Below are 57,671 nucleotides of genomic sequence, written 5' to 3' on the forward strand. Positions count from 1 at the left end.
CCAGATGCTTACCGGATAAATATATATACATTCCATGCTTTTTGTAATGAGATTATCCAGGAGAACCTTGAGTATTTCGGCAAGCTGAATTTGGAGTCGCTTTCCGACCTGGAATCGGCTATGCTATTCCGGGAACTGGTTGATGAGTTCCCGAACGATCACCTGCTGAAGCGTTTTACGGGCGATATTTATTACGATGTTCCCCGGCTTAAAAGCCTGTTCAGCACTATGAAGCGGGAAAACTGGAACGCCGAAATGATCGAACAGGCGGTAAATGACTATCTTGAAGATTTGCCTAACCGCGAGGAGTTTATTTATAAACGGGCTAATGCCAAAGCGGGCATCAAGATTGGTGATCCGAAACAAAAAGATATCGACGCCGCGCACGACGTGATGAAAAAACTGTTGGCTGCTGTTGGAGAGTATCAAAACTATACAGAAAAAATGAAAACGCGCGGCCGCTATGATTATGACGATATGATCATTTGGGTGCTGCGCGCTTTCCGCGATAATGAGGAAATCCTGCGCCGTTACCAGGAGCGTTACCAGTATATTCTGGTTGATGAGTTCCAGGATACCAGCGGATCGCAAAACGAATTGCTGCGCTTTTTGCTTAATTATTGGGATACCCCGAATGTTTTTGTGGTAGGCGATGATGATCAGTCGATCTTTAAATTTCAGGGAGCTAACATGAAAAACATCCTTGATTTTGCCAATGACTATGTAGACACGCTATACACCGTAGTGCTAAAACATAACTATCGCTCCAGTCAGCAGATCCTCGATATTTCAAAAGCGCTTATCGATAATAATTTTGAGCGGTTAACCAGTCAGCTTAATTTAGATAAAGCGTTAAAATCGTCGCATCCGCGTTTTAATAACCTGTTGGTCGAGCCGGTGATCCGGGAGTACGAGAACCCTGATAAAGAACTGGTTGATGTATCGCTACAGATAAAACAACTGGTTACTGACGGTGTACCTCCCGGCGAGATAGCGGTAATTTACCGCAACCACAACCAGGTTGAGGAGATGATCAAATTTCTGGATGTGCAAAAGATCCAGGTAAACACCAAACGCAAGATAGACGTGCTTACCCAACCCTTTGGCGAAAAGATCATTAATATCTTACGTTACCTTGCCATGGAGCTCGATTCGCCATACAGCGGAGATGAATTGTTGTTTGAGATCATGCATTATGATTTCTTTAACATCCCTCCTATTGAAATTGCCAAGGCAAGCGTTGCCGTGTTTAAAGAAAACTTTGGTACCCTGGCTTATAATCAGCCTAAAACTTCTATCCGCCGTTACGTAAGCGAGATGAGGCCACCCAAGCAGGCAGACCTTTTTCACCCCGATCAACAACAGGAGATGCGGTACCTCGTAAGCAATATCGATTACCTGCTCAAAGAGTCGGTTAGCGTTACGCTGCAGCAGCTTTTCCAAAGTGTGATAGCCAAAATGGGCATCCTGAAATACATAATGCAGCAGCAGGATAAGGGCAGTTACATGCAGATGCTTACCAGTTTTTTCGATTTCCTGAAAGATGAAAGCCGCAAAAGGCCCGACATCAGCCTGCCTGATTTGATCTCGACCATCGAAATGATGAAGAAACATCAGATCCGCCTGGAGCTTAACCAAAGCATCTTTTCGGAGAATGGTGTCAACTTCCTCACCGCACACGGCTCAAAAGGGCTTGAGTTTGAATATGTGTTTTTTATTGGCTGCGACAAACGTACCTGGGACAGCAAAGGCCGTAACAGCGGTTTCAGCTATCCCGATACACTCACCCGTTCCGCCGCTGATGAAATTGCACAGAAAGAGGAAGCGCGCCGCCTGTTTTATGTGGCGGTAACGCGTGCCAAGCAGCACCTTATGATCTCATACGCGGCTAAGGACAGGAAGGACAAAGACCAGGAGGCAAGCCAGTTTATAGGCGAGATATTAGCCAGCACCAATATGCAGGTACAATACCCTAAAGTGGATGCCATGGATATGATCCAGTTTCAGGCAACCCAATTCAGCGAAGCCGAAAAACCAAAGGTTGAATTACTGGATAAAAACTACATCAACCAGCTGCTGCAGAATTACACCCTATCAGTAACCCACCTGAGCAGTTACCTGGATTGCCCGCTGCGGTTTTATTTTCAATGTTTGATCAGGGTGCCATCGGGTAAAAGTCCGGCGGCTACTTTTGGGCAGGCGGTACACTGGGCACTCAACAAAACATACAGGCAGTTGAAGGATAATGACAACGAGTTTTTAAGTACGGAAAATTTCATGCGCGAGTTCAGATGGTATATGGCCCGCAATCGCGATTCATTTACTAAAGATGAATTTAAACTGCGCTCGGCGTATGGCGAAAAGATCCTGCCGCCATACTACGAGCAAAATGTACCTCACTGGAACAAAATAGCGGTAACCGAGCGCCCTATCAAAAATATTGAAGTACACGGCGTACCTATTAAAGGTAACCTGGATAAAATTGAATTTGAGGGCAAGCAGGCTACTGTTGTTGATTATAAAACGGGTAAAGTAAAAAATGCCAAAGAAAAACTGATGCGCCCAACCAATGATCTGCCCAACGGAGGAGATTACTGGCGCCAGGCAGTTTTTTACAAGATCCTTGTTGATCATGACCGCAGCAACGACTGGGAAGTTGTAAGCACTGTATTTGATTTTGTTGAACCCGTAGCCGACAACGAATATTACCGCGAAAAATTTGTGATAACACCCGATGACATGGAAACCGTAACCGGCCAGATCACCGAAACTTACGCCAGAATCATGGCGCACGATTTCAGCACAGGCTGCGGCAAAAAAGAATGCGATTGGTGTCATTTTGTAAAAAGCAATTTTAAACAGGCCGATGAGATTTTGGGGATTCTTGCGGAGGAGGAAGGAGAATAGTTTCAACGTAGAGACTTATCACATGTGTCTCCCGCCAAGCGCACCGGTATTGGTAAAGGATTAAAGAACAGCATCAAAAAAATAACGGTTCTTGGCAACGATTCACCGCTAACCTATAAAATTGTCGGCAAAATTTCATGGAGCGCGGTACCGGGCTTATTGTACATCCCAATTCCTGAACGCCAGCAGGATGAGTATATGTCGGTAATAAAAATTGAACTGAACGGCAAGCTTTACCTTTATCATGGTAAAGGGAGGTTCTTAATCAATGAGTAGCATAGTAAACGTGTATATATCAAAATACTGATAGCAAAGGATAAAACAAAAGCCTGTAATAAACCAATTACAGACTTTTGTTTTTATATTAATCAACAAAACTATTTCCTGAACAAGCTCCAATTCTTCTCTTGTTATGCGGATAAACCGTATCAGGCAAAAAAATTTTAATTTTTTTTTCCATTAAAACAGCGTCCCCAACCGCGAAGTGCCGTTGTGGACAAAGCGTATCGACACCATTGCATCTTGCTTTTAATCAATACTTTACAATAATTTTGTTTCATCAAACCAATTATCCGGCATCTTCTTAAAACAACGGTAAAACCTAATGCAGGGCAATAGCGTGCCCTGGTAGCCTTAAGCTGTTTGTTTTACAAGCTATGCCGGTGAACCCAATTGTAAACTAAAAACCAATTTATGAACAGCAAACCAAAAACCACCTTTGCAACCCTATTGGGCCTGGCCCTTTTTGTAGCGTTATTTTTTACTTATTGCACAAAAAAACAAGTCGCACCGGCGACGGCAAGCAATGATGCTACCTCACCGGCATTAAAAACCCAGGCTACCGGCTTTATCCATCCCGGCATCCTCAACACGCAGCAAACGCTTGATTATGTGAGCCAGCAAGCAAACTCAAATGATGCCAACCGGCTTGCGGCTTACCAGTTTGTACTCAACTATTGCAACAACCATAGCCCCAGCGGTGCTTATAAAGCCACAGTACAGGTTGCCGGCGGCGTTACCACACCCGATGAAATTGCTTTTAAAGGCGACGCCTTGTTAAGCTATGCCCTGGCACTGCGCTGGGCTAAAACTGGTAACGCGTCGTATGCAACTACTGTAAAACAAATACTTGATGGCTGGGCCAATAGCTTTCAAAACTTCAGTGTAACCGGCTCACAGCCTAACCAGGCTTCGCTTGAGGCTTCGTGGGCTGCGCCTACCTTCGCCGCGGCTGCCGAAATCATCAAATACTACATCCCGGCCAGCGGCGTTGGCGGCGGCTGGACTACAGCCGAAAATACCCAGTTTGTAAACTTTCTGAACAACATGAAAGATAATTACATCAATAACGTGCCCAACTTTAACAACAACTGGAACGTATCTGCCGGATATGCAAAAATGGCTATCGGTGTGTTTGAAGATAGCCAAACTGTATACCAAAACGGCATTACTGCTGTAAAAACTGTATTGCCCAATGTAATTGCATCAGACGGTTCGATGAACGGCGAGATCTGTGGATCGCACAATGATTATGTGCATTACCAGTACTCTCTTACCGGATTGAGCTATGCCGCAAACATCGCAGGCATCCAAGGGGATTTGTCTATTTACTCGGCCAGCAGCAGTCGCCTGTTAACCGGGTTTAATTACCAATACAAGCTGATGCACGGCACAGTGTCGCCGCCATGCTCACCTAACGGAAATGTAAACAACCCCATCTGGCCGGGCATTGAGGTGGCTAATCGTCATTACGGCACTACCGAAACCAGTTACATCGCCAGCAATTATGTATGCGACGGTAACGGCCTGCCTAATGGAGATATCGGTTTCCTATGCTGGACAAACTACACCCATAACAATGTGCCAACCACATTTTAATAAAGCATTCGCTTAATAAAAATTTTATCCCGGCTGCTCCGTTTATGACTGACCTCATTTAACGGAGCGGCTTTTTTTGCTTCATACAGATTGACTTCTGCATTAACGGTGAGCAGCATCCGCAAAATATATAACTGAAATTATTCCCAACATGCCGAAATTAACCCGGTCTGTTTTTGTATGGATCACTTATAATTATAAAGCTTAATCCGCTGGATCCCATATTCGCCCAACGGGATCCTTAAGTGCCTTCCCTGGTGATCTTCATCGCCATTTAAACGGCGCCCCGGCTGCCACTTTCCGTTAACAAATATGCCTTCGTCTACCTGTAAAATACCTGCACGTAATCCATCTTTTACCGGCTTAAAACTGATGACCAAACCTGTGCCGGCTACATAAAACTCATCATTAGCCAAAGCCGTTATAATACCTCCGGTTAACGGCCAGTTTGCATCCTTTGCTTTGGGCGACCAGCCCAGGGTTAAATCATGCGAAACCATGAGCATGTAATCGCCCATTTGCAGTCGTACGGTGTCCGCATCCTTACTTAACAATACACCTTCCATAGTTCCCTTGCGTTTGGCCTTGCTGATCTCGCCTGATAACTGATGAATGATATTGTACGATTGGGAAAGTGGCGCTCCTGCCGTTTTGTTATCAGTTTCGATAGAAAAAGGAGAAAAGCCCAGCGCTTTGTAATGGCCAATGGCATAAAAAGCTTTGGCATCCACTCCATCCTCAAAACGATGCTCGGGAATAAACAATGCATTATCCGGCCGGGTATAGCGATCATTCCAATATTTGAAGTTAGGATTATAGAAATCGGGCGACAGCAAGTCAATATCTGGCGCTGCTGCTTTCCATACATCAATCAAATGCGGCAAGGGGCCCGCAGACGGGTATTGTCCCGGCTTTTTACCGGGAGCGTTAAGAGCCGCGTTCACATACATCGGCAGCGGGTAAACCGCTTTGCCTGCTTTAGCTACAGCGTTGGCATATTCAGCAAAGTGCCAGGCCATAAACAGCTCGTCGGTAGCCGGGTTTTTGCCAAAAACCGATTCCCAGTTACCTGAAGTTTTACTTCTTCCGTCCTGCCATATTTTTTGCATTTCGGGTACAAGCTTGTCTTTGTGCGAATTTAACCAGGAGATTAGCTTTGTCGGGACCGGCCGATTAAAAGCTTCATCGGCCAACTTCGAATGATCGCGGGCATCGGGCAGCATGCCTATTTCGTTTTCAACCTGTACCATCAGCACTGTGTGTAACTTACTATCAGTTTCTTTAATATGCCGCATTAACACGCTAAAAGCTTTAGTATCTGCCTGCAACGCATCTTTGGAGAACGGCGTAATGATCTCTTCAGGACCTGCCATGCTGTTTGCCACACGCGGAAAACGCTTCTGATTGGTTTTAACCCAACCTGGCGCATAACAGCTCATGCTATTTTTCCAGGTACCAAACCAAAGCAGCACCAGTTTCATGTGATATTGCCGGGCGCTTTTGATCAAATCATCAACCAGTGTAAAATTAAACTTGCCCTCTTGTGGCTCCAATAGTTCCCAGTAAACCGGCGCTATCACTGTATTAAGGTGCATTTTTTGCAGTTTGGGCCAAATCGGGTCCATATAGGCCGTGCTTGAGGCGCTCGAGTTTCCAAGTTCGCCGCCTGTCATTAAGTACGGCGCCCCGTCTACCAATAGTTCGGCATTACCGCCGTAATATTGTATATGTGGTATCGCTTTTACGGTATTTTGTGCCTTAGGTTTAAAGGCTACCAAACAGCACAAAACAAATATCAATATGCGAGCCTTCATAACTCTTTTTGAATACGCGGATATAAAAAAACAATCTTATCTGTTACTTACGTGCATACGCCCATGCCAAAGCCTTGAGCATGGTAACAGGTTTACCCGATAAATGAGTAACATCATCAATAATAATATGCTTAAAAACAAGATTTTCATAATGACGGCTTTCCAATAACGTCACCAATTGTTTGTTAGGCACAACCTGTCCCGGAGTTTCCAACCCGCCCACTTCCATAAATACACTTACGGGCAAGCTTTTATGTTTGGCTGCATATTGCTTTTCAGTTTCAAATACAGCTCCGTTACCATAACCCAATGCAGGGCTGCCTATCAGGATATTTTTAAACAGCGTTGGTTTTTCAAACAAGGTGTAAGTGGCAAATAAGCCACCCATTGAATATCCGTACAGCGTACGGTTTGCAGGATCGGCCTTTAAACCGGCATCTACCGATGGGATCAATTCTTTTTCAATAAAAGCAAGGAATACCGGTGCCCCACCGCTTTCGGCCACATTGGGAAATGCAACCGGCGTGAAATCCCGGTTGCGCTTATTACCGGCAGTACCAATCAGGCCACCGTCGCCAATAGCTACCAATATGGGCTCGGGGATATGATATTCGGCCATCAATAATCCTAAATACTCCAGCGATGGTGAAAAATCGTTATCACCGTCAACCACGTACAATACCGGAAATTTCTGTTTAGCGGTATCATAGCCTGCCGGGTAATGAATATAAATATCATAATCATTACCCGCGAGTTTAGAGTGCATTTGCCGGTGTTCGGAGTTGGGGATAGTAACCGGCTTAACCTGCTGCGCAAAACCATGCGTCCCCAACAAATCAAGCAGTAGCAGTAACAGGGTTAAAGCTTTAAGGATTTTCATATCGATGAGGTTACAAAAACGGATCGATCAGCTTGATAGAACCATCGGCATTATGCTGCAGTTCGGTTACCTTCACGTTGCGCAGGTGTGTTTTGCCCGATAGTTGGGTATCGTGGTAAAATATATACCATTTGCCTTTTATTTCGATGATGGAATGGTGGGTTGTCCAGCCCTCTACCGGTTTCATAAATACGCCCTTATAAGTAAATGGCGCAAGCGGACTATCACCTATTGCATAGCAAAGCAAATGTGTATCGCCGGTTGAATAAGTGAAGTAATATTTACCATTGTATTTATGCATCCACGAACCTTCAAAAAAGCGGCGGTCATGATCTTTGGTCAATAACGGTTTACCCAGGCTATCTAAAATAACAGCATCTTTTACAGCACCGTCAAAAGTTTTCATATCTGGTTTAAGCAAAGCTACTTTACAGCTTATGGCTGGGGCATCTTCCTGTTTCGAATCTGTTTTCGATCCATCTGCCTCGTATTTACCGGAGATCCAGCGCTGAAGCTGCCCTCCCCAAATGCCGCCGAAATACATGTAGGTTTTACCATCGGTATCCGTAAACACGGCAGGGTCAATACTGTAACTTCCGGCTATTGGTTCAGGCTCGGCCCTAAACGGACCAACCGGGCTTGCAGAAGTCGCCACACCAATATGGAATACATCTTTTTTATCCTTTACCGGAAAATACAGGTAATAGGTGCCGTTTTTATAAGCAGCATCAGGCGCCCAAAGCTGCCTTCCTGCCCATGGGATATCTTTAATATCAAGTGCCACACCATTATCTGTAACCTTGCCGCCAATGCTATCCATCGACAGGATGTGATAATCCTTCATGGCAAAATGGTCGCCGTTATCATTTTCGGGAATACCCGCATCGATATCATGCGATGGATAGATATAAATTTTGCCGTTAAATACATGGGCCGATGGATCGGCTGTGTAAATGGAACTGATGAGCGGCTCGGAAAGATATTTTACTTTTTTGCCTGTATCTGTTTTTGTACTATCGCCTGCATTAGCTGTTTTTTTTGTTGATGAATCACATGCACTCAAAATGCATAAGGATGCAAAAAGTGCGGGGACTAATTTTGCTGTGGTAAATTGCTTGCTCATTGACGTTTGGTTTATGATAGTGATTAATTGGTCATGTAATTATTGCCCCCTATGCCCGGCACATAATAAAACTTCATTTTTTTATAATAATCCAGCGGGTGCTCCGGCTTGGGGTAGTTAGCCGGGACAGGCATTTTTGAAAATGTTTGGAAATATAAAACACAGGCATCGCGCCAGGTTGTAGCCTCATTTAACTGAACCTGCATCAGTTGTTTTACTTCCGTAAAACGTTCGGCATCTATCCTGCCCTGCATTTTGTCCCAGGTAAGGCCCATTTGTTTAACAGAATCGGCTCCTATATAGTAATGATGAACCAGCTCATTCCACAATGACCTGCCCGAGCGCATTTTATAGGTCCAGCTTAAATGGTGAAACCACAGCAGGTATTCATCAGGGCAGGTTTGCAGGTTTTCCCAGTGTGCCTTAACTTCAGGTGCATATTGCGAGAGTGCATCGCTACCCGTGCCTGTACGGTCAAAGCCTATCCCTGCTGAATCGGCTTTATGGTAATAAGTGGCATTCCAATCAGGACGACCGGCATTATCAACCCAGGGACCAGGGCCATAGTGCGTTGACACCCCCATAATATGGTGCAGCCCGAGCGGGGTCATATAATTAACTGTGTTTTCCCTCGATTGCAGCATGAAGTTTTTTACCTGCGATACAAAGCTTTCGTCATTAGTAAAAGTCATCTTGAGCCAGTCGCCTGCAATTAGCGCCGGGGATTGATCGGGGTTCCAGGCCATACGGCCGAAGGCATACCAGTTAGCCTGAGCAAAGGGATGACCGCACCAGTTTAAATCAGTGCCAATATTAGCCACGCCCGCCATGCCGGTTATCAGTTTTTTGTTAAAATCACCCTTGATCACCCGCGCAACGGTTGTACCTTTTCCATGCGTATATGTATCCGATTGCAGGCATTCGGCAAATAATGGAGCTTCATAAACCAGGTGCGTTGAAAAACCGAGATATTCCTGTGTTAACTGGAACTCCATCATCAGCGGGGTATTGGGCATAGCCCCAAACAGCGGGTGAAATGGCTCTCTTGGCTGAAAATCTATCGGACCATTCTTTACCTGGATGATCACATTATCCCTAAACTTTCTATCAAAAGGCTTAAACTCGTTATAGGCTTGCTTAAAACGGTCATCTGGCACTTTATTATCATAAACAAAAGCACGCCACATCACTATGCCATGATGAGGAGCTAAAGCATCGGCGAGCATATTTGCTCCATCGGCATGGGTACGGCCATAGCTTTGCGGACCGGGTTGTCCCTCCGAATTAGCCTTCACCAAAAACCCGCCGAAATCAGGAATGTAGCGATAAATTTCATCAGCCTTATCAGCCCACCATCTTTTTACTGCGGGATCAAACGGATCGGCAGTTTTTAGGCCACCCAGCTCAACCGGGCTGCTGAATTTTACAGACAGGTAGATCCTGATACCATATGTTCTGAATACATTGGCCAAAGCCTGCACTTTTAACAAATATTGGGGCGAAAGAATCAGGGCATCTGCATTTACATTGTTTACAACTGAGCCATTGATCCCTACCGAAGCATTGGCCCGCGCATAATCAATATAACGCTGATCAACCACACCTGGCAGCTTGTGCCAGTTCCAGATGGATGAGCCCGCATAGCCCCGCTCCACGGTACGGTTCAGGTTATCCCAATGATCAAGTACCCGGTACATCATCCTTGGGTGATCTGAAAGATCAAGTTTATTAATAGATTGATGGGTTTGGATTAGCTTTAAAAAATTAAAAACACCGTACATAACCCCTGCGTCGGTGTTAGCCGTTATGATGATACATTTCTTTTGATTGACAAGGGCAGTTTTGATAAGATACCCTTCGCTGCCGATGCTATCGGGGGCAGTTATCGAAAAAGCCTTTAATGATCGCGGCGTTCCAATTATGATAGTTTGCCCATTGGTTATGTTTTTAACATCTCTTGGCTTTAGGGCCAGCGTTCCCCCCAGGCCCGTCAAGAGCTCGGTCCTTGCAGCTTTAAGCTGGTCAGACTGTGGCGGAAAAATCATGTATTGCAACTGTTGCCTGTAAGTAACTGCCAGTTGCTTATTGCTCACCTTATTATATTCAAGCCATAATTTATAGCCATCGTTTGCATAAACTTTATTTATCGCCGCCATGAAAAGCAGCACCAGTAAACACATGTTCGTTAATGAATATTTGGCCATGGCATTATTAATTCCAGCTTTATAAACCTTAAGCTGATTTATAAAAAACACAATTGATCTGTTGAAAAACTCATGAATGAAATGGGTTAAGCTCCCGCCTCATTTTAGTATGGTTTATAAAGTTTTAGCTTTATGCAATCGATTGCAAGATAAAAACTTTTATGACTTTTAGCAATAGGAATTTAATTATTGATTCCTTATTTAAGCTACCTTATTTATTGCAGCTATTGCTCGTCGTACAGTATGCGTTTAATCCCCATCTCCAATCCGCGTAACTCGGCCAGGCCCTTTAACCTGCCAATTACTGAATAGCCGGGATAGGTTTCATAATTAAAGTCATCAAGTAGTTTATGCCCGTGATCAGGCCGCATGGGGATAGCCATATCACTCCGGCCTGCATTTTTACGGGCCATCTGTTCATTGATAATTGCTTTCACCACGGCATACATATCAACACTGCCTGTTAAATGATCGGCCTCATAAAAGCTGCCATCCGGCTGCCGGGCCACGTTGCGCAGGTGTAAAAAGTGGATCTTATCACCCAGGCGGCTTATAATTTCAGGAAGATCATTTTTGCCCGATGCACCTAACGAGCCGGTACAAAGCGTGATACCATTGGCAACTGAAAGATAACTATTTACAATATCAGTAAGATCATTTAAGGACGATGCTACACGGGGCAGCCCCAGGATAGGAAACGGGGGATCATCAGGATGGATACACATTTTAATGCCCAGTTTTTCGGCATATGGAATTATCGCCCGTAAAAAATAAAACAGGTTTTCCTTTAATGCTTGCGCGTCTACCTCACTGTATTTGTTAAGGTGTTCTTTAAATTCCGCAATGGTAAAAACCTCATCTGTACCGGGCAGGCCGGCCAATATTGTATTGGTTAATAGCGTTTTGTCTTCGTCATTCAGCCCATCAAGGTAATGCTTTGCAGCCGCCTGTTGATCGGTGGTAAATTCGTTAAAGGCATCCTCGCGCTTTAAAATATACAAGTCAAAAGCTGCTAAAGCCGGAGCGTTGTAAAGCAATGCTGAAGCACCGTTTGCTAATCGATAATCAAGATGCGTACGGGTCCAATCTAATACCGACATAAAATTATAACATACGGTACCGACTCCTTCTTGCGCTAAATTTCTCAGCGTTTGGATATAGTTTTCGATGTATTTGTCGCGTTCCGCACTACCAATTTTGATACTTTCATGAATATTCACACTCTCCACAACCGCCCAGTTAAAGCCCTCACTTTCAATTACCGCTTTCCGCTGCCTGATTTCTTCATGGCTCCAAATATCCCCGCAAGGTATATGATGAAGCGCGGTCACTATACCGCTTGCTCCCGTTTGTTTTATTGCACTTAAAGTTACCGGGTCGCCGGGGCCAAACCACCGGAAAGTTTGTTTTAAATCTGGTACCATATTATTTAAAATCAATTGCTATCAACGCGATAAATTTATGCAACCGATTGCATAAATTTTAAATAATCTGTAATAATTTTATACTTTTATCCCTGAACAGCTTGGCAGCGGTTATTATCGAACCGCAACATCGTTTATGTATTTTAGATTAACTATATGTCGGACAGCGAAAAAGAGATAACCATATATGACATTGCCGAAAAATTAAAGGTTTCGGCAGCTACGGTTAGCCGTGCGCTCAAAGATCACCCGCGGGTTAATAAAAATACCAAAAAGAAGATTATTAAGGCAGCCGAAGAAATGGGTTACCGCTCCAATTCGTTCGCCAGTAATTTACGCCGTAAAAACAGCAACATCATCGGCGTTATTGTGCCGCGGCTCAACAGCAGTTTCATGTCGGACGTTATTGCAGGCATCGAAAAAGTGGTGAACGACAATAACTACAATCTCATCATCAGTCAGTCGTTAGAGACGATGAAGAAAGAGATCAGTAACGCCAGGGCCATGCTGAATAACCGGGTCGACGGCCTGTTGGTTTCCTTAGCTTATGATACCACCGGCATTGGGCATTTTGAACCTTTTATCAAACGTAATATCCCGGTGCTTTTCTTTGACAGGATAGTTGAGCATGAGCAATATCCGCAAATCTATATCGATAACTTCAAAGCGGCCTACGAGGTAACTGATCACCTGCTTCAGCAAGGCTGCAAACGGATAGTACATATTACAGGCAACCAATTGCGCAATGTTTACACCGAACGCCTGCGCGGGTATAAAAAAGCACTTGAAGCACACCAAATTGCTTTTGATGAGCAATTGGTGATCATCAACGACCTGAGCGCTAAAGAAGCCGCTGCTGCTACCGAAGCGATTTTACAAATGGATCCACTCCCCGATGGCATATTTACAGTTAACGATGTAAGTGCCGTAAGCTGCATACAAGTGCTGAAAAAGGCAGGCATCAAAATCCCCGAACAAATAGCCGTGGCGGGTTTTAATAATGATCCGGCAGCCTGTGTGATTGAGCCCAATCTCACTACCGTAAATTACAAAGGATATGAAATGGGCGAGGTTGCCGCCAACATGCTTATCAATCATTTGGCAAACAGGCAGGATCTGCAACAAACGCATAGCCTCATCTTAAGATCGGAATTGATAGTACGTGAATCCTCCAGAAGAAAATAATTAAAAAAATCCATGAACTCAAAGACCAAACTTGCTATCGTAACCGGCGGTGCCTCGGGCCTTGGCCTTGCTACCACCAAAAAATTCACTGAGCAAGGCATCAAAACTATCATCATAGGTCGTGACGAGGCAAAACTTATTGCGGCAGCAACACAGCTTGGCGATCTTTGCAGTTACAGGCAATATGATCTGAGTGATACCACCGGTATACCGCAACTGATAGCAGAAATTGAAGCTGAATTTGGCGCACCTGATATTTTAGTTAATAATGCAGGCATCAACCATAAAAAAGCCTTCGCCGAAGTAACCGATGAAGAGTTCACCAGAGTGATCCAAACCAATCTTACTTCGGTATTTGCGATAAGCCGCGAGGTAGTAAAAATCATGTTGAAAGCTGGCAGTGGGAGCATAATTAACATCAGTTCGATGGCTGCACAATATGGTATTCCCTATGTTATTGCTTACTCTGCGTCTAAAACCGCCATCGAGGGCATGACAAGGGCCATGGCTACCGAACTTTCGCCACAGGGCATCAGGGTTAATTGTGTTGCACCTGGTTTTATAGCTACAGACATGTCGGCGAAGGCGCTGGATAATGATCCGGCCCGCAAGCAAAAAGTGATGGGCCGTACCCCAATGGGCAAATTAGGTGAACCTGCCGATGTAGCCGAAGCCGTTTATTATTTAGCGACAGATGCCGCCAAATACGTAACCGGGGTTGTTTTACAGGTTGATGGAGGTAATTCGATAGGGTTTTAATAGCAATAACATTCCATCAGGGACCTCTACGAGTTTAAGTTTACCCACAAAATTGCTTGTCATTTAAACAGTAAGGCGTCGTGCTTTGCCCCTCTGGGGCAAAAGATATTCTATAACTTTACGAGCTACAAACCTTTTGCACCAGAGGTGCAAAAGGTCCTTGGGCAATTAATGCATGTTTATTAAATTATAAAAATCCCCCCGGAGGGGGGAAAGGTTTGTAGGAATAACGTCACACCCCTTACCCGAACCCCGGAGGGGTTCAACTTATGCAGATTACTCAATTTGACTATTGATTTTGTGGGTAAACTTTAATCTGCGAGACACCTTGATGAGACGGAAAAAAATGACGTCAATCAAAGAGGGCCGGTCACCCTGAGCCTGTCGAAGGGTCGCGCGCAGAGGCCCTACTCACCATGCTTCGACTGGCTCAACATGACACCCATTTTAAACATGTCATGAGCAGGAACGAAGCATGGTTGACAGGCTTGATAAATCACTTCCCGCTCCCTTCATTCCCATAATGCATCAATCTATTGGCCCATGCGATAAAGTATTTTACGTTTGGAGCATCGGTATGCCCACCATCATGCTGACGCCAGGCGAGCTCGCCGTTAAGCAAACCTGTATTAACCGGCGGCATTTTTTCAGTTTTGTAATCGTTTGAAACGCCTATATCTTTTGCGCCGAGCAATTTAAATACAGAACCCGCAGCTACCGTTGCCATATAGCTTCCCTGCTGATCAAGCCATTTGGCATCGCCCTGCTCGGGGATACCATAACTTATAAACGTAAACCTTGGAGCACATAATGCAATCAGTTCATGCGCGTCTACCGGTAGGTCTTTCGCTGTTTTAGGGCCAAACGAGGCATCTGATGCGCCATATTTCATAAAGTTACCTGCCATCCAGTAATATCCTCCTCCGGTAAGGCTTTCAACCGCTTCTCCAAAGTTCCGGCGATGCAGCTTGGCCCCACCCTCACCCGACGAACCGATTAGCCCCATGGCAAACCGTTGCTCAAAGGCCAGTGTTACCAAGGCTGCTTTTCCGTACCGGGATACACCTTCAATCCCTACATGTTTGGCATCAACAGCCGGTTCTGTTTCCAGGTAATCCAATGCACACGCCGCTCCCCAGGACCAGGCCCGTAAAGCTCCCCAATCCTCCGGCTTACGTGGCTGGCCTTTGTTCACCAAACCGATGATCCCTTTGGTTAAGCCTTCGCCATTATCGGCCTGAATAGACGACGGATCTATAAGTACATACCCCCATCCATTGGCAATCAATTGCGTGGCGGTCGGCGGGTCACCTTTCATCACCGGGAAACCGCCTGGGCCAAAGGGAGATTGTTCGGCAATAGGTTTATAAGCGGGATATTGCTCAAAAATAGTTTTAAACTCGGGATGTTCTTTTACAAGCAGTTCTTTCAATGCGGCGTTGATCTTTTCTACATCAGCAGCAGGAGGCTGAGCCGGCGCCGGTAACGAGCTCCGACCAAACATCATCAATACCGGTACCGGTCCTTTGGCATTTGCAGGAATTACCAAAGTCATTTCGATATTGACGTTGATAAGTGGATAAGCCGTATTATCAACATGGCCTATAAGCTGTTTGGCAATCACCGGGTAAAAGCCAACCCGCTCTTTATCGGTTACTTTAACCGTCCAGGTTACCTTGGGTACATTAGCAGGGATGCGGCCATAAACCTCACGCTCCATATCCTCCACAATTTGGGGGCGGCGCTGTTTCCACCACATTTCGGCTGTAGTTACTTTTTTACCGTTCTTTAGCGTAAGGGCATCAGGTAAATCCGGGTAGGGGTTAGCCAGCGCCTCATCATAATTAGCATGATTAGGGGCCGATTCATCGCCGCTCGGCCCGTTACGCAAGGTTTTAATTCCTAACTGCTTCATCATATGCTGATGGTCCTGGTCAGCAGTGAAATTTACCGGGGCCGGGGTTTGCGCTTTCGCAGCAATGGCCCATGTGAGTAAGAAAAAGAAGGCAGTACTTTTCATCGTCCCTGGTTTTAAGATGATTTATGGTTATTGCACTTTCCCGGTTTGAAACGGTGATGCCGGCAAGCCTTCTTTATTATACAGATTCGCGCCATCCGGGTTATCGGCCCAGGCATACCTCACATAAAGCGGTGCAGGGATTTTATCATTCCAAACCAGCACCTTATCTCCGTTAATAACGGCTTTTGCCCAAACAAACTTTTTATCAGCCCCGGCTATTGCAAATTGTGACAACTCTTCACCATCTTCAGCAACAAGTCCGGCACCGGTGTTTTTAAAAGTGAGCTCAATTTTATTTCCCTCAATTTTAGCCGATTGATAGATCGGGCCGGATGGTACTACATCCTCATCACCATAAGCAACATACTCGGCAGCCCGTGCAAGTCGCTCTCCCACGGTTTTTTTATTGAGGGGATGGATATCGTTCCATTCACCTGCCCCGAGAGTAACCGCCATACCTGTCTTGGCGACTTCAAGGGCACTAAGCTGCCCATCTCGCAATTGGGCCCAGCTACTTTCGGCCGGCAAATATTGTACCTCGTTAAAGTTAGGAAGCTGTGCATATATAAAGGGAAGATTACCTTGTTGCCACCTGTTGCGCCAGTCGGCAATTAGAGCTTTCAGTAGCTTACCATATTCGGATGCGCGGCTGGAATTACTTTCGCCCTGGTACCAAACCATACCTTTAATAGTATAATTAATAACAGGCGCTACCATGGTATTATAAAGCCCGGTAGGTTCATTCTGGGCCGAAAATTCCGGTTTCATCTTAACCGGTTCAAACACCTGCCCTACCTTGTATTGCCAGTCGCCGCGAAGATCGATAGTATCACCGGCTATCGCCAGATAGTAACGTTTATCGGGCACAAAACCACCTTTGCCCGATGTATTGGTGATGCGTACCACAACAGTATTTTTACCCGGCTTTAATAATCCGACAGGCAATGTATAGCGTCTTGGAGGGTATTGATATGTAACGTTTCCTACCAACTTGCCATTGAAATAGGTTTGATCGGCATCCACTATCCTGCCTAAATACAACTTAGCAGTCTTGCCCTGTACCGATGCGGGCAAGTTTATTTCTTTCCTGAACCACACAACCCCATTCAGGCCTTTTACGCCCTGATCGGCCCAATAACCCGGCAGCCAGAAATGATGCCAGTTATGCGGCTGATAAGTGGTATCATACCATGGTTTTATTTCATTTAAGCCTTTATCTGTATCAAGCGGTTCCACAGGTTCCGGGTGCTTTTTCAACACGCTATCCATAAATGCCGTATTGCTGAACTCGGCAATTCTGTTATGATATGATTGAATGTTTTTTAAACCCTCGCTGCTAATCCAGGCCTCGATAGGCGTACCGCCCACACTTGAGTTGATGATACCGATGGGCACATGATATTTTTGGTATAGCTGTTTAGCGAAAAACCATGATGCGGCACCAAAACCTAAAACGGTTATAGAATCGGCCTTAACCCATTTACCAGGTAACAGATCCGAATGTTGCCTGGTTACGTCAGATTCCGTTTTAACAAAAAAATTCCTGATCTGCGGATAATTGGCTTTTGCTATTTCATCAGGATATTTTTCCTTAACCCGCTCCATAGGCAAAACCATATTCGATTGCCCCGAACAAAACCATACATCGCCAATTAAAATGTCCCGGATAGTAATACGATTATTACCGGTGATTTCCATAGTATATGGTCCCCCTGCTTTCATTGGCTGAAAGGCAATTTTCCAGGAACCGCTTTCGTCAGTAACGGTACGGTATGTTCTATGCTGAAAATTAACGGTGATTTTTTCGCCTGCATCGGCCCATCCCCAGATCTTTACTTTGGCATCGCGCTGTAATACCATGCCATCGGCAACCAGTTGCGGCAGGCGCACTATTCCATAGCACGGTAATATTAAACAAGCGAACAGCGCGACAAGTAATAGCTTCACCGACTTCATAATTCCGAAATATTATTGATGGTTTATTTGACTAAGTAACAAATAAAAAAAGATTTGTGCAATCGATTGCACAAATCTTTTTCATTTTAATTTCTGATTAGTCAGTAAACGATCATAAATGTGTTCATAGTCCTGCAACGCAGTAGCAATGAACATTTTTTTGTTTAAAATCGCATTTATCAAAACCGGCAGATGGCTAAAACAAGAAATATCAAACCAGAGCAAAAGATTTCGTTCAGAGAGCGCTTGTCGGCATTAAGCAATCTCCCGGATTTTTTCAGGCTGGTATGGCAAAGCAGTCCGGGTAAAACAACAGCAAGCTTTTTGTTACGTATTATACGTTCGGCCATGCCGGTTGCCTTGTTGTATGTAGGCAAACAGATCATCGACCAGGTGGTATTGCTCAACCGCCACGGCGGAAGCCAGCATGAATTATGGAAACTGGTTGTTATCGAGTTTTTGCTGGCTGTGGCAACCGACGGCTTAAACCGGATGATCAGCCTGATGGACAACTTGCTGGGCGACCTCTTTGCCAACTATACCTCCATGCACATCATGCGCCATGCAGCCACCCTCGACCTGGAACAGTTTGAAGATTCTGTATTTTATGATAAACTGGAGCGTGCCCGGCAGCAAACCGTTGGGCGTACCATACTTTTATCACAGGTAATGAGCCAGATCCAGGATTTTATCTCCATAGCCTTCCTGCTTACCGGCTTGTTAACTTTAAACCCCTGGCTCATTCTGCTGCTGCTCATATCAATCATCCCGTCATTTATGGGCGAAAGCTATTTTAACAGTCAGAATTACGCGCTCACCAGGAGCCAGACACCCGAACGAAGAGAGCTGGATTATGTACGCTACCTGGGCGCCAGTGATGAAACGGCTAAAGAGGTAAAGATCTTTGGTTTAGCTGACTTTATTATTAACCGCTTTAAAACATTATCAGATAAATTTTATGCCGATAACAGCAAACTGGCTGTACGGCGTTCGGCCTGGGGCACCTTCTTTTCTGTTTTAGGGAGTGTTGGCTACTATACCGCGTATGGTTTTATTATTTATCAAACTGTTACGGGTAAGTCTTCGGTAGGTACACTTACCTTCCTGGCAGGTTCATTCAGGCAGCTGAGCAGCCTGATGGAAAATTCGTTGAACCGCTTTACATCGGTTTCACAGGGCGCTATCTATCTAAATGATTTTCATGACTTTTTTGAGATCAAACCCAATATCAAAGTTGCCGCGTCTCCGTTGCCATTTCCGAACCCAATAAAACAGGGCTTTACATTTGAGGATGTTGGCTTTAAGTACAACAACACCGAATCATGGGCCAACAGGCACCTGAGTTTTACCCTGCACCCCGGCGAAAAGATTGCATTGGTAGGCGAAAACGGTGCCGGCAAAACTACGCTTGTTAAGCTACTTGCCCGTCTATATGATCCTACAGAAGGGCGCATCCTGCTGGATGGTGCAGATTTGAGAGATTATGACCTTACCGATCTCCGCTTAAACCTGGGCATTATTTTCCAGGATTATATCCGTTACCAGATGAGCTTTTCTCAGAATATTGCGGTAGGAAACATTGATGAGCAGGACAATACCGAACTGATCCGTAAAGCTGCCCGGGAAAGCCTTGCAGACGCGCTTGCGGCCAAACTTCCTCTTGGGTATGAGCAGTGGCTGGGCAGGCGGTTTAATGAGGGGGTTGAATTATCAGGCGGTGAATGGCAGAAAGTTGCATTGGCAAGGGCCTATATGAAAGATGCACAGGTGCTCATACTTGACGAACCTACTGCAGCGCTTGACGCCCGTGCTGAATACGAGGTATTTCAGCGCTTTTCATCATTAACACAGGGCAAATCGGCCGTACTCATTTCACACCGGTTTTCAACGGCGCGACTGGCTGACCGGATCATCGTATTAGAAAAAGGCAAGATCCTTGAAGCAGGCACACATCAGGAACTCATGGCCAACAATGGCCGTTACGCCGAGTTATTTAGTTTGCAGGCTGCGGGGTATCAATAAAAAGGGAGCAAATGATCATCTGCTCCCCCAATCTAAATTATTTTAATCAGTAACTATTTTTTACCGAATAGCTGGATCTGGTAGCTAAAACTTGCATCTTTTGCATAAACCCTGTACTGTTCCAGTGGTTTAGGGCCGCATCCATATGAGCCAACGCCTAAAGTTTTATGGCTGATGCATAATACAGTGCCTTTGCTTTTCGGCAAATCTATCTTGTATTCCACATCGGTCATTTCCTCATCGCTATATGGCAGCGCAGTTACCTGGAACAGCTCACCTGCTTGTTTAACAGCAATACCAGAGCCTTTAACAGTACTTACCTTAGCCCATCTTACATCCTCATGATTACCGCAATCCATCGGCTTTTCGTATGGGGTTTGCTGTTGCGCTATGCTGCTTGAGTAACGGCCAACATCAAAGCCGCTTTTTCTGTCGGCATAGTTTTCCATCGGCCCGCGGCCAAAATATTCAAATTGGTTTAAGTCCTTTTTCAGGAACAAACGAACCCCTAACCTGCCCAGCACCAGTTTCGGATCGGCATTAAAGCTTACATTATTGTCTGCTTTAATAATGCCGTTGCTGTTTATGGTATAAGTTACCTGGTGATGAACAACAAAATCGTGCTTACCGGTCCCGGTGAGGTTTACTTTGATTTCTACCTGCCCTGCGGATAGTTGGGTGCTTTTTACCGCATCTGTTTTCCAGCTGATCTCTTTAAGACCATATTTAACCCAATCGTCATAAGCCCACATATCATCCTTGCGGTGTGGTGCGCGCCATAGGTGCAACATAGGGCCGCCGTTATTTTGCAAAACGTTTTCCCCGCCTTTCTCCATTTTTGAGAAAGTTCCTTTTTCTTTATCAAACTCCAGGCTAAAACCATCGCCTTTTACTTTGATCTCATTACCGGCATCAGATAAAGATAGTTTACCTGCCGTAGGTTGTTCTTTAGCCGCCGGTACAGCAATAGGCAGTTCCAGTTGCTGAGCGGCTACTTCAAATCCTTTTTTGGCCCACATTTTATCGGCAGCGAGGTCAAATGAGATCCTCAGGAAATACTCTGCACCGGATTTAGGGGTAACCTGGTACGGAACTTTTACATCAAGCTCTTCGCCCGGTTTAATTTCCTTAAGCGGTAAATCGCCTGAAGATACGGTTGTACCATCCTCCGTCACTACCCATTTGGCAGTTAAACCGTTTAGGTTAATAAACTGGTAACGGTTTTTGATTGTCACCAGGCCATTTTTCAGATCTTTGGGATGAACGCTGATCCATTGGTAGGCATGTTTTAACTCGGGATAGTGCGGTTTCAACGAACGGTCGGAAAATACAACGCCTTTGTGAATGAAGTACTGATCGTTCGGATACTCGCCAAAACCACCGCCAAAAGCAGTGATAGGATGCTTAGGGTCACGGTTATTATAGATGCCCTGATCCTGCCATTCCCAGATAGCGCCGCCTAATAATTGCGGATATTTATCAAACAAGTCGTTATAAATATCAACAGAACCCATAGAGTTGAACATAGCGTGTGCATACTCGCACAGGTAAAATGGTTTGGTAAGGCTTTGATCGTTGGCATGTTTTTCCAGGTTCTCTACATCAGTATACATTTCGCTGTCCATATCGGCAGGATTGTTTTTGCCTATGCCAAAGCCCTGGTAATGTGTTGGACGTGTATCATCAATACCTTTTATTACTTTCAGGATAGCCCTGAAGTTTGAACCGCCGCTGCCGCATTCGTTACCTAAACTCCAGATGATAACTGAAGGGTGATTTTTAAAGTTCTCTACGTTGGCCACGTTCCTGTCAATCAACGCGGCTTTAATCCTGGGTTCTTCATTAAATTCATCCCACGCACCGTGGCTTTCCAAATTAGCTTCAGCAACAAGGTAAATTCCATACTGGTCGCACAGTTCATACCATCTCGGATCGTCAGAATAATGGCAGGTACGCACATGGTTGCAATTAGCCTGCTTAATGAGCACAATATCCCTGATCATTTGCTCTTCAGTAACGGCATGCCCATCATTCGGCCAGTTTTCATGGCGGTTTACACCTTTCAGTTTAATAGGCACGCCATTAACCAAAAATAATCGGCCTTTAATTTCTATATTTCTGAAACCGGTTCGCGATGACAGCGTTTCAACGGCATTTGCGCCATCATCAATTTTTACAACTGTGGTATAAAGCTTTGGCGTTTCGGCTGTCCATTTCTGCGGATTGTTTACATGGAAACTCGCCTCAACTGTTACCTCTTCGCCTGGTTTTAGGGCAGGAATAGCTTTTTTCACGGTAGCACCCGAAACAGGCACCGAACCATTATATAAAGCCACATCCAGCAAACGGGCCTTAACAGCTACTGTACCATAGTTTTTTATTTTGGCCGATACCAGCACATCGGCATTTTTGTATTGCTTATCAAGATTTGTTTTCACAAAATAGTCCCTGATATGCTCCTGCGGACTGCTCCAAAGGGTTACATTCCTGAATATCCCGCTTAAGCGCCACATGTCCTGATCTTCAAGGTAACTACCGGTGGTAAAGCGGTACACCTCGACAGCTAAAGTATTTTTGCCCGGTTTAACGTATTTGGTAAGGTCAAACTCGGCAGCATTACGGCTATTTACACTGTAACCAACTTTTTTACCATTTACCCAGATAAAAAAACCAGCATCAACCCCATCAAAGGTGATAAAAATGCGGCGGCTGTTCCATTCAGTAGGTATAGTAAAATCGCGGCGATAGCTGCCTACCGGGTTTCTTTCCTTATAGGCTGTATATTTCACCGGCGGGGTGCTCATCACCCTCGGAAAATCTTTCTGAAAAATATAAGTAAAGTTACTGTAATACGGGGTGCCGTAACCTTCAACCTGCCAGTTGGATGGCACTTTGATATTCTTCCAACCGGATACATCATAGCCGGGTTTATAAAAATTAACAGGACGTTTCTGCGGCCAGTCCACCCAGTTAAATTTCCAAAGTCCGTTTAGGCTGCGGCTAAAAGTTGAAGCCCGCCTGTTGCCGGCCAAAGCCTCTTTTAAAGACGCATAAGGCATCAGCGTGGCATGGCTTGCCTCCTTATTAATGCCAATGTTTTCAGGATCTTCGATCTCTTTCGGAACAGAAGCTGTATCCGACTTCGATAGCCCGTTGTCAGCCTGCTGAAAGCTAAAGCCTGTTTTATGGCTCAACACGAAAATGAAAAGCAACAAAACCCGAAAGAATTGTTTGTTAAAATGAGATTGGCGCATAGGTATATATTTGGTTGAAATGATTTGATTTTTATATCGCAGATCCGAAACAAAGAATTATAAAACTCAAATATAACAACTGTCACATATACATATGTACAAAAATGCTAAAACCTTTTATCTATTTGTATCGTATTATTTTATGACTTCTTTTGCCCGCTCAATTTAGTCACGACCAGGTTGCCAACCTTGTTCCCCTGAACGATACCGTTATCAATAGCATCCATAAAATGAATGCCTCCCCAAAATCTTGAAATAGCAGCTTCTTTGGCGGCCTGTATAAACGAGTTGAAATGCCTTGGCGGGATACCATAACTTACTTCTACATCATCGGTATATTTAAAATTATCGCCCAGGTAATGCGTGAGGATAACCGCAGCCGTTGTTGAAACCACCGAATGGCCACTGATGTACTCAGGGAATGGCGGGGTTTGCAGCAGGGGTTTCCAATGCGGATCTATATACCTACGGATGGCAGTTTCGGGCCTGATGCGATTAGTGCGATATTTATCTTCCCAGCAGCAAATAAAACCATCCAGCAGGCCTATGGCTACAGCGGTATTGATCTGCACAGTTTTGGAGAAACCGGTTTTGGCCTGCTTACAGGCAATAGCCGTTATCCCCATCCAATGTGCCCCCGGCGAGATTTTTTTAAGGCCGATGAGCATGTGACCGTCATTTTGAACGGCAAAGGGATTACAATCCCAAAAATTGGCAATATCTTTTTCTTCCTGCTTTAAAGCATTGCCACTTTTGGCGTAGCTCATCTGCAAAAACTTATAAAAAAGCGAATTCTTATCGGTTGAAAAAGGAATAGGCGCATCAGGCACAAATTGTGCGGCCGAATCAAGCGTCATGGGCCTTATCGTGTTAAAATACGGCTCAACAGGTAGCATATAAGCAGGCGGGGTAAGGTCCCAGCTGCCTGGTGTTTGCTTAAGCTTATAACGCGGATAGTTGTTTATTTTCCGGTAACCATCAGCCTTGGCATAAGCCAGGATTTGTTTACTGATTGTTTTGGCATAGCTTTTTGAACTGTCGATAACTTCGCTGCTGAAGCCGATGTTTTTGCACGAATCAATAAAGGAAGACTCGTAGCCCAGCATTAAGGTACCCGATGGCAACAGCTTGGCAGATGTTTCAAACATGGCCAGTACTGCGCTTAGCTGATAATTATAACCGGTATTTTGTTTGGGGTGTTTGATATCCGGATATTGATTCAATACACCGCGCATACTGTTGATCTGTTTGTCGTTTTCGGCAACTACCTCGTACCCTGCAAGGCAGGTATAAGCAAAAAAACGGGCTGCCAACGGTGGGTTGGTAACATCATGAATCATTACGCTGGTCATATGGCCAACAACTTTGCTCACATCCTGGTTGGTTAATTCGGGTTGCTTTTTCGGGCTGCAGCTTATCATCACAAATAAGCCACAGGCCGGTATTAGCATTAACAGTTTTTTCATTGCCTTTTTATTATTGCTTATATGCCTTTAGTTTGCCTTTATCGAGGGCAAATAGTAAAACGTTATTTAATTGAAGTACACTCCTAACATCTCCCCTGATGTTAAAGCCCGATTGCTGCTGGTTTATGTATTGGTAATTACCCTTGCCATCGCCCTTAAGCAGTACACCGTAATTAGCATCATATTTACCAAAACGGATTCGGGCCTTGTTGATGTTGCCGCAAAGCAAAAGATCATCTTTGCCATCGCGATCATAATCAAATGAAGTAATGGTAAAAACCGGCGAATACTGGGCCTGTAAGGGTAATGCCGCCAGCTTTAATTTCCCTTGTGCATTACTGATAAAGCATGCTGTAGCCAGTTCATTAGCTGTCAGTTTTTTTACATCTTTTATTTCTTCGGCAGTAAAAATCTTGTCCATTGTAGCATCGGCATAGCTTTTATAATCGGGAAACCGGCCACGCATAACACTCATTTGGTCAAGCAATTCATCACGGCTTACAAAAGGGTAACTTTTATGCTGAATGTAAAAACAAAGCATCGGGTCAACGGAGCCGTTATCATCAAAATCTTTATAAAACATTTCCGCAGGCTCGACATCGCTTGCTTTACATTGCGTATTTAAACCAACGTTTCCGGCTATAATATCAGGATGGCCGTCATGGTTGATATCGCTTACCTGTAAACAGTTCCACCAGCCGGCATATTTTTTATCAAAGTATTTTGTTGTAGCATCGGTTAGTTTGGCGCCGCTATTTTCAAAAACAGTGATCGGCATCCATTCGCCGGCCAGCACAAGGTCGGGCTTTTTATCACCGTTCATATCAACCCAGGCAGCATCGGTCACCATGCCTATATTTTTCAATGCCGGGTTATATTTTGCAGTTTCATCAGTAAAATGTCCCTTGCCATCATTGATCAAAATATAGCTTTCGGGCGCTTCGGGATACTGCCCGGGTATTACCCTGCCGCCGACAAACAAATCAGGTGAACCATCGCCGTTGATATCGGCCGCTTTTACACAGCTTTTACTGCTGATCATTTGGGGCAAAGCGTTGTTTGTCTTGTTAAAATTTCCTTTGCCATCATTGAGATAAAGCCTGTCCTGCAATAAGACATCATCCGGTTTATAATCGGCATAGCCGCCGGAGCAAACATACAGGTCGGGCTTACCATCGCCATTGGCATCAAAAAACAATGCAGCCGCATCGGTGCTATTCTTATCGGCGTCGAAGGCGGGAACAGCTTTACTTATAAATTTCCCATCTTTTTGCTGCAGGTATAAAACACCGGCCTTGCCATCATGCGCGCCGGCATAAATATCCTCGAGCCCATCGCCATTTGCATCACCTTTAGTAAGGATGGAACCCGAAAAAGATATGGAGTTAACCATTAACGGCTGCCGTTTAAAATCATTGATGGTATTATCGCTTTCCTGGGAGGCTATAGGAGCAGGTACCTCTTTAAATATCGGATTGATTTGCTTTTGCACCGGATTGGTACCCAATGCGTCCTTTTCATTTAAAACAAGCTGCTTATCGGCTTTTACTTTTTGAAGCACTTGCGACTTGCCGCTTTGCCAGATGACCCTTAATGAATCTACCTGTTTATCTTTTCCCAATCCAAAATGAAGTACTGTTGACACGGTTGACTGGTAACCACGGTTTGGCATTTGCTCCAGGTATTGCGTTTTATTGCCCGAATAGATGCTCACCTTAGCCCCAATACCCTGGGTATTGGCCCCATTGCCATTTAATTTTATCGATAAATAATGGTTGTCATTTTGTTTAGCTGCCTGGTTTTCATAAACAAAAGCAGGCTGATTGATATTGTTTACCACCAGGTCAAGGTCACCGTCATTATCCAGATCGGCATAAGCGGCGCCGTTGCTGTTTGATGGCAGCGTTATGCCCCACTGCTCGCTTGTGTTGGTGAACGTAGTATTGCCGTTATTTTTAAACAGGTAACTTTTCATTTGCGATGAGGGCATCTGGTTTACGATATCCAGGAGGTCCTGCCGCATTACGCGCCTGTCTTTAAGGTTATCACCCATAAATTTCAGGAAATCCATATTGGTGTAATCGCGGGTATATCCATTGCTTACAAACAGATCCTTCCAGCCATCATTGTCATAATCGGCAAAAAGGGGCGACCAGCTCCAGTCGGTATTGGAAACTCCGGCCAACTGCCCTATCTCGCTAAACGAGTTATTGCCGTTGTTGATCTGCAACATGTTACGCATATATTGGTAATAAAAGCCAACCCGCAGGTTCAGGTCGAAGGCTTCATAATTATCAACGCCGAATAATAGCTTCTGCCGTTTGTTATCTTCAGGAAGCATATCCAGGGTGTAGATATCGGGTTTGCCATCATTGTTAATATCGGCTACATCATTTCCCATGGAGTAGAAGGAACTATGACCAATCTGTTTTTGGAGCTCATCGGTAAAACTTCCCTTCCCGTTATTAATATATAACCTGTCGGGAATACTGTAATCATTGGATACATAAATATCCGGCCAGCCATCGCCATTAATATCGGCAATACCGGCTGCAAGGCCGTATGACAACGAGGTGTTGATAATGCCTGCGGAACCGGTAACATCAGTAAAATGATTATTGTCATTCTGCAGCAGCCTGATCCCCGATTCGTTATCTTTTTTGGCCGACATCTCTTTAACAAATGCATCATCAAGAATGCTAATCCGTGCCGGGTTGTGGTTAACTAACAACAGGTCGAGATCGCCGTCCCGGTCACAATCAAAAAAGTATGCTTGCGTACTGAATGATGGGAAATCAAGGCCGTAATCAACAGTCAGGTCTTTAAACATAGGTACTCCGGCGGCATCGTTGCCCTGGTTTATAAATAGCTGGTTAATCCGTTTCTCGGCCCTTATTTTGCCCGAATAACATATATAGATATCCAGCTTACCATCGCCGTTAACATCAGCAATGGTTACTCCTGTTTTCCAGGGACCGGGCCTGCCTGCTACACCGGCGTCAGCAGTAATATCCTTAAACTGCATATTGCCCTGGTTCAGGTACAATTTATTGTCGGTCATGTTGCCCGTAAAATAAAGATCCTGCAGGCCATCGCCGTTTAAGTCGCCAACAGCCACACCACCACCGTTATAAAAATACTCGTACATCAGCACGTTGGTGTTTAAACCCTCGGTTAAGGTATTGGCAAAATCAATATGTGTTTGCTCTTGCTGCAATAGTTTAAACAAGGGTTGTTGTGAATTGGCAGAGGGCTCATGATTGCACCCTGCGAATAACATCAGGATACATAAAGCCGGGAACATCAAAAACGATTGTTCTTTTCGCTTTTTAAGCGGGAGGGGGCACCGGAATATCTTCATTTTGGTTTATTGAGGTTACGATAACGGGCATCGCAAATTTGCTGTCAATATAACAATTATTCTTCATGGAAAATATCTTTAGAAAAATCACTTTTAAGAAACAGTACAAAGCGGTTCTGTAAGTCGAAGATTGCTTAATAGCCCCCCTTCGCAATGACGATATACTTATTTGCTGGATGGACCAATATGATATTGTTTACTGATGCTATCATAAGGAGCCATATGCCCATTGGTATTTCCCTGTTTATCAACAAAGGTTTCGCCCCAGCTAAAGGGCTCCCAAATAAAAGTGCCTTTAACTTTATTACCAGGTAATGAAAAAGCTATATCATTTACCTCGCGTTTGCGCTGCGAATATTCAACCACTATCACATCCTGTTTATAACGGGTGTTGAGGTCGGTAAGGTTGTTGCGTAAACTATCCGGTGTGCCATGCCACTCGGGATAATATGATTGGCCAATGATATCGAAATTAACTCCGCGTTTGAGCATGTTATCTACAAAGTATCTTGATTCTGCATTTTGCCCGCCGCAGGCAATATGCAGCATTACCCTGATATTGCTGCTCACACTTTTGACACTGTTAATGCCAGCCTTTAAAAAGCCAGCCAGGGTATCCAGGTTTTTGACACGGCCGTCGGGCCATAAAATGCCGTGGTTAATTTCGTTACCTACCTGCACCATATCGGGCAGCGTGCCCTGCTTTTTTAGGGCCAGCAAGGTAAGCCGGGTAAATGCCTTTATAGAATCCTGCAGTTGCTGGTTGTTGAGCTTTTTCCAGGCAGCAGGTTTGTATTGCTTACCGGGATCGGCCCAGTTATCACTGTAATGAAAATCGAGTAAGAAGCCCATTCCGGCTTTTTTAATGCGCAGAGCCATCTTTTTGGTATCTTCCAAACCACAATAGCCTTTTGCCGAGTATCCGCTATCGGCCTTAGGATTATTGAATATACGAAGCCGTACATAGTTAAAGCCATGATCTTTCAAAATGGTGAAAGGGTCCTTGTTTACGCCGTTATCATAAAACTTATGCCCCTCAGCTTCCAGCTGGGGGATAAATGAAATATCGGCGCCCATGATCTGCTTAAACTTAACCGGAACATTTTTGGCCGGCGAATATTTGTAGGCAGATAAAGCGCCGGTGCATACCAGGCTAATTGCTATTAATAGCAGTTTGTTTATTTTAATTTTCATGTATCCCGCTTTGATAATCAAAAATACATAGTATATTAATCATAGCCCTGTAAAGGTTATCGAAATTAACCTACATCAACAAAATTCACACGCACATTATTTAATTTCATATCGTAAAAGGAACTGCCATAAATGGCGCCAAATGCAATTATTATGGATTTCACAGCATATCAGCAGCTATTTTTCGATATTTTGAATAGCCCTAATCCCCTGGCTCCGTACGACAACCCGGATTATTTAAATTATACAAAGCTCAATTGGTCGCGCCAGCAGCGCTGGCTAAAGGTTGGCGTACTGAACCCGGATTTGACAAATGCCATCGAAAAGATCAGCAAACCACAATTATGGACTGTTATTACTGAGGCCTGGTGCGGCGATGCTTCGCATACCATACCATTCCTGCATCGCCTTTCGGAACTAAACCCGCTTATTAAAGTTGATTACCAGTTAAGGGATTCGCCGCCATTTTTGATCGAGAGTTACCTTACCAATGGCACCCGGTCAATACCGAAGATCATTATTGCAGATGAACACAATCAGGACCTCGGTACATGGGGGCCGCGGCCGGCCGAATGCCAGCGATTATACCTTCAAATGGTTGAAGACCATATTGAAATGGGCGAGAAGAAGATAGCATTGCAGAAATGGTATAACGAGGATAAAGGTGAAAGTTTTCAGCTGGAATTTTTGTCCATCATTAATGCAACATTATGATAACAGCAATTCCGGGACAGATGATCTGCCCGGAATCATTATTTAAAACAAAAATAGCTTAGCTCTATTTTACCTTAAGTTCTTTGCCTGCTATATCTTCCCAGCGGTAATAGTGAAAAGTTTTATCGGTACTCATTACCACAAAAATGCCATGTTTAAAGGTACCATTTAAAGGAGTAGCAGTTACATCACTGCCGTCACTTTGTCTTGCTGCTACATTAGCTATCTTCAAAAGTTTGTGTTCAAAAGGGTTTGCTTTGGTACCTTCCCTACTGAAAACCTGGAAACGGTTGGCCCCCTGGTCAGATACAAGGATATATCCGGTTGTATCTGTCAGCTTATAAATCGAGATTCCTTCATGATCGGCATTAAAGCCCGTGGTGCCGAATATAGCCAGGCCCTGGTCGCCTTTTTCAGGGTCGGCATAATACTGGCGTACCCCTACCTGTTCGTCTGAGTAGTAGATGTACCCCAGCTCATTATCAACAGCTATTGATTCAATTTCTTTTTTGCCACTGTATTTACCAAACTTACGTACCAATGTAGCTTTAACATTGCCGGTACCATCATCTTCAAGCAAATATTGCCAGATATATCCGCCTGTTTGCGGACCATTTTTGCGGCCTGCGATGGCATACATTTTTCCATCTTTTGCAGTATAGATAGAGATGCCCATCAAATCCCGGTATTCAAAGCCGGTTTCGCCAACAAAGGCGTCAATACCGCCATTGTCTACGGGTTTCATATCAGGCAATGAATAGATCCGCAGTTTGTGGGTCATGCGCTCGGTGGTAATAGCAATATCGGTGGGTTTACCGCCAAGCATCAACCCATAGGCCAGGTCAACGTTGTTTGGCCGCTTTAAGCCACGAACAACCTTATCCTTAATAATTTTACCCTGCAGGTCGAACACATAAAGTGCGCCTTCGCTGTTTTTATCCGTGCCTATGATCAGGCTTTGAGCAGGATCGGCAGGATTGATCCATATAGCCGGATCATCGGTATCGTACAATACCGGTTCCGTGATAACTACCGGTTTTATCTCGGGTGCTGTGCTGCCCGGGATGGTAAGCCCATTACTGTTGCGTATCTGGCTTTGGCCGCAAGCAGTATTACCTATGGCTACAGCAAATAATATATATGTTAATTTGCTTAATTTATTCATCGATCATTATTAAAAAAAATGATCCTGCAAGGAAAGAGTGCAGGATCATTGCCATGATTTAATTTATTTTGTTCCGAAAGCGCCGATGTAATTAGCCGGGTCAGGAGATACATAATTTATCCCGCTTACAGTAATACCCGCAGCATGATGACGGGTAAAGTTGGTTATGCCCTTATTTAAAGCCGGTGAACCGCTTTGTAAATGAAAATCCCAGTTGATATCGTAAACAGCGTTCAATACCGGGGTTGATTCAGGGTAGTTCACAAATTTAGGATCGTTATCACCTGCCTGAGTACCTCTGATTTCATTAACTCCGCCAATAATATCTTTTGATGGCTGAAACTGATTTACCGTAGTTTGATCGTAGCCGTAGTAAAAATTATTGCTGATCACGGTACGTTTATCTTCGGTTGATTTGGTGTCGCGTTTGATACCAAAACGTGTGTTTGCAAACAGGTTGTTGTAAATATCCGCATGAACGTTGTTTTCCAGCCAGATAGAACCGCCCTTTGCCGATGGCCTGCGCCAGCCGGTATTTACCATGGTGTTATTATAACAGATGATGTAAGCCTGCGGCGTACGGTCGCCCGAGTTCGATAACTTCAGTGCATTGGTGTTGGCGCTGTAAACCAGGTTAAAGCCAACGTCTGCCAAACAGCCCGATTTAAAGTTCATGGCCTCACCGCCTGTTACCCCTGTGGTATAAAAAGTATTGTTGGCAAAAATGATCTTGCCCCCCTCAATATAAGTACAATCTTCTTGGAAATTACGCACAGTTGAGTTTACTACAATCAGTTTACCATTCACATTTGAAAACCACAATGCGGGTACATTTTCGCCGGCTACAGCTTTGTAAAGGCCTTGTTTTACCGAAGTTGAAGCATCAGAAGTAGTATTACCGCCATACTCTAAAATGGTATGGTCAAGTACCAGCTCGGCGCAGGTTTTAGCGGCAAGAATCCCGCCCCACATTTTCCCAAACTTTTTGGCATCGGTACGATACGCAGCGTTTACTGTTATCCTTACCGGGTTTTCGGCGGTACCTAATGAATACAGGTTACCTTTTACTATAAATTCCGGCTTGGCAATGGTATCCATCAATACGGTTACCCCCTCTTCAATAGTAAGTGATTTACCTTCGGGAATAATAATATCACCTTTAATGATCTGTGTGCTTCCTTTTGCCCAAACGCCTGATACCTCGCCGCTTGCCGATCCGTCGCCCGAGCTTGCATCAACATCAAGGTTAGCTTTCCTGCAACTGCTAAAGGCTATGGCCGATAGCAGCACTGCCGCGAATATTTGTTTTAGTTTCATTGTAATGCCTTTTATTTATGGTTGATAAATTATTTTAAAGTTTGTATCGAACACCTATCAGGTAAGTTTGCTTATAGTAGTCACTACGGATTAAGGTTTGCCCGTTTGATACAATATTATCATCCTTAAGTGTTGAATTTTCAGGGTTTGTACCTTTCAGGAACAATTTAGCCGGAGTATTAAGCAGGTTGCCCGCTTTGATAAATACGCTCAGGTTGTTTTTGAAATGTTTTTCAGCCGATACATCCATCTGGATAAAGCCTCGCTGCCAAAGGTCGTTATTCACAAACTGCGATACAGTGTTGATACGCGGACCGGTATAAGCTCCGGCAATTTGTGCATCCCAGCCCTTCTTAGTGTCTTTATACAATAATGATAGGTTAGCGATATGCTCTGACTGACCATATAAAGGCCTGGTTTGATTTACTGAAACTTTGCGGGTATCGCCATTAGCATCAGTCATATAAGCGTCTTTAGGCGTAGTGATGCGCGAGTGCGTATAAGTATAATTTGCTTTCACACCAAACTTGCTGAAGAATTTAATGAAATCAAGCTCAAGTCCATAGTTTTTAGCTGTACCAAAGTTACCCGGCACGTAATAAGTATCCTGCCCCCGTGTGGCATCAGCCTGGAAGCTATATTCTATCGGGTTTGTGATCCTTTTGTAAAACGCGCCCGCTAACAATTGCATACTTGCGTCAGGGAACAGCTCATACCTTAAATCATAGTTATCGGCAACAGCATGTTTAAGGTCGGGGTTACCACGCTCGTTATATTCGTCACCAATTCGTCCGCCTGGGATAAGCTCATAAAAGCCCGGACGGTTAACTGATTTGAAGTAGGAAGCATGAAACTGTTGTTTATCTGTTAAAAAATATTTCAGTGTTAAGCTTGGCAATACATCGGTATATTTCTGATTTCCGGTTGGCCTTGACTCGCCCTGTGGGAAAAGCATCCTGTACCCCTGATCAGTGTGTTCTACACGTGCACCACCAACTACCTGGATGGTTTTTGTAGTAAACTTAAACATACCATATCCTGCGCCTATCTTTTCAGATGCGTCATTGGTTAAGGAGTTATTTACAGCACCACCCGGGTTGGTTACGTTAAAGTTCAGCTGGGTATAATTCGTGAAATCGGTACCATATAAGGCACCCGGATTGGTTGCAGTAAGATTGTAATTGTTATAGAAGCTGCTGCGTTCTTTATCGCGGTATAAACCACCGGCAGAGAAATCAACATGAACACCTCCAATTGGCGCAGTATAAGTAAGATCAAGGTAACCGGCTTTATCTTCATCAGTATTACGCTCCCAGCGGTGGGTAAGCGAAGTACCGTTAGTGAGATAAGTGCGCCTGTCGACAAAGTTTTCGCGCACGCCGTTTAAGCTGATGGTGGTATTATTGGGCACTTCGTTTTCGGCCGAAGAATAAACTGCCGACCACTGTACTTTAAGTTTATCATTAAATAACTTATGATCACCACGTAGCGTTCCGCTGTAAATTTGTTGCTCGGTAAAGCGGCTGCGGGTTGAATAACCTAACTGGGCATTTCCTTTATCCGGGTCGTAATCAGTTGAAAAATTGGTAGATTTTTCGTCACGGACCTGGATGTTGGTTAAGTTAACATAGGTGTTAAACAAGCTCAGTTTATTGCGGTTGTCTATCACATAATCAACTTTTGAAAATAAACCGTAACGTTTTTGCTGTTCAGAGTATTCCCTGTCGGCCCGGCTGGTAACTGCGGCGTACTCGGCTGTTGGTACTACCTTGGTGCTATAAAACACGCTGTTGCTGCCACGATAGGTGTTCTGGTAACTTCCGGCTACTAATACGCCCAGCTTATTATTAAAAAAGCGCTGGCCTAACGACAGGCTACCAACAACATTTGGCGCAGGGTGCTTAAGCGAATAATCTAATGTTCCCTTGCCAAAATCAGCCTGAGTTGCCTGATATGCCTTCCCATTTACTTCATAAGGCGACTTGTGGTTAATACCTGAATAATCGTAGCTCATAAATTTACGATCAATCAGTAACTGGCTGTAACCACCCGCCAAATTAGCGTTTATCTCAAATCGCTCCGGGGCATCTTTCATTACCATGTTAACAACGCCGCCAACAGCATCGCCTTCCAGGTTTGGAGTAAGGGTTTTATAAACTTCCAGTCGCGATAGCAGGTCTGAAGGGAAAATATCAAGCGGTACATAACGGTATTTGTTATCAGGGCTTGGTATTTTAACCCCGTTTACCAGCGTATAGTTATAGCGCTTATCCATACCGCGTAAAATAGCATATTGACCATCGCCGTTAGTATTACGCTCAACCGATACACCAGATACGCGGGAGATCACATTGGCCACTGTTAAATCGGGAGATACTTCGATAGCCCTGCCCGATACGACGTTCATTACCTGTGTGGCCTGCTGCTCAATGCGACGGGCCGTTCTTTCAGTCGAGCCATTTTTTTGTGACACCACGCTGATTTCCTGCAACTGCTTGTTTGCCTCTTCGAGATATATCTTCAGATGTGGGTTGTCATCTTTGGATATTTCAATCTGTTGGGTTGCGGTTGTGTATAAAACATAAGATACCCTAACAGTATAAGAACCCTTGAGAACATCCTTTAATTCAAACGAACCATCCAGACCGGTGGTTGTGGCGATCTTCGTTCGGTCGAGGCTCACGGTAGCCCCTACCATAGGTTCGCCGGTTTTGCGGTCATAAACATGACCTTTTAGCTTGGTTGCGTTAGCGGCGGTAACGCACAAAAGCATGAACAATAATGTTTGTAAGTATTTTTTCATTTTGCGACGATTAATGCAATTGTGATTTGCTTTTTGACGGCGCAAAGGTGTTTAAACAACTCATACTTGCATTAATAATAGCGTTACAAAAAGGAAACAGCGTTACATACAGCGTATACGCAACAGCAACACAAAAATATAATTAATTGATTTTCAATGATATAATAAAAACACAAACCGCCATTATCATTCAGTTACCGTTACATTAAGCAAATGTTAAGCCTCAAAAACACAAGTAGATCAGCGGCAATTAAACTACAGGGCTTGTATAAAAGTCGTAAGATTCTCGCCCTGGTCAATGTTGAGTTTCTTGCGTAAACGGTAACGGGCAACCCGTAAACTATCAATAGAGATGCCCAACAAACCGGCAATATCCTTCGAATCCATATTAACCTTAAGCAGCGCTATTAAACGCAGATCTGTAGAAGTAAGATCACTGCTCTGCTGCTTCAGCTTCTCAAAAAAACTTTGGTGAACCTGCTCAAAGGCAAAAGTAAACTCCTTCCAGTGCTGCTCGTGGTTAAAGCTTTGGTTTATTTGCTGGATAATTTGCTGCATCTGCCTTTTCTGATCACGCTTATCTTCTTTCACCATATCCTGCAGCGTATTACGCATACTTTCCAATAGCTGATTGTTTTTGATGAGGTTTAATGTATGGGATGACAGCTCCTGCCCTTTAAGTTCCAACTGCTGCTTAAGGCTTTCTTCTTCCAGTTGTTTATTCTTAAGCTCCAGCTCCATCAAATCGCGCTGGGCTTCAAAAATCGATCGGTTTTGCTCGGCCAGAACACGTTGGTCGCGAATTTTAAGGCGTTGCCTGCTGAAGGTTACAAAGCCAAGTATAATCAGCAGCAGGGAAATAGTAACACCTGCAATGGTGACAATCTGGTTAGTTTTGCGGATGTTGTTAAGGCGAACAATCTCATCGCTTTTTTTATCCATATCATACAGTACCTGCAAAAATGAGGTTTGCTTTAAACTTTCCCTTGAGTATACATCAAGCGAATATTTACGGCTCAATTCGAGGTAATGATAAGCGCTATCCATCCGGTTAAGCAACTGATACGACTTGCCGAGGTCACGGCAAGAGGCAGCCAGTTGGTACATGTTATCTGTTTTCAATGACAATACATAAGCTTTACGCGATTGTATGATCCCTTCTTCGTACTTATCGGTTTTCCGCAAAATATCGCCAATGTTATTGATAACCTCAATACTCGCGACTTCATTATTGTACTTATTGTAGATTTCTAATGACTTTTTAAAGCAGGAATATGATGAATCATAATTGGCCAGATCTTCATGGATACTGCCAAGGTTCTCGTATATTTTTGCCTGGCCATAATCATCCCCTATCCGCTGGTAACTGTTCAGGGCCAGCCGCTGGTAGTAAAAGGAGCTGTCATATTTGTGATGCTTCTCGTAAAGATGGCCTATCGCTCCAAATATTTCGGCCTGCCCCTTTTTGTTATTGGTTGCTTTATAAAGATTCAGTGCCTTGTTGTACAACTGAAATGACTTATCAGACTGCCTGTTGTAATAATACAGAATCCCCATTTTGCCCCAATTTTCGGCCAATAAATCCTTATTGCCTATCTGCCCAAATACCTTATCAGCATGCAAATAAAAATCAAGGGCTTGAGCATAATGCCCCTGGTTAAAACAGATCTGTCCCATCTGCTGCAGACTCAAGCCGGCGGTAAGATTATCATTATCCTGAACAGCATCGGCGTGGAGTTTTTTCAGAATGATAAGCACCGAATCGGGATGTTGCTGTGAGAGCGATTGAAGCTGTTGAAACCGGTCGGTTTTGTTTGATTGTGCCTGTACCCCTGTACCAGATATTAATACAAACAGGTAAAATGCTAATTGAATAAGCCTGGTGTAGAGTTTAATCATATCTGAAAACTAAGCGGATTGTCATTGCAAAGAAGCCGTCTTTTGGTACCTGCGCACAAAAAGACAAACAAAAAAAGCATTTCAATGTGAACTTAATGTTAACCAACTACCGTGTGTTAACTATTTTACATGCGTTCGATAGATATAGGAAGGCTTTTAATTCCCTCCTAAGGGAGGGGTGTGGTGGGATTGAGCGTTGGCAGGGAGGGTTATACGCCTTTGCGACGACCGGGTATCTCGCTGAAACCCCTCCCTACACCCTCTCAGGGGAGGGAATCGCACATCCCCATGCATCTTATTTCTTCTAATACATGAACTCTTGATGCTTTGCCTTCTTACTCGTCATCCTGAGTTTCTTTCAGTTCATCTTCTTTTTTGCCTTTACCTAAATGGATGATAGGCTTATCCTGGGTACCGGTAATGGTCATTGGAATCCCGAAGATACCGAAAGGCGGCAGTCCCAGCCTGAATTTCAGGTTCAGTTTACCATCCAAACCTACCTGGCCTTCAAACCGTGGCCTGAAACCTGCAATACGCATTTTGGTCCGCTCGATGGTCATAATGTTGTTAGCTATAGTACTTTTGATATCAACTTTTTTAACATCGCCATGGCCAATACTATCATGCCCGGTTTCTTTACCTACCGCGCTCAATAGCTTTAATCCATATACCTTAACCTGTTTTACTGAAAGAACACCACCGCCTTTTAATGATGGATAAACCGGCTTCATATCGCTGTTAAGCTTACCGGCCAATTTATAATCTAAAGATACAACGCCTTGTACATGCGCCGCCGAAGTTGCCATATCATGGAACAATTTAATCTCGCGGTAAGCACGCTGAATATCAAATTCTTTGGCATTGATGTGGTAATCAAAAAATGCCTTTTGCGGGTTGATGCTGCCATAAGTTGCATCCATAACCACCGGAGCGCCAATGAGGCTAAACCCGGTTTGTTTAAGTAGGATCTGCCCGTTGGAAATATTCATAGAGCCTTTGGCATCGCTGATATCCAAACCGTTATATTTCACCTTTTTTACATCGGCGGCAAAATTAAGATCGAGGTTTGCAGGCACCAATATCACGCCAGCTGACTTAGTCGGTTTGGCAGATGCAGGTACGCCGGCAAAGGCCATAAAATCATCAGCAACAATCAAATCGCTCTTCAAATTAAACTCACCTTTTAACGGCGAATTTGGTTGCATAGCGTAACCTATTACATTGGATAAAGCACCATCAAGCACCACTATTGATTTACCATAGTTCGCCTTAAACTGATCAAACTTCATTTTATCCTGGTTAAAGCTAAATACGCCGTTGGTGATAAAAAATGGTTTCGGGAATAGTTCCGTTGTAAGCTTGATATTCTTCACCTTCATGCTGCCGGAGTTATCCAATTTCTCGTAATGGCCCGTAGTAGCATCGCTTTGTTTGCCTTTCAGTTTAAAGTTGGTGCTTACAAAACCGTTCACATCATATCCTTTTACGGCAAACACTTTGTAAATTTTACCCAGGTCCAGGCTACCTCGAGAAGTTACGTTATAGTCAAGGTCATCAAAGTTGCGGAGATTGGCTCTCAGCAAAAATGGCTGGCCTTCAAAATTGAACGACACCGGTTTAATATTCACCTTCAATCCTTTTAACGAGCCGGTATTGTTAAAAATGTTTACACTAACCTGCACATTTTGCATGGGGTGCGGATAGTATTTGGTTTGAATATATCCGTTTTTCAGGTTGATCTCCGCGTTGGTAACCGGGAAGATGCGGCGGGCCGGAATATACCTGCCTTTACTTTGCAGGTTGGCATCAAAATCACCACGGAAATCAATGCTATCAACCGGGTAAAACTGTTTAATATCATCCAGATGAAATTTAGCACTCAACCCGGCATCAATCAATGCACCAGCTTTATTGCTTAATTTCAGATAGCCTTTGATGTAGTTGTTAAGTGCATTGATGTTAAGGTTGCGCACATCCATCGTGGCATTAGCAATATTATGATCCGGGCAAGCGGCATCCAGATCAAAACTGATATTGTTGATGGACTGCGGCAGCTTGCTGTACTTAAAATACCCGTTCCTGAATGTCGACTTGAGTTTAAATTGGGGGATACTGGTTATTACGGTATCAACTTTTTTCCTTAGCCCCGTTTCCCTGATGCCGGTGGTGTACTTACCTTCGGCCAGTAAATGCAAACCATACCTTCCTTTTACCTGGAATGGTTTAATGCCAAAAACCTTGTACCATTGCTCCAGGTCAATTTCGGTGTTCACTTTAGCATAAATGTATGGAGATTTGATTCCCTTTAATTTCAGTACCGAACCAAAGTAGTCCTTACCAATATTAAAATAAACCGAATCAATATTAACTTTTAAACTGTCGGGGTTGAGGCCAGGCAAACTGGCATCCATATTCAGGTACAGGTTTTTAACCGGCGCAGGAGTACTTTTGTTAACGATGGAACCGTCGCGCACTTTCATGCTGATACCCAGGTTGGGCATAATATTTTTTGAGGCGATGTACTTTCCGCTAAGATCAAGCTGGATGATGCCATTACCGCTGATATCCATGTTATCAACATATTTGGCGTATTCATCCGGGATCGCGGTAAAAACATCACCAAGATCATTCTGATCGCTCCTGATCTTGAAATCCATATCATAACCATCTTTCAGGAACTCAAACCGGCCTTTAAATTTAACCGGGAGCTTGTTAATAAGCAGGTCGTTTTTTTGAAATGCGAAGGCCAATGATTTGGTATTGATACTGGTAACGAGGTCGGCATTTACTTTTTTCTTGAGCACGTAGGCCTTATTGCCGTAATAAAAATCTACCGAAGCAGCATCAACATGACTATAAAGGTCAAAGATGTCTTTGCTTAAATCGCCGCTGCCTTTGTAGTTAAGTTCCCGCGCGTTGATCTGCATCGGCAATGAACGGTCGTCATAAACCAGGTGGCTTTTGTCTATCAAAATCTGTTCAATCCCTAATGATGCACTGGCGGTATCGGCTTTATTATCCTGTTTAGGGGGCGATGATTTGTAAACATTATAATTGGCTTTACCGGCACTATCAACCTGAATGTTGATCAACGCGTGATCAAGATAAATCTTGTTTACATTGATCTTGTTTTTAAAAACCGACGAAAGATCTATAGCCAACGAAATTTCCTTAGCCGAAACCAAGGTATCATTCTGAAAAGGCACGCTGCCATTCAGTACAAAATCATTCAATGTAAGTGTTAGCGACGGGAATTTTTTAAAGAATGATAAGCGCGTATCCGAAAACGAAAGCTTGCTGTTTACGCTGCCGGCGGCCCATTGTTTAATTTTCTGAGTCACTGTTTCGGGAAAAAGGTACGGTAAAAGGAACATCAACAGCAATAAACTAACAACGGTGATGGCGCTTATTTTAAGCGTTTTAACCAATATTTTTTTTAAGGGGAGCGGCATAGAAATTATTATAGCTAACGAAGCATGAAAGTAATCATAAAACCTAATTATTGGATATCAAATTATGATGATTGTAATGTTAGGAGAAAGTGACTTTGGCGTGGTACGGTGAAAACCCGACCATCAGTCGTAAATCATGTCATTGCGAGGAGCGGCATTGGGACTGAGCAAAGGCGCGACGCGGCAATCGCATACTATACAGAGCGGCCGTGCTTCGTGCGATTACTTCGTCCCCCCGCCCTAACTGGTCGAAGTTTAGCGGTAGCGTAACTTCGTCCTAAAACAAGTTAAGCTTTCAGCTTAACCCTACAAAGCGCTATTGTATTAAAACATGGTAAGGCCACGGAAGCAGAATGCTTCCATCTTTTTAGGACGAAGTTACGTTACCGCTAAACTTCGACCAGAATCTGGTAGGTGTAAAAAAGGGAACCTGACATGCAAGTTCCCTTTTCAATTAATCTCAAAATGAACGCTTACTTACCCGCCAACTTATCTCTTAAAGTTTTCATGTAATAGCCACCAATTACGCTACGCGCCTGGAAACCTACCATTTTACCATTGGTAGTTTCGTGCCAGTCACTTAACGGCACGCGTGATGAGGTTTCGGTAGCGAATTTGTAAACCGGGGCAACTAAAGCGTTGAAATCAGCTTTGTTATTAGCCATGGCCGCTGTCCACAGGATCCAATCGCTTTTGGTATAGGTCTTACGGCTATCTAACGGTAAACCAAACTCATTTTGGTGTGACACATAGTATTTAAGCTCCTTATCGTACACTTTTTGAGGGAACAACTTCAAGCCCAGCACTTTATCCCAAACCATATTATATTTCTGGCTCCAGGTATCTTTGCTGTCAAACACCAGGCCGTAATGGTCGCCGGCATTGGCTTTTTCTTCCCATTTTTTGGCCATATCTTTAGCCATCGCTTTGTACTTTTTAGCGGTTGCGGCATCACCTAACATACCTGCTAATTCGCCGTAGGCATCAATGGCTACAATAGCTTTTACTGATAAGTTGGCATTGTGTGCCAGGTGACCGGCAAAGTCATCAGTACACAATTGGCTACCCGGATCAAAACCTGATTTGGCAAGATACTCAGTCCAGATAGTTAATGTTTTCCAGTGTTTTTTGGCATAGTTGGCGTTACCTTCAACTTTTGCTAAAGCAGCGTTAAGGATGATCATGTTGCCGCTTTCTTCAACCGGCATATCTTCACCATAAGTTTGGCCGTTGGCCAATGGATAAGTACCCAAATCGTGCGATGAGTAAGGTTTGTTCCATTTGCCGCTTTCGCTGAAATAGAAGATGCCGTTCATCATGCCTTTCAACAAATCAGGATTGTAAAGCAAGTACATTGGAGCCGAAGGGTAAGTAATGTCAACCGTATTGATAGAGCCATTGCTAAAATTCTCTTTAGATAAGAATAACAATTCGCCCTCCGGGCTTTTAACTACCTGGTGTGCGGCAATACTTTGACGATAAGCCATTACGCATAGTTTAGCATATTTTTCGCCACCGGCTTTAACCGCGTCGGCCCAGATCTTAGCATCTGTTTTTACACAAGTGCCAATCACTTTAGCGTAAGCTTTGGTAGCATCACTCAGTACGCCTTCAATAGTAACACCCGGAGTATTCCTCCACCATGGCCTTAAATTGGTTTTGAAGTATTGGATAGCATAGATGTCATCATACCCAACCGAAATAAATTTAGATACCGGCGTAGCAGTCACTTTACCAAATGGTAATACTGTGCTTAACATGAATTGTTTACCAGTAACCGTAGCTTCACCTTTTTGGGCGCCCAGGAATGATGAAACAGCATCGCCTTCGGGAGTGATGTATTGTTTAGCTCCGGCGGTTGATGAAGCAACATAAACATAACCCCAGTCAATACGCAGGTTATCACCTTTTTTCTGCAATACAGGCTGTTCAACCGTGCCGGCTTTTAGCAATTTAAGCCCGTTCTGGCTGTATTTTGATACGGTAACTTCCTGTGATGGTGTATTTACAGCGAGATTACTTGATACTCCCTGATAGATCTGGACATCATGAGCTTTCCCATCGGTTGATTTCAATTGGTAAGTGATGTATGATACCGGGGTGGTAAGTAATTTCAAATCGCCCATAACCAATGGCGAAGTGAAAGTAAGTTTCAGGTTTACCTCACCTGCTTTAAAGTTGTATACGGTTTGGGTAGCTGTAACTTTAACGCTGGTTTGCACAGCCAGTTTAACGGCTTCGTCATCCTTGCTCAACACTTCTTCAGCAAGCCCGGCATCAATAAACGAGCCGCCACCGGTGTTTTTACAATGGATAGCCAAAACGTTTTCGCCTGCTTTCAAATTTGATTTTGCGCTGGCGGATAATGCAATTGTTTCAAAATCGCCATTAGCACCACCTTCGGCAGCAATCTGCTGGCCGTTCAGGTATACTTCGGCTTCATCATCATGATAAATTTTCAGCATTAAACGGCCTTTCGGTAATTCGGCAATATTGAATTTACGACGAACCCAAATGTCTTTACCCCGCCAGTCTGTGCCTTTGCTTGCTCGCTCATCGCCAAAAGGTGCAGCGCCGCTTTTCCAGCTTTGATCATTAAAGCCTGGCTTTTCCCAACCTTCTGCCGGGGCAGTTTCGGCCTGGTATTGGCCGGTGTATGATTTTTCGTCGGTAGCGGCTAAAATGGTTTTATAATTAACGGCCGATGCGCCCATAAAACGGTAGTAATTGCCATCAACCTTAATGAGGCCCAGTAACGATTGATCTTTCCCGGTCCAGTGCTTGGTGGTTGATTCATTTAACTTATCGGTGTTTGACCAGATGCTGAAATAAGTGTTGTGCGTGATCAGCGGATAAGACGGCATCTTATCTTGTGCCAGCGCTGTTTGTGCAACAAACGATGCTGCCAGTCCGGAAACAAGCAAGTACGTTTTTTTAAAAATGCGGTTCATAAACTACGTTTTACTTTTGGTTTTAATTTATTGTTGGTTTTTTTATTATTTACTCTTATTTCCCGGCTTTGGAAAAACCTGGTGCGTATTTGCCCAGATATGCCAAAGGCTATCCAGTTGGTGCACTTTTTCCGGGTATTTCGATTTCAGATCGGCAGTTTCGGTTTTATCCCGCGACAGATCGTACAAATGCCAGGTAGTATCATTACTCAGCGATACCAGCTTCCAGTTTCCTGAACGCGCATACCTCGCGCCGAAGTGCTCGTTAAACAAATCCTCATGACCCGGAGCATATTTTCCTTTAAAGCTTGGCACCAGGCTGATACCTGTAGTCGGTGGAATGTTGTGCCCCTTATATGTTTTAGGATATTTAGCCCCGGCCAGCTCAACAAAAGTGCTCATGAAATCCATCACATGGCCTACATGGTCATTAAAGCCACCTCTATTAGCAGTAATTCCTTTTGGCCAGAAGGCAATCATCGGTGTATGGATACCACCTTCATATGATTCGGCTTTCCAATATTCATACGGCGTATTGGCTACGTTTGCCCAACGCGGCCCGATTGACGAATAAGTAGTCTCCGGGCCTGGCAAAGCTTCTTTCTTTGTGGCATAAACAATTTTCCGTCCGTCGCGGGTTTCATTAGGGCGATCAAAACCCGGACCATAAGCGGCGCAGTTTTCAGCACTTGCCCCATTATCCGACAGGAAAACGATAAGCGTGTTATCCAACTGACCTGTTTCTTTCAGCGTTTTAATAATGCGGCCAATACCCTGGTCCATCCTGTCGATCATGGCGGCATGAACAGCCATGGCCATGGCATCCCACTCTTTATCAGGATTGTTTTTCCATTGCAGATCACCTTTCCAGCGATCGGACAGCCTTGTTTTTGCAGGATCGATAAGGCCAAGCTTCACCATCTTTTTGTATCTCGCTTCGCGGATTGCCTGCCAGCCCGCTTTATAAGTGTCTTTATATTTGGCAATATCCTCTGGCTTTGCCATCAGCAGCCAGTGCGGTGCATTTTCGGCAACGTACAAAAAGAACGGCTTTAACGATTTAGCGTAGCCATTGATATAAGCTACCGCTGTATCGTTAATGGCATCTGTATGATAGTAGTTTTGGGGGACGGTTTTAATGGGCTTAGTACCGCTAACCAAACTAAAAGGATCGTAAAAATCGACCACGCCCCAAATGGTTCCAAAAAATTTCTCGAACCCGCGGCTGGTTGGGTACTGGCTAATGGGCGAAAAATCGCCAAAGTCTTTATGATGATTTAACCAGGCCATCTGGTCCTGCGCGTTAGGCTGTCCGTTGGTGTTGGACACATGCCACTTTCCCGACATGGCGGTATGGTAACCTGCGGATTTCAAAACTTCGGCAAGGGTTATTGCATTTTCTGTAATATGACCGAGATAGCCGGGTTCGTCTTCGGCGTCGGTCATTTTGCCTATGCCTGCCTGCTGATTGTATAAACCGGTAAGTAAAGATGCTCTTGTTGGGCAGCAACGCGATGTGTTATAGAATTGCCTGTAGCGGATACCATTTTGAGCAAGGTAATTGATGTTGGGGGTATTAACCTCACCACCATAACAGCCCAGATCAGAAAAACCCATATCATCGGCCAGGATCACGATAATATTCGGGCGTCTCCTTGCCTGCTCAGGTTGCTTCACGACTTTAGTTTGCCACGCAACTGAAACAAGCGCTATTGCACCGGCACAAAATAAGCCGGCATATAGTTTATATTTATTCATAGGTGATCAAAATACCTGCGCCAGTTCGGTTAAATTTACGTTTTAATAAAGCAGGAAGGTTAAAAAATGACCGGGGCTTTTATGCCTGAACATATAGCACTACGGACAGTTTTACACATTCCAAATTAAAGCAATCATTTTACACAAAACGGCTCAATCATTAGTAAAATCGTATCATTTTTGTGATGAATTTTAAAATTAATCGTAAGGCATATGAGCTTGTATACATCACTCTCCGAAAGACTAAAAACCCAGCATCTTACCATAGAACAATTGGTTGCCGATATAAGCAATGATAAATTAATTACGCCACCGGTACCCGGCAAATGGAGCGCTTTAGATAACATAGCCCACCTGGCCCGGTACCAGAAAATATTTACAAAGCGCATACACCTGATTTTGAATGAAGATACAACTGTTTTTGATCGTTACACCGGAGACCTTGATCCTGAGTTTATACCTTTCAGATCAATGGGTTTAAGAGAGCTGCTGGACATGATAAATACGGACCGGATAACAATTATCGATCTGTTGTCGGGACTTAGCGATACAGAATTATCTCGCATCGGCGTACACCCTAAATATGGCAGGCTTACCATTTTAAAATGGGCAGAGTTTTTTGTATTGCATGAGGCCCATCATTTATTCACGATTTTTCAATTGGTTAATGGTGCCGAATAATTTATCCAACAAAAAAGGCAGCCCAATGAGCTGCCTGTGATTTCTATTAAAGTTTTTATTTACTGTGCCAGCTTAACCTCAACACGACGGTTAAGTACACGGCCATCTTCGGTAGTGTTATCAGCTATCGGTTTGCTTTCGCCCCAGCCTTTTACAGTAAGGTTGTCGCCATTAACACCGCTGTTTACCAGGTACAATTTTACAGAGTTTGCCCTATCTACAGATAATGACATGTTATGCTCGGCAGTACCTTCGGCAGAAGCATTGCCATTTAAAACAAATTTCGCCGACGGGTCTTTTTTCAGTTCTTTAACAATATGATCTAAAGTTTGGTACGAAGCAGTTTTTAACACCGCCGAATTAAACTCAAACTGGATATTGCTGAAATTATAATCCGGTTTCTCCGGTGCAGGAGCAGGTGCCGGCGGAGGGGTTGGCGCCGGTTTTGGTGCGGGCGGAGGTGTTGCAGCTTGTTGTGCAGGCTGAGCCGGAGGCGGCGTTTGCACAACCGCTTTTTTGGTTTTGCAGGCTTGGGTAGTGATAGCTAAAACAGCTATTGCAAGAGCTAATAAAGGTGTTTTTAGAGTTTTCATATCTAATGATTTGCGTAAACATAAAAAACGTTGGCATAATGTTTATAGTGCCTAACCATAATTTTATGGCTGAATAACGCTTTTTACATACTGATGTAGATTATTTAATCAATAGTTATGCCATTTGCCTGGAGAACCTGCAAATCCTAATGAAGAATAAATGCGCTAAGCGTTTTTTACTTCAACGTTGTCGTGAAAAAACGCCTCCACCAATCCCCTACACACCAAAAACAATTATCCACTATGCTTATCTTGCCGGCACCATTATAAACCATCGCCATGAAAAAATTATTTGCTGCAATTTTAATTGCTGTTACAACCTTAACGCAATTTGCTTTTACGCCCGTACAATCAAAACCAGATAAATCTCCTGTAGAAAAAACTGCAGAACAAACTCTCAAAAAGCAAATAATGACCGAGGCCGCCTGGGCCATGCAACAGCAGCCGGTTACAGTTACAGCGTCATCTTCACCCAGGAGTGCGGGCGGTAAACACGACTTTTTTTCGGAAGCCGACTATTTTTGGCCTGATCCTAAAAACCCCGATGGCCCTTACATCAATCGTGACGGGCTTAGCAACCCGGATAACTTTGTAGAACACCGCAAAGCCATGATCCGCTTTAGTAAGATCATCGGCGCCCTGGCATCGGCCTATAAAATAACCGGAGATGTAAAATATGTTAAACAGGCTGTAATCCACCTTAAAGCCTGGTTTATTGGTCCCGAAACGTTGATGAACCCAAGTCTTTGGTTCGCCCAGGCAGTTAAGGGACAGTTCACCGGCCGTAATTATGGCATTATCGACACCATTCACCTGATGGAAGTTGCGCAAGGCATTATCGTGATGGAAAAAGCTATGGACGCCGAAACTACAGCCGCTGTTAAAAAATGGTTTACCGATTATACCAACTGGCTCATGACCAGTAAACCCGGCATCCAGGAAAGGGATGTTAAAAACAACCACGCCACCTGCTGGGCTATGCAGGTAGCCTCCTTTGCCAAACTTTGCAAAAATGAGGTAGTACTCGATTCGATTCGCGTGCGATACAAAACGATATTGCTCCCCCGCCAAATGGGCACCGACGGCAGCTTCCCCTTAGAGATGGCTCGTACCAAACCCTATGGCTACTCTATTTTTAACCTCGATGCCATGACCATGCTATGCCAGATCCTTTCAAGCCCGCGGGATAATTTGTGGAACTTTGAAACACCGGATGGCAAATCCATCAAAAAAGGAATAAGTTATCTATATCCTTTCGTGGCAGATAAAAGTAAATGGACTTTAAAACCCGACGTAATGTATTGGGACAACTGGCCTATTGCGCAGCCTTTCCTGCTGTTTGGCGCTAATGCCTACCATGAAAAAGCATGGTTAACAACCTGGCAAAAACTGGATCATAACCCTCAGGTTGAAGAAGTTATCCGGAATTTACCCATCAGGCACCCGCTTATCTGGTTTTAAATCGGGTAAGCGATTCCCCCAGTCAACGCTTTTTCGTGCTTATAATAATATATAAACTGTGAGTTAAGCGTATCATCAAAATATTTTTTTGTCGGGAAGGCGGGTTTTCTCCGTATGCAATCACACTACAAAAGCACTACTACGCTTGTGATGGAATCGTATTGAGGTTATTATAAGGTATTTACAATAAGATGTTTATATAATTTTACCAATACAAAAACATCTATTATACCTATTAACGCGCCTTTCCTGGTATTAGTATATGATATTCATAAGTATCATGAATTTGGTTAACAGGTTTGTGTTTTATTGCCCGGCTTATTTATAAACCAAATAATACATCTAAAACCATTTAACAAATTAACTTATGAGATCGAAACTTAACTCTTACCTCCTTGGCCTGATCCTGGCTGCACTCGCCGTGCTATCATCCTGTAAAAAGGATAACATGAACCAGTTTAAAACCGGCAGCGATTCAAACAACGATAACAGCAGCAAGCCTGTTGCTGTTAACAATGCTGTACCTATCGCCTCCTTTAAAGTAATAGGTTACCTGCCCAGCTGGCAGGGCGATGTAAATGCTGTTCAATACAGCAAACTGACCCACGTTAACTACGCCTTTCTTACCCCTACCAATACCGGAGGGTTGAACCCGCTCGATAACCTTTCAAAATTCACCAGCCTGGTATCAAACGCACACAGCCATAATGTTAAAGTAATGATATCTGTAGGCGGTGGTGGTGGCGGCGATGCCTTCCATCCCATTGTAGCCAATGCCGGTTACCGTACCACTTTTGTTAATAATATGGTCAACTTTTGTAGCCAGTATAATGTTGATGGCGTGGATATCGACTGGGAGTTCCCCTCGGCAGGTACCGAAACCAATAACTTTTATTTATTACTGCAGGAACTATCAACTGCCATGCATAACAGCGGCAGGTTATGTACCATTGCATCTATCTCGGTTGGGGCTACTTACGTTACCAGCAATATGTTCTCTATCCTTGATTGGATCAACATCATGGATTATGACGACAACAACTTCCAGCATTCTACCTACCAATCGGCTGTTGATTGTTTAAGCTACTGGGCAAACCGCGGTTTACCTGCAGCCAAAACTATACTGGGGGTTCCGTTTTATGCCAGGGATAACCGGTACGATTATTCAACCAAAAACTATGTAGATGTATTAGCTATAGGCGGTAGTCCCAACTCAGATACCTTTCAAACTTTTGGCTATAACGGCATCCCAACCATTAAAAGCAAAACCACCCTTGCACTTAACCAGGCAGGGGGCATGATGATCTGGGATTTGGGCGGCGACGCTTCAGGTGCCAACTCCCTGCTTTCGGCCATGAACACTATTATTACCGGCGGAACTACCAACCCTCCGCCAGCTCCTCCAATAGGCACTGTAATATCGCTTAAAGGCTTTAATGGTAAATATGTAAGCGGCGAAAACGGTACGCAGGCTATGACCTGCACCCGCACTGTCGCCGGCGACTGGGAACATTTCACCGTTCTTGACGCAGGCAACGGCAAAATCTACCTGCGCAGCATGGGTAAATATGTTTCGTCCGAAAACGGCACACAAGCCATCACCTGTAACCGCACCACGCCAAGCGACTGGGAAAAATTTGACTGGATAGTTACCACCGACGGAAAAATAACGTTGCGCGGCAACAACGGCAAATTCATTTCCAGCGAAAACGGTACGCAGGCCATGACCTGTAACCGGACTACCGCATCGGGCTGGGAAGCATTTGGGTTGAATCAGTAAACTATTAACTGCTTATACCAAAGGCCGGGGCTATGATTTTAGTATCATAGCCCCGGCTGTTTTCAGAGGATTGGTATATTCTTTTAATGTATTTTACTTCGCAAACCTCGGCAGCAGGTTAGTCGCGGCACCCATCATTTTTATTTTGTAGCGATACCCCCCTCCAAAAGAATCCTCCTCTTTTAAGAACTCATGGTTCTTTTTACTGATCCAGTAGGTTTCGGTAAAATGGCGGCCATTGTAATCGCTTTCGTTATATAGCTTCCAGCAATCAACTTTGTTACCATCCAATGTAGTAATTAACTCGCTGCCGGTTACTTTGTATAAAACATAAAGCGGTGCAGGGATCCCGGCCTCATAAAAAGGGATAGCAAAACTTTTGCCTTCGGCAAGCGGTAACATCTCGAAGGTTTCAATGTCTAAATTCCAATTGAAGTTAGCGAAGGTAAAATCAAGCTTAAAACTCTTAGCCTCGTTATTGGCAACGGTGTCAGCACTTATCACTTTATCGGCAGCCCAGTTAAAGGCTTTTGTTTTTTTGCCGATGGTTTCTGAATGATAAATCGGCGCGAAATCAGGCGCTTTATTAATGGAATAAATGGAACGGTATGATAAACTATCGCTGCCATACCAGTGCTGGGTTATAGTAAATACCTTTTCACCGTTACGGGTTTCGAGGTTTATATCGCGCAGCCAAAGCCAAAATTTCAAGCTCCGGTTGTCTTTTGTATTTTGAAAATACACAAGGTATTGCTTTAACCCGGGCTTAAGCGCCGATGTAAGCAGGCGTTTGTCTTTTACGCGGATGGTATCAGTTTGAGCAAATACTTTAGGCGTATGCGATAGCAGCAGCAACAAGCTAAGGCTTACAGCTACTAATTTTTTGGCTAATTGTTCGGTTTTCATGATAATTTGATGGTTTGATAAGGATACATTTCTGTTAAGAATTCAAAACTGCCTTTTATCAACCATCCGATGAAACCGATTAAACCACTGCCGCGTTCTTTTTAGCCTAATACTGTATTTATTCAATAATGTACCTGCAAACCGGCTTATTGAACATTTAGGGCCATTTATTGAATAAATGCCGGCAACTATTTAAAACCGGCATCCACAAACAAAAAGCTTAGTAATTTTAAAAATGCAACTATTTAAAACCCGCCCGTCCATTACACAACTCCAGCTTTTGATATGGTTAGCGGTGTCGCTGTTGCTATTTTTTTCTTATTTGCCCATGGATGGAGCGGGACAATCGGCTGTTTATACCATTGTTAACACCACGTTTTACGCGGCCATTATATACGGTAACATCCTCTTCCTGTATCCTGTATTTTACCAAAAGGAGAAATATGTTTGGTATGTATTACTTGTCATCATTTTTTTAGTGGCAACGGGTGTGCTCCGGGGTTATTCAACGCTGCTTATTTATAATACCTTTTTTGCAAAAACACCAGAGCATATCAGTCAAAAAGCCATCATTAATTATGTTTCGGGCGGAGTGCTCATTTTCATTATGAGCCTGATCTTTCGCATAGCAATAGCTTATTTTAAGCTAAAGCAGCAAACGGAAGAGATTATGATTCAAAAAAGCCAGGCCGAACTGAACCTGCTTAAATCACAAGTACAGCCGCACTTTTTGTTCAATACGCTTAACAACATCTATTACGAGGCTTACCGTGAAGCTCCCCGTACCGCGGCATTAATTGAGCGGCTTTCGGACATTATGCGCTATTTTGTTGATGAAAGTCCCAAGGATGATGTAGCCATCGGCACCGAAGTACAGTTCATTGAAAACTACATCGCATTAGAAAAAATCAGGATCAGGCATGAGGTAGTTGTTTTTTTTGAAAAAAACTTCAATTCAGATCTCCGCATCCCGCCTATGCTGCTCATGACCTTTGTAGAGAATATTTTCAAGCACGGCATCGACAAATCGAGCGAGCAAAACCTTATTGGCATATCTTTGGTTCAGCAGGGTGATTATCTTTTTTTTAAAACCAATAACGCTATCCATACCGAAGTAGCAAGCAAACGAGCTGCCGGTTTCGGCATTGTTAATTTAACCAAAAGGCTAACCATGCTGTACGGTTCAAATTTTGACCTGAAAATTGATAAAAATAACAACACCTTTGCCGCGTTTTTAAAGATCCCGATAGCATGAATTTAAGCTGTATCATAATTGATGACGAACCTAACGCGGTTAACCTGCTGGAGATCCTGGTGCAGCAAAGTACGCAGTGGCAGCTTAAAGCCAAATGTTATAATGCGCTTGAGGCACTGGCCTTTTTAAAAACCAATAAGGTTGATTTTATTTTCCTGGATATCAACATGCCGCAATTAACGGGCATGGAGCTGGCAGGCTTGCTTCCACCGCAAACCAAAATTGTGTTTACCACTGCCTATTCTGAATACGCTGCCGAAAGCTATACCTATCAAACCATTGATTACCTGCTGAAACCAATCACACTGAAACGTTTCCTGGCAGCCATGCAAAAAATTGAAGGGTATTTTGGCAAGTCCGAACCTGTGATGCAACAAAGCCCGGTTAATGATGAGGGCTATTTCTTTATAAAATCGGGCAAGGTATTACGCAGGATCTTACTGGACGAGATCTTATACTTTGAAGGCGAAAAGGAATACGTACGGCTTGTTACCAGTCAGGAACAGTTATTAATTTACCGCAGGCTCAAGGATATTGAAGACCAGCTTTCGGCCCCCTTTGTGCGGGTGCACAACTCCTATATTGTAAATACCAAACAACTGGCAAAAATCCAGGACAACCATATTTATATCGCGGATAAACACATCCCTGTAAGCGAAAAATTTAAAGATGGTTTTATGAAGCTCATTAATAGAAGGATATTTTAGCGTAAGTAGGGCAAACAAGCCTACTGCAAGGTGGACACAGATGGCTGTTATTTTGTTAAACGTTTTTGAGATAGTTGAGTAAGAAATGATTATTGGGGGTTATTCGCTCTTTTCCCGAGGTAGCTTTACTTTTTTTATAAACTCCTTTGCCTTCTCTACCTTTTCCAAAATAAAAGGATCGTTGGCATGACTTTTAACATCATGGCTTAAAATAGCACGTCCATATCCCTTTTCTGTAATCCTTATTTTTTTTTCTATTGACATATTGCAACTCGTTAATAATAACAAATTTACTTAATCATTTACGCTTTACCAAAAAAGCCTCATAGTTAATGTTTTTTTGAAATTCATGCCAGTCTCCATCTCTAAATCCAAACACAATGAAGTCTTCTTCAATTTCGCTCCATAGCATATTAATACTGATTTGATATAATCGAGTTCTTGATTGACTGCTACCTGTCGCATAAATAAAATGATTACCATAGCGCTCAGAGAATGCAATAATTGTAGCTGCAACTGTGGCAAGAACAATATCTCTATCTTTATTATTGCTAACAATTGAATCAATAATTTTTCCGGTAACGACATCTTCGTCACCAAATGCTAAATTATATACAGTTGGATTGTTCTGAATTTTTGAATAAACAACCGCTTTCTTGATTCTTCCTTTTGGCCCCTCACTGTAAAACTCGTAGGCCCGGTAATCATTTGTAAAGTATTTATACCGCTCTAAATTCATTCAATTGTAATAACGGGTAAGCGTATTCGAATTTATAGTAAAAAACGGAATATCATAATTCTTTAGCTATTTGGTTGGCTAATTAACACCCGCTTGGCAATGATTTTGATAATACTATCCGATAACAATTTATGAAAAAGAAATGCGCAGGCATCTAAATCCGCTGCTGTCACGTTGGAGTAGACTAATTCATTATATTCAGCCGATGGGCAAAAAAATATGGTGGCAATGTTTAATCGGGATTGACATTAAAAAGCAGCTGTCATTTTCGACGAACAGAAGATGGCCGGGTGCGCAGAGTAAGGAGAAATCTTATACGCCCTGTTTATCACAAGCGCAGAAGAATTCTCCCTCTGGTCGGAAAAATTTATTTAAAAAAGGATTGGTTACGACACCGTAATCTCGCCTCTCAAATCCGTTTCCAGCCATTCTTTTACCTGCAAGGGATCATCGCTTTGGCCCAGCAGGTACATCATTTTGGTAACAGCCGATTCAAAGGTCATGTCATAGCCGTTGGCTACGCCGATATCTTTGAGGTGTTTGCTGGTTTCGTAACGGCCGAGTTCAACCGTACCTACCTTACATTGCGAAATATCAAGGATTACCTTACCGCTGTCGATAGCGCTTTTCAGCAAATCGATAAACCAACTGTCGGTTGTGGTATTACCGGCCCCGAAGGTTTCCATTACTATACCCCGCACGTCGGCGCTTAAAATGTTCTCAACCACTTTAGGGCTTATGCCCGGGTATAACTTCAATACGCCCACATCATTCACCAGGTTATTGTGTACAATTAACGAGCTTTCGTCTTCAGGCAGCCTGATATCGTTCGCACTAAAGCGTAAATGAACGCCCGATTCGGCCAATATAGGATAGTTTGGCGAGCGGAAAGCCTCAAACTTTGATGAATTATATTTAAAAGCCCTGTTACCGCGGAACAGTTTATAGTCAAAATAGATACAAACCTCGGGCACGCGGGCGCGGTCATTCTTTTTAGCTTTAGCTATTTCAATAGCTGTCATCAGGTTTTCCTTTGCATCAGTACGGATGGCGCTTATCGGCAGTTGCGAGCCTGTGAAAATAATGGGCTTGCCTAAGTTTTCTAACATAAAACTTAATGCAGATGCGGTATATGCCATCGTATCGGAGCCGTGCAAAATCACAAAACCATCATTATCATGATAGTTTGACTGGATCAAACCGGCCAGCTCGCTCCAGATTTCAGGGTTCATGTTTGATGAATCAATGATCTCATCAAACGAGTGTACTTTGATACGGCAGTTAAGCTTTTCAAGCTCGGGCACGTTATCCATTATTTGCTCAAAGTTGATAGGCTTGAGTACCTTTGTAACCGGATCACTCATCATACCTATTGTCCCTCCGGTATAGATGATCAAAATTTGGCTCATTAATTAAGTTTATGCTGTATATAAATATTAAACAATTTTAAATTCCGAATACAAGCCTGGAATTTTCGGTAGTGACCTCTGCCACTTTTTCAATGCTTGTTTGGTGAAGCTCTGCTACCTTTTGGGCTATATATACCAGGTACGAGCTTTCGTTAGGTTTACCCCTGAACGGAACAGGCGTAAGGTACGGAGAATCTGTTTCTAAAACGATATATTTAAGGTCAATTTCCGGTACTACTTTATCAAGCCCCGAGTTTTTGTAGGTAACTACCCCACCTATGCCCAGGTAAAAATTAAGGTCGATCACTTTTTGGGCTTGTTCAACGGTACCTCCAAAACAATGAAAAATACCGCGCAACTTTTCATCTGCTTCCCCCTTCAGCACTTCGTACACCTCATCAAAAGCATCGCGACAGTGTATCACAATGGCCAGATCAAGGCTTTTGGCCCAGTTGATCTGTTTTACAAACGCATCTACCTGCTCCTTTAAATGCGTTTTATCCCAATAAAGGTCAATACCTATCTCACCTATGGCATAGATCCTGTTTTGCTGATGGGCATTCATGATGGCCGAAAGTTCTTCTTCCCAATTCTCTTTTACATCACAGGGGTGTAAGCCCAGCATCGGATAGCAATATTGAGGATACTCATTCGCCAAACCATAAACCAGCGGAACAGAAGCCGCATCAACATTGGGTAAAAACAAACGGGTAATGTTATTATCGATACAACGCTGCATTAACGCCGCGCGTTTTTCAGGAATGGTTTCGTAGTATTGATGGGTGTGCGTGTCGGTTAAAACCATGCTGCAAAAATAAACCTTGAATACTTAATAACGAATTTATGGCGGTAAAGTATAAATCACTTTAACTAAAAATTACGCCTTATAAACAAAAAACCTCCCGCTTTTGGCGAGAGGTTTCTTCTATCAGTTCTTTTTAGCGGCCGGTTTCTTTGTGCCGGCTTTTTTTAGTGAAGCTTTACCAGCAGCCGGTTTCGGGGTAACCGCGGCATGTTTGCCCGGTTTTATTTTTACCAGTTCGATATCGAACACCAATGTGCTGTATCCGGGGATTTCCGATCCGTAAGGACGTTCGCCGTAGGCAAGGTTTGAAGGAATGATAAATGTTGCTTTTGAACCTTCATTTAATAAAAGCAAACCTTCGTCCCAACCCGATATTACCCTGTGCTCGCCCAAAACAACGCTTATAGGCTCATAAGGGCGGCCCGGCTGTTGTATGCCTGCCGCTTTGGCGTTAGCTTCAATGCTGGTATCAAACAGTTTTCCGTTAAGCAACTTTCCGGTATAATTTACCAGCACGGTATCGCCGTTAAGCGGCTTTCTTTTGATTGTTGGGCTGGTTATCACGTATTTTAAGCCTGAAGCTGTAGTAACAGGTTTAAGACCATGTGCCGTAATATAGCTTTCTCTGTCGGCTGTTTCAGCTTGTTTTAGTTTTTCAAGGCCCGCATTCCTTTCGGCAATGGCATCATTTAACGATTGCACCTTTTCTATCTTTAAAATAAAAGTAAGAAAGCTGCCTTTAGGTAAAAATGGCGGACGGGCTTCTTCATGACCAACAAATACCGAATCAGTTGGAATTTTAACCAGGACGCTATCTTTTGCTGCAAGCAGCGGGAATATTTCCATCAGGTCGCCTACATTTTGCGAGGCCTGCACCTGCGCTTGTACAGGATGCCCTGCCTTATAACTACTGAACAGTACTGAATCTTTATCTGTTTTTTGGATAAAGTTAAAAGTAAGCACATCGTTGACCTTAGCTTTGTTGCCCGGGTTAGCAGTATAGATCTGATAAAGCGCACCTTTAGCGGTTTTCTGCAAACCAGCCGTTTGCGCACCTGCATTTAAAGCAAGCGCAGAAAGCGCCGGCAATAAAAAAGAAAAAATATGTTTTTTCATAAGTTATAAATAAAAAAGCCTTTCCTGCTTTGAGCAGGAAAGGCCTTGTAAAATATAATAATTATTTCGTTGTCGGGGTTGGCATTTGCATTTGCGGTGCAACTGGTTTTGGTGCATTTGGATTTGGGTGGATGATATTTACCAGCTCAACTTCAAATACAAGCGGCGTATAAGGCTGCATTTGCTGGCTTCCCTGATCGCCATAACCTAATGATGATGGAATAACCAACATCGCTTTAGTCCCTTTATTAAACAATTGAAAAGCTTCGTCCCAACCTTTGATCACTTTACCTTCACCTACCGGAATACGGATTGGCTGATAAGGGTTCATCGGGTTGATCTGCATCTTTTCTTTTACAGCTACTGCTTTAACACTTGTTTCCAAAACTTTGCCAGTAACAAGCCTTAAAGTATAATTAATTACTGCTGTATCACCTACTGCTACGTTAGCACCACTGCCGGGTGTAGTAACTGCGTAATTTAAGCCTGATGCAGTTTTTACAAATTTCAGGTCTTTATGTGCATCCAGGTAACCCTGGATCTTGGCAGGCTCTTTACCTTTAAGGGCGTCGGTTTGACCTTTCATATATTGGGTAACGCGATCGCGGAAAACTTGCTCAGTAAGTGCGCCTTTAGCAACTACCTTTTCAATTTTAATAGTATAAACCAGGTATTTACCTTTAAAGCCCGGCGGGCGTTGCTGACCGCCTTTA

38 protein-coding genes (2 of these 38 cut by a window edge) are annotated in these 57,671 nt (G+C 43.7%); 12 read left to right on the forward strand and 26 right to left on the reverse strand.

The features are described 5' to 3' along the window. The 3 genes from MusilaSJ_RS12435 to MusilaSJ_RS12445 all read left to right on the forward strand — a co-directional run. Positions 1-2,907: the 3' portion of an ATP-dependent helicase gene (locus MusilaSJ_RS12435; RefSeq protein WP_274990237.1), read on the forward strand. Its footprint begins 264 nt before the window's first position; the window shows 2,907 of its 3,171 coding nt (coding positions 265-3,171); its start codon lies beyond the left edge, outside the window; it ends in the stop codon at positions 2,905-2,907. A 24-nt stretch (positions 2,908-2,931) separates the two neighbouring features. Then, positions 2,932-3,183: a hypothetical protein gene (locus MusilaSJ_RS12440; protein ID WP_274990238.1), complete on the forward strand. Its 252-nt coding sequence runs from the start codon at positions 2,932-2,934 to the stop codon at positions 3,181-3,183. A 417-nt stretch (positions 3,184-3,600) separates the two neighbouring features. Further along, positions 3,601-4,785, forward strand: coding sequence for an alginate lyase family protein (locus MusilaSJ_RS12445; RefSeq protein WP_274990239.1), 1,185 nt, complete (start codon positions 3,601-3,603; stop codon positions 4,783-4,785). 185 nt (positions 4,786-4,970) lie between these two features. Here the strand turns inward: MusilaSJ_RS12445 and MusilaSJ_RS12450 are convergent, their stop codons facing one another. The 5 genes from MusilaSJ_RS12450 to uxuA form a co-directional block, all read right to left on the reverse strand. Then, on the reverse strand, positions 4,971-6,599 hold the full coding sequence (locus MusilaSJ_RS12450) for a GH35 family beta-galactosidase (RefSeq protein WP_274990240.1): 1,629 nt from the start codon (positions 6,597-6,599) through the stop codon (positions 4,971-4,973). Between the two features lie 43 nt (positions 6,600-6,642). After that, entirely contained in the window at positions 6,643-7,479 is an 837-nt protein-coding gene (locus MusilaSJ_RS12455) for an alpha/beta hydrolase (RefSeq protein WP_274990241.1), read from the reverse strand. A 10-nt stretch (positions 7,480-7,489) separates the two neighbouring features. Continuing rightward, positions 7,490-8,602: a glycoside hydrolase family 43 protein gene (locus tag MusilaSJ_RS12460; protein ID WP_274990242.1), complete on the reverse strand. Its 1,113-nt coding sequence runs from the start codon at positions 8,600-8,602 to the stop codon at positions 7,490-7,492. Between the two features lie 23 nt (positions 8,603-8,625). After that, positions 8,626-10,806, reverse strand: a complete 2,181-nt coding sequence (locus MusilaSJ_RS12465; RefSeq protein WP_274990243.1) for an alpha-glucuronidase family glycosyl hydrolase — start codon at positions 10,804-10,806, stop codon at positions 8,626-8,628. A gap of 224 nt (positions 10,807-11,030) precedes the next feature. Then, positions 11,031-12,230, reverse strand: a complete 1,200-nt coding sequence (gene uxuA / locus MusilaSJ_RS12470) for a mannonate dehydratase (RefSeq protein WP_274990244.1) — start codon at positions 12,228-12,230, stop codon at positions 11,031-11,033. Between the two features lie 156 nt (positions 12,231-12,386). Here uxuA and MusilaSJ_RS12475 point away from each other — a divergent pair, with 156 nt between their 5' ends. Together MusilaSJ_RS12475 and MusilaSJ_RS12480 are read left to right on the forward strand one after the other, a co-directional pair. After that, positions 12,387-13,415, forward strand: coding sequence for a LacI family DNA-binding transcriptional regulator (locus tag MusilaSJ_RS12475; RefSeq protein ID WP_274990245.1), 1,029 nt, complete (start codon positions 12,387-12,389; stop codon positions 13,413-13,415). A 12-nt stretch (positions 13,416-13,427) separates the two neighbouring features. Next, the gene (locus MusilaSJ_RS12480; protein WP_274990246.1) at positions 13,428-14,174 is read left to right on the forward strand and encodes an SDR family NAD(P)-dependent oxidoreductase; all 747 of its coding nucleotides are present in this window, start codon (positions 13,428-13,430) and stop codon (positions 14,172-14,174) included. Positions 14,175-14,670: 496 nt separating this feature from the next. Here the strand turns inward: MusilaSJ_RS12480 and MusilaSJ_RS12485 are convergent, their stop codons facing one another. Both MusilaSJ_RS12485 and MusilaSJ_RS12490 read right to left on the reverse strand, forming a co-directional pair. Beyond that, positions 14,671-16,194 (reverse strand): glucuronyl esterase domain-containing protein, encoded by a 1,524-nt coding sequence (locus MusilaSJ_RS12485; RefSeq protein ID WP_274990247.1) that lies wholly within the window; start codon positions 16,192-16,194, stop codon positions 14,671-14,673. A gap of 27 nt (positions 16,195-16,221) precedes the next feature. After that, a complete protein-coding gene (locus MusilaSJ_RS12490) occupies positions 16,222-18,150 on the reverse strand; it encodes a sialate O-acetylesterase (protein ID WP_274990248.1) in 1,929 nt (642 codons plus the stop codon). 192 nt (positions 18,151-18,342) lie between these two features. Here MusilaSJ_RS12490 and MusilaSJ_RS12495 point away from each other — a divergent pair, with 192 nt between their 5' ends. Next, positions 18,343-20,172 carry an ABC transporter ATP-binding protein gene (locus MusilaSJ_RS12495; RefSeq protein ID WP_274990249.1) on the forward strand — a complete coding sequence of 610 codons (1,830 nt, stop codon included), beginning with the start codon at positions 18,343-18,345 and terminating at the stop codon, positions 20,170-20,172. Between the two features lie 53 nt (positions 20,173-20,225). Here the strand turns inward: MusilaSJ_RS12495 and MusilaSJ_RS12500 are convergent, their stop codons facing one another. The 4 genes from MusilaSJ_RS12500 to MusilaSJ_RS12515 all read right to left on the reverse strand — a co-directional run bounded on the left by MusilaSJ_RS12500 (position 20,226) and on the right by MusilaSJ_RS12515 (position 29,447). Further along, positions 20,226-23,366, reverse strand: a complete 3,141-nt coding sequence (locus MusilaSJ_RS12500) for a glycoside hydrolase family 2 TIM barrel-domain containing protein (RefSeq protein WP_274990250.1) — start codon at positions 23,364-23,366, stop codon at positions 20,226-20,228. A 200-nt stretch (positions 23,367-23,566) separates the two neighbouring features. Beyond that, positions 23,567-24,892: a vanadium-dependent haloperoxidase gene (locus MusilaSJ_RS12505; RefSeq protein ID WP_274990251.1), complete on the reverse strand. Its 1,326-nt coding sequence runs from the start codon at positions 24,890-24,892 to the stop codon at positions 23,567-23,569. 10 nt (positions 24,893-24,902) lie between these two features. Next, the gene (locus MusilaSJ_RS12510) at positions 24,903-28,253 is read right to left on the reverse strand and encodes a VCBS repeat-containing protein (protein WP_274990252.1); all 3,351 of its coding nucleotides are present in this window, start codon (positions 28,251-28,253) and stop codon (positions 24,903-24,905) included. Positions 28,254-28,418: 165 nt separating this feature from the next. Further along, the gene (locus MusilaSJ_RS12515; protein WP_274990253.1) at positions 28,419-29,447 is read right to left on the reverse strand and encodes a glycoside hydrolase family 53 protein; all 1,029 of its coding nucleotides are present in this window, start codon (positions 29,445-29,447) and stop codon (positions 28,419-28,421) included. Between the two features lie 153 nt (positions 29,448-29,600). Between MusilaSJ_RS12515 and MusilaSJ_RS12520 the strand changes: the two genes are divergently transcribed. Further along, positions 29,601-30,161 (forward strand): thioredoxin family protein, encoded by a 561-nt coding sequence (locus tag MusilaSJ_RS12520; RefSeq protein ID WP_274990254.1) that lies wholly within the window; start codon positions 29,601-29,603, stop codon positions 30,159-30,161. A gap of 64 nt (positions 30,162-30,225) precedes the next feature. Here MusilaSJ_RS12520 and MusilaSJ_RS12525 read toward each other — a convergent pair whose 3' ends face one another. The 7 genes from MusilaSJ_RS12525 to MusilaSJ_RS12555 form a co-directional block, all read right to left on the reverse strand. Then, complete coding sequence (locus tag MusilaSJ_RS12525; RefSeq protein WP_274990255.1) at positions 30,226-31,326, reverse strand: phytase; 1,101 nt, start codon at positions 31,324-31,326, stop codon at positions 30,226-30,228. Positions 31,327-31,389: 63 nt separating this feature from the next. Further along, positions 31,390-32,643 (reverse strand): right-handed parallel beta-helix repeat-containing protein, encoded by a 1,254-nt coding sequence (locus MusilaSJ_RS12530; RefSeq protein WP_274990256.1) that lies wholly within the window; start codon positions 32,641-32,643, stop codon positions 31,390-31,392. Between the two features lie 34 nt (positions 32,644-32,677). Continuing rightward, a complete protein-coding gene (locus MusilaSJ_RS12535; protein ID WP_274990257.1) occupies positions 32,678-35,446 on the reverse strand; it encodes a TonB-dependent receptor in 2,769 nt (922 codons plus the stop codon). A gap of 255 nt (positions 35,447-35,701) precedes the next feature. Next, entirely contained in the window at positions 35,702-37,345 is a 1,644-nt protein-coding gene (locus MusilaSJ_RS12540) for a tetratricopeptide repeat protein (RefSeq protein WP_274990258.1), read from the reverse strand. Positions 37,346-37,680: 335 nt separating this feature from the next. Then, a complete protein-coding gene (locus tag MusilaSJ_RS12545) occupies positions 37,681-40,797 on the reverse strand; it encodes an AsmA family protein (protein WP_274990259.1) in 3,117 nt (1,038 codons plus the stop codon). Between the two features lie 473 nt (positions 40,798-41,270). Further along, entirely contained in the window at positions 41,271-43,748 is a 2,478-nt protein-coding gene (locus MusilaSJ_RS12550) for a glutaminase family protein (RefSeq protein WP_274990260.1), read from the reverse strand. A 45-nt stretch (positions 43,749-43,793) separates the two neighbouring features. Continuing rightward, complete coding sequence (locus MusilaSJ_RS12555) at positions 43,794-45,506, reverse strand: arylsulfatase (RefSeq protein WP_274990261.1); 1,713 nt, start codon at positions 45,504-45,506, stop codon at positions 43,794-43,796. A 213-nt stretch (positions 45,507-45,719) separates the two neighbouring features. Between MusilaSJ_RS12555 and MusilaSJ_RS12560 the strand changes: the two genes are divergently transcribed. Continuing rightward, positions 45,720-46,187, forward strand: coding sequence for a DinB family protein (locus MusilaSJ_RS12560; protein ID WP_274990262.1), 468 nt, complete (start codon positions 45,720-45,722; stop codon positions 46,185-46,187). A 59-nt stretch (positions 46,188-46,246) separates the two neighbouring features. Here MusilaSJ_RS12560 and MusilaSJ_RS12565 read toward each other — a convergent pair whose 3' ends face one another. Further along, entirely contained in the window at positions 46,247-46,780 is a 534-nt protein-coding gene (locus tag MusilaSJ_RS12565) for an OmpA family protein (RefSeq protein ID WP_129569882.1), read from the reverse strand. A gap of 279 nt (positions 46,781-47,059) precedes the next feature. Here MusilaSJ_RS12565 and MusilaSJ_RS12570 point away from each other — a divergent pair, with 279 nt between their 5' ends. Both MusilaSJ_RS12570 and MusilaSJ_RS12575 read left to right on the forward strand, forming a co-directional pair. After that, the gene (locus tag MusilaSJ_RS12570; protein ID WP_274990263.1) at positions 47,060-48,241 is read left to right on the forward strand and encodes an alginate lyase family protein; all 1,182 of its coding nucleotides are present in this window, start codon (positions 47,060-47,062) and stop codon (positions 48,239-48,241) included. 367 nt (positions 48,242-48,608) lie between these two features. Continuing rightward, on the forward strand, positions 48,609-50,021 hold the full coding sequence (locus MusilaSJ_RS12575) for a glycosyl hydrolase family 18 protein (RefSeq protein ID WP_274990264.1): 1,413 nt from the start codon (positions 48,609-48,611) through the stop codon (positions 50,019-50,021). A 93-nt stretch (positions 50,022-50,114) separates the two neighbouring features. On the opposite strand, the gene MusilaSJ_RS12580 is transcribed toward MusilaSJ_RS12575, so the two are convergent. Then, positions 50,115-50,927 (reverse strand): DUF3108 domain-containing protein, encoded by an 813-nt coding sequence (locus MusilaSJ_RS12580; RefSeq protein ID WP_274990265.1) that lies wholly within the window; start codon positions 50,925-50,927, stop codon positions 50,115-50,117. A 235-nt stretch (positions 50,928-51,162) separates the two neighbouring features. Between MusilaSJ_RS12580 and MusilaSJ_RS12585 the strand changes: the two genes are divergently transcribed. Together MusilaSJ_RS12585 and MusilaSJ_RS12590 are read left to right on the forward strand one after the other, a co-directional pair. Beyond that, a complete protein-coding gene (locus MusilaSJ_RS12585; RefSeq protein WP_274990266.1) occupies positions 51,163-52,182 on the forward strand; it encodes a sensor histidine kinase in 1,020 nt (339 codons plus the stop codon). Further along, positions 52,179-52,889 carry a LytR/AlgR family response regulator transcription factor gene (locus MusilaSJ_RS12590; RefSeq protein WP_274990267.1) on the forward strand — a complete coding sequence of 237 codons (711 nt, stop codon included), beginning with the start codon at positions 52,179-52,181 and terminating at the stop codon, positions 52,887-52,889. The genes MusilaSJ_RS12585 and MusilaSJ_RS12590 overlap by 4 nt, the downstream gene beginning before the upstream one ends. A 99-nt stretch (positions 52,890-52,988) precedes the next feature. On the opposite strand, the gene MusilaSJ_RS12595 is transcribed toward MusilaSJ_RS12590, so the two are convergent. From MusilaSJ_RS12595 to MusilaSJ_RS12620, 6 genes are all read right to left on the reverse strand, one after another. Then, positions 52,989-53,153, reverse strand: coding sequence for a hypothetical protein (locus MusilaSJ_RS12595; RefSeq protein ID WP_274990268.1), 165 nt, complete (start codon positions 53,151-53,153; stop codon positions 52,989-52,991). Positions 53,154-53,187: 34 nt separating this feature from the next. Continuing rightward, complete coding sequence (locus MusilaSJ_RS12600; RefSeq protein WP_274990269.1) at positions 53,188-53,628, reverse strand: DUF6934 family protein; 441 nt, start codon at positions 53,626-53,628, stop codon at positions 53,188-53,190. A 386-nt stretch (positions 53,629-54,014) separates the two neighbouring features. Further along, positions 54,015-55,037, reverse strand: a complete 1,023-nt coding sequence (locus tag MusilaSJ_RS12605; RefSeq protein ID WP_112651584.1) for an asparaginase — start codon at positions 55,035-55,037, stop codon at positions 54,015-54,017. Between the two features lie 37 nt (positions 55,038-55,074). Next, positions 55,075-55,842 carry a TatD family hydrolase gene (locus MusilaSJ_RS12610; protein ID WP_274990270.1) on the reverse strand — a complete coding sequence of 256 codons (768 nt, stop codon included), beginning with the start codon at positions 55,840-55,842 and terminating at the stop codon, positions 55,075-55,077. Positions 55,843-55,965: 123 nt separating this feature from the next. Continuing rightward, positions 55,966-56,958, reverse strand: a complete 993-nt coding sequence (locus MusilaSJ_RS12615) for an FKBP-type peptidyl-prolyl cis-trans isomerase (protein ID WP_274990271.1) — start codon at positions 56,956-56,958, stop codon at positions 55,966-55,968. Between the two features lie 61 nt (positions 56,959-57,019). Then, a protein-coding gene (locus MusilaSJ_RS12620) for an FKBP-type peptidyl-prolyl cis-trans isomerase (RefSeq protein ID WP_274990272.1) crosses the window boundary here: on the reverse strand, positions 57,020-57,671 show its 3' portion. It continues 326 nt past the right edge of the window; only the last 652 of its 978 coding nucleotides appear in the window; the start codon falls outside the window, past its right edge; it ends in the stop codon at positions 57,020-57,022.

It is taken from the genome of Mucilaginibacter sp. SJ (assembly GCF_028993635.1).
In the GTDB taxonomy this organism is placed as follows: Bacteria; Bacteroidota; Bacteroidia; order Sphingobacteriales; family Sphingobacteriaceae; genus Mucilaginibacter.

Excerpts from the sequence above, each read along its gene's own strand:
- MusilaSJ_RS12445 (WP_274990239.1), top strand. The coding sequence starts at position 3,601 with ATGAACAGCAAACCAAAAACCACCTTTGCAACCCTATTGGGCCTGGCC.
- MusilaSJ_RS12450 (WP_274990240.1), bottom strand. The coding sequence starts at position 6,599 with ATGAAGGCTCGCATATTGATATTTGTTTTGTGCTGTTTGGTAGCCTTT.
- MusilaSJ_RS12455 (WP_274990241.1), bottom strand. The coding sequence starts at position 7,479 with ATGAAAATCCTTAAAGCTTTAACCCTGTTACTGCTACTGCTTGATTTG.
- MusilaSJ_RS12460 (WP_274990242.1), bottom strand. The coding sequence starts at position 8,602 with ATGAGCAAGCAATTTACCACAGCAAAATTAGTCCCCGCACTTTTTGCA.
- MusilaSJ_RS12465 (WP_274990243.1), bottom strand. The coding sequence starts at position 10,806 with ATGGCCAAATATTCATTAACGAACATGTGTTTACTGGTGCTGCTTTTC.
- uxuA (WP_274990244.1), bottom strand. The coding sequence starts at position 12,230 with ATGGTACCAGATTTAAAACAAACTTTCCGGTGGTTTGGCCCCGGCGAC.
- MusilaSJ_RS12475 (WP_274990245.1), top strand. The coding sequence starts at position 12,387 with ATGTCGGACAGCGAAAAAGAGATAACCATATATGACATTGCCGAAAAA.
- MusilaSJ_RS12480 (WP_274990246.1), top strand. The coding sequence starts at position 13,428 with ATGAACTCAAAGACCAAACTTGCTATCGTAACCGGCGGTGCCTCGGGC.
- MusilaSJ_RS12485 (WP_274990247.1), bottom strand. The coding sequence starts at position 16,194 with ATGAAAAGTACTGCCTTCTTTTTCTTACTCACATGGGCCATTGCTGCG.
- MusilaSJ_RS12490 (WP_274990248.1), bottom strand. The coding sequence starts at position 18,150 with ATGAAGTCGGTGAAGCTATTACTTGTCGCGCTGTTCGCTTGTTTAATA.
- MusilaSJ_RS12495 (WP_274990249.1), top strand. The coding sequence starts at position 18,343 with ATGGCTAAAACAAGAAATATCAAACCAGAGCAAAAGATTTCGTTCAGA.
- MusilaSJ_RS12505 (WP_274990251.1), bottom strand. The coding sequence starts at position 24,892 with ATGAAAAAACTGTTAATGCTAATACCGGCCTGTGGCTTATTTGTGATG.
- MusilaSJ_RS12510 (WP_274990252.1), bottom strand. The coding sequence starts at position 28,253 with ATGAAGATATTCCGGTGCCCCCTCCCGCTTAAAAAGCGAAAAGAACAA.
- MusilaSJ_RS12515 (WP_274990253.1), bottom strand. The coding sequence starts at position 29,447 with ATGAAAATTAAAATAAACAAACTGCTATTAATAGCAATTAGCCTGGTA.
- MusilaSJ_RS12520 (WP_274990254.1), top strand. The coding sequence starts at position 29,601 with ATGGATTTCACAGCATATCAGCAGCTATTTTTCGATATTTTGAATAGC.
- MusilaSJ_RS12525 (WP_274990255.1), bottom strand. The coding sequence starts at position 31,326 with ATGAATAAATTAAGCAAATTAACATATATATTATTTGCTGTAGCCATA.
- MusilaSJ_RS12530 (WP_274990256.1), bottom strand. The coding sequence starts at position 32,643 with ATGAAACTAAAACAAATATTCGCGGCAGTGCTGCTATCGGCCATAGCC.
- MusilaSJ_RS12535 (WP_274990257.1), bottom strand. The coding sequence starts at position 35,446 with ATGAAAAAATACTTACAAACATTATTGTTCATGCTTTTGTGCGTTACC.
- MusilaSJ_RS12540 (WP_274990258.1), bottom strand. The coding sequence starts at position 37,345 with ATGATTAAACTCTACACCAGGCTTATTCAATTAGCATTTTACCTGTTT.
- MusilaSJ_RS12545 (WP_274990259.1), bottom strand. The coding sequence starts at position 40,797 with ATGCCGCTCCCCTTAAAAAAAATATTGGTTAAAACGCTTAAAATAAGC.
- MusilaSJ_RS12550 (WP_274990260.1), bottom strand. The coding sequence starts at position 43,748 with ATGAACCGCATTTTTAAAAAAACGTACTTGCTTGTTTCCGGACTGGCA.
- MusilaSJ_RS12555 (WP_274990261.1), bottom strand. The coding sequence starts at position 45,506 with ATGAATAAATATAAACTATATGCCGGCTTATTTTGTGCCGGTGCAATA.
- MusilaSJ_RS12560 (WP_274990262.1), top strand. The coding sequence starts at position 45,720 with ATGAGCTTGTATACATCACTCTCCGAAAGACTAAAAACCCAGCATCTT.
- MusilaSJ_RS12565 (WP_129569882.1), bottom strand. The coding sequence starts at position 46,780 with ATGAAAACTCTAAAAACACCTTTATTAGCTCTTGCAATAGCTGTTTTA.
- MusilaSJ_RS12570 (WP_274990263.1), top strand. The coding sequence starts at position 47,060 with ATGAAAAAATTATTTGCTGCAATTTTAATTGCTGTTACAACCTTAACG.
- MusilaSJ_RS12575 (WP_274990264.1), top strand. The coding sequence starts at position 48,609 with ATGAGATCGAAACTTAACTCTTACCTCCTTGGCCTGATCCTGGCTGCA.
- MusilaSJ_RS12580 (WP_274990265.1), bottom strand. The coding sequence starts at position 50,927 with ATGAAAACCGAACAATTAGCCAAAAAATTAGTAGCTGTAAGCCTTAGC.
- MusilaSJ_RS12585 (WP_274990266.1), top strand. The coding sequence starts at position 51,163 with ATGCAACTATTTAAAACCCGCCCGTCCATTACACAACTCCAGCTTTTG.
- MusilaSJ_RS12590 (WP_274990267.1), top strand. The coding sequence starts at position 52,179 with ATGAATTTAAGCTGTATCATAATTGATGACGAACCTAACGCGGTTAAC.
- MusilaSJ_RS12595 (WP_274990268.1), bottom strand. The coding sequence starts at position 53,153 with ATGTCAATAGAAAAAAAAATAAGGATTACAGAAAAGGGATATGGACGT.
- MusilaSJ_RS12600 (WP_274990269.1), bottom strand. The coding sequence starts at position 53,628 with ATGAATTTAGAGCGGTATAAATACTTTACAAATGATTACCGGGCCTAC.
- MusilaSJ_RS12605 (WP_112651584.1), bottom strand. The coding sequence starts at position 55,037 with ATGAGCCAAATTTTGATCATCTATACCGGAGGGACAATAGGTATGATG.
- MusilaSJ_RS12610 (WP_274990270.1), bottom strand. The coding sequence starts at position 55,842 with ATGGTTTTAACCGACACGCACACCCATCAATACTACGAAACCATTCCT.
- MusilaSJ_RS12615 (WP_274990271.1), bottom strand. The coding sequence starts at position 56,958 with ATGAAAAAACATATTTTTTCTTTTTTATTGCCGGCGCTTTCTGCGCTT.